Origin of the sequence: Comamonas avium (assembly GCF_014836675.1) — a bacterium.
GTDB lineage: Bacteria > Pseudomonadota > Gammaproteobacteria > Burkholderiales > Burkholderiaceae_C > Comamonas > Comamonas avium.
Map to the genome: position 1 here is coordinate 1 of NZ_JACSQK010000005.1, position 48,291 is coordinate 48,291.

35 protein-coding genes and 1 pseudogene are annotated in these 48,291 nt (G+C 57.7%); 21 read left to right on the top strand and 15 right to left on the bottom strand.

Features of this window, described 5'->3' with window-relative positions:
• Positions 1–105 (top strand): annotated as a pseudogene (locus H9646_RS10240) (electron transfer flavoprotein subunit alpha/FixB family protein); the annotation flags it as partial.
• A gap of 232 nt (positions 106–337) precedes the next feature.
• Here H9646_RS10240 and H9646_RS10245 read toward each other — a convergent pair.
• The 5 genes from H9646_RS10245 to H9646_RS10265 all read right to left on the bottom strand — a co-directional run bounded on the left by H9646_RS10245 (position 338) and on the right by H9646_RS10265 (position 4,381).
• The gene (locus tag H9646_RS10245; protein ID WP_191723659.1) at positions 338–970 is read right to left on the bottom strand and encodes a LysE family translocator; all 633 of its coding nucleotides are present in this window, start codon (positions 968–970) and stop codon (positions 338–340) included.
• A gap of 52 nt (positions 971–1,022) precedes the next feature.
• Complete coding sequence (locus H9646_RS10250; protein WP_191723285.1) at positions 1,023–1,502, bottom strand: methyltransferase family protein; 480 nt, start codon at positions 1,500–1,502, stop codon at positions 1,023–1,025.
• Positions 1,503–1,545: 43 nt separating this feature from the next.
• Complete coding sequence (locus H9646_RS10255; RefSeq protein ID WP_191723286.1) at positions 1,546–1,749, bottom strand: hypothetical protein; 204 nt, start codon at positions 1,747–1,749, stop codon at positions 1,546–1,548.
• 183 nt (positions 1,750–1,932) lie between these two features.
• A complete protein-coding gene (locus H9646_RS10260; protein ID WP_404813096.1) occupies positions 1,933–2,949 on the bottom strand; it encodes an MFS transporter in 1,017 nt (338 codons plus the stop codon).
• 226 nt (positions 2,950–3,175) lie between these two features.
• On the bottom strand, positions 3,176–4,381 hold the full coding sequence (locus H9646_RS10265; protein ID WP_191723288.1) for an MFS transporter: 1,206 nt from the start codon (positions 4,379–4,381) through the stop codon (positions 3,176–3,178).
• A gap of 136 nt (positions 4,382–4,517) precedes the next feature.
• On the opposite strand from H9646_RS10265, the gene H9646_RS10270 reads away from it, so the two are divergent.
• Positions 4,518–5,105: a TetR/AcrR family transcriptional regulator gene (locus H9646_RS10270; protein WP_191723289.1), complete on the top strand. Its 588-nt coding sequence runs from the start codon at positions 4,518–4,520 to the stop codon at positions 5,103–5,105.
• Positions 5,106–5,257: 152 nt separating this feature from the next.
• On the opposite strand, the gene H9646_RS10275 is transcribed toward H9646_RS10270, so the two are convergent.
• From H9646_RS10275 to H9646_RS10290, 4 genes are all read right to left on the bottom strand, one after another.
• Positions 5,258–5,884, bottom strand: a complete 627-nt coding sequence (locus tag H9646_RS10275) for a LysE family translocator (protein WP_191723290.1) — start codon at positions 5,882–5,884, stop codon at positions 5,258–5,260.
• Between the two features lie 53 nt (positions 5,885–5,937).
• On the bottom strand, positions 5,938–6,459 hold the full coding sequence (locus H9646_RS10280) for a GNAT family N-acetyltransferase (RefSeq protein ID WP_191723291.1): 522 nt from the start codon (positions 6,457–6,459) through the stop codon (positions 5,938–5,940).
• A gap of 173 nt (positions 6,460–6,632) precedes the next feature.
• A complete protein-coding gene (locus tag H9646_RS10285) occupies positions 6,633–7,697 on the bottom strand; it encodes a porin (protein ID WP_191723292.1) in 1,065 nt (354 codons plus the stop codon).
• A gap of 203 nt (positions 7,698–7,900) precedes the next feature.
• On the bottom strand, positions 7,901–8,878 hold the full coding sequence (locus tag H9646_RS10290) for a GMP reductase (RefSeq protein WP_191723293.1): 978 nt from the start codon (positions 8,876–8,878) through the stop codon (positions 7,901–7,903).
• 278 nt (positions 8,879–9,156) lie between these two features.
• Between H9646_RS10290 and H9646_RS10295 the strand changes: the two genes are divergently transcribed.
• Positions 9,157–11,586, top strand: coding sequence for a UvrD-helicase domain-containing protein (locus H9646_RS10295; RefSeq protein WP_191723294.1), 2,430 nt, complete (start codon positions 9,157–9,159; stop codon positions 11,584–11,586).
• 133 nt (positions 11,587–11,719) lie between these two features.
• On the opposite strand, the gene H9646_RS10300 is transcribed toward H9646_RS10295, so the two are convergent.
• The 3 genes from H9646_RS10300 to H9646_RS10310 all read right to left on the bottom strand — a co-directional run bounded on the left by H9646_RS10300 (position 11,720) and on the right by H9646_RS10310 (position 14,053).
• On the bottom strand, positions 11,720–12,562 hold the full coding sequence (locus tag H9646_RS10300; protein WP_191723295.1) for a BPSS1780 family membrane protein: 843 nt from the start codon (positions 12,560–12,562) through the stop codon (positions 11,720–11,722).
• Positions 12,563–12,672: 110 nt separating this feature from the next.
• On the bottom strand, positions 12,673–13,644 hold the full coding sequence (locus H9646_RS10305; RefSeq protein WP_191723296.1) for a homoserine kinase: 972 nt from the start codon (positions 13,642–13,644) through the stop codon (positions 12,673–12,675).
• 73 nt (positions 13,645–13,717) lie between these two features.
• Entirely contained in the window at positions 13,718–14,053 is a 336-nt protein-coding gene (locus tag H9646_RS10310; protein ID WP_191723297.1) for a hypothetical protein, read from the bottom strand.
• 34 nt (positions 14,054–14,087) lie between these two features.
• Between H9646_RS10310 and polA the strand changes: the two genes are divergently transcribed.
• The 4 genes from polA to H9646_RS10330 all read left to right on the top strand — a co-directional run bounded on the left by polA (position 14,088) and on the right by H9646_RS10330 (position 19,343).
• Positions 14,088–16,907, top strand: coding sequence for a DNA polymerase I (gene polA, locus H9646_RS10315; RefSeq protein ID WP_191723298.1), 2,820 nt, complete (start codon positions 14,088–14,090; stop codon positions 16,905–16,907).
• Positions 16,908–17,191: 284 nt separating this feature from the next.
• Complete coding sequence (locus tag H9646_RS10320) at positions 17,192–17,863, top strand: AzlC family ABC transporter permease (RefSeq protein ID WP_225214123.1); 672 nt, start codon at positions 17,192–17,194, stop codon at positions 17,861–17,863.
• Positions 17,860–18,177: an AzlD domain-containing protein gene (locus tag H9646_RS10325; RefSeq protein WP_191723300.1), complete on the top strand. Its 318-nt coding sequence runs from the start codon at positions 17,860–17,862 to the stop codon at positions 18,175–18,177. The genes H9646_RS10320 and H9646_RS10325 overlap by 4 nt, the downstream gene beginning before the upstream one ends.
• A gap of 350 nt (positions 18,178–18,527) precedes the next feature.
• Positions 18,528–19,343, top strand: coding sequence for a ZIP family metal transporter (locus H9646_RS10330; protein WP_191723301.1), 816 nt, complete (start codon positions 18,528–18,530; stop codon positions 19,341–19,343).
• Between the two features lie 184 nt (positions 19,344–19,527).
• Here the strand turns inward: H9646_RS10330 and H9646_RS10335 are convergent, their stop codons facing one another.
• Together H9646_RS10335 and H9646_RS10340 are read right to left on the bottom strand one after the other, a co-directional pair.
• Entirely contained in the window at positions 19,528–20,313 is a 786-nt protein-coding gene (locus H9646_RS10335) for a LytR/AlgR family response regulator transcription factor (RefSeq protein WP_191723302.1), read from the bottom strand.
• 31 nt (positions 20,314–20,344) lie between these two features.
• Positions 20,345–21,424: a sensor histidine kinase gene (locus H9646_RS10340; protein ID WP_191723303.1), complete on the bottom strand. Its 1,080-nt coding sequence runs from the start codon at positions 21,422–21,424 to the stop codon at positions 20,345–20,347.
• A 52-nt stretch (positions 21,425–21,476) separates the two neighbouring features.
• On the opposite strand from H9646_RS10340, the gene argH reads away from it, so the two are divergent.
• The 5 genes from argH to H9646_RS10365 all read left to right on the top strand — a co-directional run bounded on the left by argH (position 21,477) and on the right by H9646_RS10365 (position 32,860).
• A complete protein-coding gene (argH, locus tag H9646_RS10345) occupies positions 21,477–22,937 on the top strand; it encodes an argininosuccinate lyase (protein WP_191723304.1) in 1,461 nt (486 codons plus the stop codon).
• Positions 22,938–23,165: 228 nt separating this feature from the next.
• Entirely contained in the window at positions 23,166–24,161 is a 996-nt protein-coding gene (locus H9646_RS10350; RefSeq protein WP_404813097.1) for a Bug family tripartite tricarboxylate transporter substrate binding protein, read from the top strand.
• Between the two features lie 156 nt (positions 24,162–24,317).
• Positions 24,318–30,218 (top strand): alpha-2-macroglobulin family protein, encoded by a 5,901-nt coding sequence (locus tag H9646_RS10355; protein ID WP_225214124.1) that lies wholly within the window; start codon positions 24,318–24,320, stop codon positions 30,216–30,218.
• Between the two features lie 85 nt (positions 30,219–30,303).
• The gene (locus H9646_RS10360; RefSeq protein WP_191723305.1) at positions 30,304–30,606 is read left to right on the top strand and encodes a YciI-like protein; all 303 of its coding nucleotides are present in this window, start codon (positions 30,304–30,306) and stop codon (positions 30,604–30,606) included.
• 193 nt (positions 30,607–30,799) lie between these two features.
• On the top strand, positions 30,800–32,860 hold the full coding sequence (locus tag H9646_RS10365; protein ID WP_191723306.1) for a BCCT family transporter: 2,061 nt from the start codon (positions 30,800–30,802) through the stop codon (positions 32,858–32,860).
• A 127-nt stretch (positions 32,861–32,987) separates the two neighbouring features.
• On the opposite strand, the gene tenA is transcribed toward H9646_RS10365, so the two are convergent.
• Positions 32,988–33,662 carry a thiaminase II gene (gene tenA / locus H9646_RS10370; protein WP_191723307.1) on the bottom strand — a complete coding sequence of 225 codons (675 nt, stop codon included), beginning with the start codon at positions 33,660–33,662 and terminating at the stop codon, positions 32,988–32,990.
• A gap of 142 nt (positions 33,663–33,804) precedes the next feature.
• On the opposite strand from tenA, the gene H9646_RS10375 reads away from it, so the two are divergent.
• The 9 genes from H9646_RS10375 to H9646_RS10415 all read left to right on the top strand — a co-directional run bounded on the left by H9646_RS10375 (position 33,805) and on the right by H9646_RS10415 (position 48,122).
• Positions 33,805–34,689: an endonuclease/exonuclease/phosphatase family protein gene (locus H9646_RS10375; RefSeq protein WP_191723308.1), complete on the top strand. Its 885-nt coding sequence runs from the start codon at positions 33,805–33,807 to the stop codon at positions 34,687–34,689.
• Positions 34,690–34,720: 31 nt separating this feature from the next.
• The gene (gene pbpC, locus H9646_RS10380) at positions 34,721–36,910 is read left to right on the top strand and encodes a penicillin-binding protein 1C (protein WP_191723309.1); all 2,190 of its coding nucleotides are present in this window, start codon (positions 34,721–34,723) and stop codon (positions 36,908–36,910) included.
• A gap of 57 nt (positions 36,911–36,967) precedes the next feature.
• Positions 36,968–38,872, top strand: a complete 1,905-nt coding sequence (locus H9646_RS10385) for a bifunctional diguanylate cyclase/phosphodiesterase (RefSeq protein ID WP_191723310.1) — start codon at positions 36,968–36,970, stop codon at positions 38,870–38,872.
• A gap of 116 nt (positions 38,873–38,988) precedes the next feature.
• Positions 38,989–40,167, top strand: coding sequence for an alpha-hydroxy acid oxidase (locus H9646_RS10390; protein WP_191723311.1), 1,179 nt, complete (start codon positions 38,989–38,991; stop codon positions 40,165–40,167).
• A gap of 165 nt (positions 40,168–40,332) precedes the next feature.
• Complete coding sequence (locus H9646_RS10395) at positions 40,333–41,373, top strand: YidB family protein (protein ID WP_191723312.1); 1,041 nt, start codon at positions 40,333–40,335, stop codon at positions 41,371–41,373.
• A 413-nt stretch (positions 41,374–41,786) separates the two neighbouring features.
• On the top strand, positions 41,787–42,719 hold the full coding sequence (locus tag H9646_RS10400; RefSeq protein WP_191723313.1) for a DMT family transporter: 933 nt from the start codon (positions 41,787–41,789) through the stop codon (positions 42,717–42,719).
• Positions 42,720–42,782: 63 nt separating this feature from the next.
• Entirely contained in the window at positions 42,783–43,985 is a 1,203-nt protein-coding gene (gene dinB, locus H9646_RS10405; protein WP_191723662.1) for a DNA polymerase IV, read from the top strand.
• A 207-nt stretch (positions 43,986–44,192) separates the two neighbouring features.
• Complete coding sequence (locus tag H9646_RS10410) at positions 44,193–45,755, top strand: methyl-accepting chemotaxis protein (protein ID WP_191723314.1); 1,563 nt, start codon at positions 44,193–44,195, stop codon at positions 45,753–45,755.
• Positions 45,756–46,031: 276 nt separating this feature from the next.
• Entirely contained in the window at positions 46,032–48,122 is a 2,091-nt protein-coding gene (locus H9646_RS10415) for a hypothetical protein (RefSeq protein WP_191723315.1), read from the top strand.
• The last annotated feature ends 169 nt before the right edge of the window (positions 48,123–48,291 follow it).

Sequence of the window (48,291 nt, forward strand, 5' to 3'; positions counted from 1 at the left end):
GTGGCGATCAACAAGGATGCGGAAGCACCGATCTTCTCGGTGGCCGACTATGGCCTGGAGGCTGACTTGTTTGTGGCTGTGCCTGAGATGGTGGGCAAGCTGTAAAGAAATTTTCAGTCTTTCAACTGCATGTGAAAAAGGAGCCTTTGAGGCTCCTTTTTTTTTCACAGTCAGCAGCGCTTGCTGACTCTGCATTCAATACCGAATTTCAGTTCTGGTGGTTGGTTTTTTATTGCGTTGTTCTTGCCAGGGAACAAAACCCCGGCGGAGATGTTTAGCGAATCCGCTGTATCGACCGCTTGAGTTCACAGACAAAAACTGTCGTCATAAGCGTTGACTAAACCGCAGTTGAACGCCGAGCGAGCAGCAGGCCCAGCCCGGCAGCTCCGAGCAATGAGGCGCATATACGGTTAAAGATTTGCTTGCTTCGGGGCTCCACAAACCACTTCCTAAGATGACTTCCGAGGCAGGCGTATGCAGCAATCGCGAGCCACTCTAAAAACAAGAAAACAGTGCCTAAAGTGAAAAATTGTGGTGTGGCGGGCTCTGCAATATCTATGAACTGAGGCAGGAAAGCCGTAAAGATAAGAATCGCCTTGGGGTTGCCTGCAGCAACCAGAAACTCCTGCCGCGCGAGGGTAAAGAGGCTGGCAGTTGCATGAGTGTTGTTTATCTCTTGACCCTGTGGCTTGGCGCGCCACAACTGAAAGGCCAGATAAAAGAGATAAGCAGCTCCAATCAGTTTGATGACATAGAACCCGGCCAGTGATGCTTGCAATACTGCAGCAAGACCAGTCGCTGAAATAGCAATCATGCCAATGAATGCAAGCAGTCGGCCGGCTCCTGCTATTGAGGCAACCCAGAATCCATGGCGAGTGGCGTTTGCCACAGATAGCAAGTTATTAGGCCCCGGAGCCATGTTGAGAGCAAAGCATGCGGGAATGAAGAAAAGCAAAGTTTCTAAAGACATCGTTGTACAGCGCCGGGAGATTTCCGGTGAAACGTTAGCAGATTCAAGTTGCTTATAGCCAGCGCCGAACCTGTTGTCGATAAGTGTCAAACGATGCTCCAAATCGCTGGCGCAAGGCATCTTCCTCGGGACGTATCTGAAAATGCTGCAAATAGGCCATGAACAGCGGCACAGCAAGTAACGCAGACAACTTGCCCAGCCACAAGGCGAAGGCCAGCAAAAGCAATGCGAAGCCGAGGTACATAGGGTTGCGCGTCCATCGATAAACCCCTCGCACCACCAGTGCGGTAGACGCTGCTGGATGGATCGGGTTGACGGTGGTCTTTGCACTGCGAAACGCTAAAAGGCCTGCAATGCACAGCATCCCCCCGATTGCCGCCAGCACCAGGGCGATGATCCATGCTTCTGGAATAGCGATCGCTAGGACGCTGGGAAGGAGCCACATTGCGATCGCGCACAAAGCGCAGAGTGCAACGGGGGGTATGCGCAGAGATAGCCAGGAATTCTTCGTCGGCGGGGATTGAGCAGGCATATGAAGGTCAAACTATTAATTTCTGTGCGAGCACCTTAAAGATTTAAGTTACTTCAATGTCAACGCCATGCATGGTGCGTGCTTTTTCTGCTGTTCCTTGAACAACAGGCATGGTCAATCTCGAGTCGGGCAGGCCCTGTTGCTGCGCGAAGGACAAGGTGGCTGCTTTCCCGGCAGTGATGCCAGCACAGATGTGCTCTAAGGCAAGCAGCTTGACCCTACCTTCATTGAAGGGATGTGCTTTCAATGCCCGCGAGCAACAGCACAGACATGGCTGAGCAAGTGGGCTGGTGTGATGGCATGCACTAACGCTCTTAGATGGCGCCCTTCAAGCCCTGAATCAAGCAGAGCTTGATACCAAAACAGCCAACTTCAGACTATTCAAATCGAGCCACTTTGGCCGAGGCTATGCGCTCAATTAGCCTTATGGCTAGCCCTTGGCTGACACGCCAGGCGTTTGTTTCGATTGAGTCATGCTGAACACTACCAGCGCGGCGCCTGCCGCGAGCGTGGCTGTAAGCCAGAGGTTGGCAGTCAAGCCCATGTCGTCAACGACCTTGCCTCCCACCCATGCGCCCAGAGCAATGCCGATGTTGAATACGGCAACATAAAGCGCTGTCACAACTTCCAACGCCTGAGGTGCCACCTTCATCATCCAGGTCATCAATCCCACGGAAACACCCCCATAGACCAGTCCCCAAATCAGCAGGACCGAGCCACCACCCATCTGCGAATCACCAACTGCCAGGAGCATCAACGGCACCCAAAGCAGGCCCAAGGTAATCACTGTCAGTGTTGGCAGCGTATGACGTGCAGCCACAGTGCCGGCGAGAAAATTGCCTGCAATGCCTGCCATGCCATACACGAACAGCAACACACCCATCCACCGCGCCTCGAATCCTGATACGGACAGAAGCAGGGGCTGTACAAAGGTAAATGCAGCAAAATGCCCAGCCACCAGCAGCAGTGTCAAGCACAGTCCCATCTGGACCGAACGAACGGTCAATAGCTTTCTAAACTGGCGCACGGTTGCCACGTTGTTTGCTGCAAGCGGTGGAAGAAAGACCATATGAAGCAGGAGCACGACTGCGCTCAGCACGGCCATGCAGACAAAAGCCCATCGCCAACCAAGCATGTCTCCGATCCACGCGCCCAGAGGCACGCCTAATACCGAAGCAGCCGCAACGCCACCAAAGATAATGGACGTGGCCAACCCAATCGATGAAGCTGGCACAAGCCGGGCGGCCAGTCCACCTGCAATCGCCCAGATGCCGCCTATGCATAGGCCCACCAGCACACGTGCGATCAGCATCCATTCAAGGCTGGGAGCCAATGCAGACGCGATGTTGGCAAGCACCAGAAGCATCAGTAAGCCGCACAGCAGCTGGCGCCGATCCATTCCAGCGGCAGCGATGACCACCATCGGCGCAAACAAGGCTGCCAGCAAAGCAGGCAGCGAAATCACCAGACCAGTGCTCCCCGTCGTGCTGCCAAGACTGCCTGCAATCGAAGTCAGCAGGCCTACAGGCAGCATTTCAGTGGTCACTACGGAGAATGTGGCAAGGGCTGCTGCACTGACGGCCAGCCAGGAGCGCGGGGCCGAAAGACCAGGCAATGAGTTCAAAGCGAGCATCAGGAATGATTCCTTTAATGGAAAGTCAGAAAGACTGTGGTCAAACGGCAGTGATTGCCGGGCTGTGCGCTGGCAGGCTCCGGCAGGCCCACAGTGCTGCTGTAGCCACCACAAGCCCAGCCGCTAAGGCAACAGAAAAACCAGCTTGAGTGCCGTTGCCATCTACCAAATGGCCAGAGCTTGCAGCGCCTAATGCCACGCCTGCATTCAGGCTTGCAAGCAGCCAGGTCATCCCCTCCGTCAGGCGTTGTGCTGGCACCAGCTTTTCGACCAGTGACATGGCAACAATCAGGGTTGGAGCGAAGCACATTCCTGCCACCAGTACGACGCAGGCCAGCGCTGCAATGTGGTTCACCCACAGCAAGGGGATGGTGGAGGCAGCCGTTGCAACCCCGCCCCACAGCAGCAGGCGATGCAAGGACACTTGTGGTCGATGGGCGCCAAAGAGCAGTCCAGCTGCACATGACCCAGCGGCATACGCCGACAGGACGAGGCTGGCCATCACTGGCTGCCCAAGCGCTGCTGCGAAGGCCACACTGACGACATCCACGGTGCCCACGATGACGCCCATGGCCCCGACCATCACTGCAAGCAGCTGCATCTTGGGGCAACGCATCACCGATTTCGTTGCACGCGTGGTGTTCGCATTCGCATCAATTGGCGGCTCTGTGTTGCGCTGTGCAATCAACGCGTACATGCCTGCCAGCAGCAATAACGCCGCCGCCAGCACACCGGCCTGTGGAAATGCAGCGACTGCAAGTCCAACAGACAAGGGCGGGCCAACAATGAAACTGACTTCGTCGAGTACGGTCTCCAATGCATAGGCCGTTTGCAGGCGTGGCTGTCCTTTGTACAAGGCAGTCCATCGTGCACGCACCATGGCTGACATGCTTGGCATGCAGCCAACCAGCACGGCACTGAGGAAAAGCGTCCAGTCTGGTGCTGCCCACCAGGACGCTGCCAGCAGGCACAGCATCCCGATGACGCAAGTAACGGTGGCATACGGCAGCACGCTTCGTTGCCCGTACCGGTCAACCATGCGAGAGACCTGTGGTGACAGCAATGCGTAGGTCAGCACGACAGTCGCTGAAACCGCTCCTGCTAGGGAGTAGCTGTCCCTGAGCTGTGCAAGCATGGTGATGATGCCAATGCCTGTCATGGGCAACGCGAGTCTGGCCAGCAGGCCTGCCAGTACAAATGCCCTGGCCTCTGGCGCTTCAAACAGTTCTCGGTATGGGTTATCCATCTCGCTCTCCTAAAAGACGCACGCTTGCCGGGAAGGTTTGGTGCGCAGACAATACATACAAGTCGTATGAATAAATCATATTTACATACGCAATGAATGTAAATAATCATCCACCTCGTATGTAAGGAGAAAGTTGATGGTTCGTCGTACCCGTGCCGACATGGAAGAAACACGTGCAACCCTGCTGGCAACTGCTCGCAAGGTATTCAGCGAATACGGCTATGCAGCCACATCGATGGACGACCTCACGGCCCAGGCGGGCCTTACGCGTGGTGCGCTCTATCACCACTTCGGCGATAAAAAAGGGTTGCTGACAGCTGTTGTCGAGCACATTGATGCAGAGATGGATGTGCGGCTTGCATCGATCTCCAATGCTGCAAAAGATCCGTGGGAAGGTTTTTGCAGTCGTTGCCGCGCTTACCTGGAAATGGCCATAGAGCCTGAGTACCAGCGGATTGTGCTGCGCGATGCCAAGGCTGTATTGGGAGGGGCCACACCCCAATCACAGCGACACTGCGTTGAATCTATGCGCGATCAGCTGGAGGAGCTGATTAGCCAAGGTGTGGTTGTTCAAGTCGATGCCCAAGTGTTGGCTTCACTGATTTATGGCAGCTTGGCGGAAGCGGCATTCTGGATTGCGGATGGGGAGCACGGTGATGATCGTCTGGACCGTGCAATCGCCGCATTGGAGCTGCTGCTGCGCGGGTTACGTGCAAAACAATAAAACGCGCAGGGCAGCGATTTGATGCCTGATAGATGTGAAATCAGTTGCGCTGCTGCGGCTGTGAACGCCAGTCTTAATGACTGCTCTGGGTTGTGAGCGAGCGTGTATCAGTGCGCAGTTCGCAGCCATGTGCAGATTTCTCCGCTGATGCACTAACGCTCTTGAAAGGCGACCTTCAAGCCCAGAGCCACGTAGATGGCTCCAATCGTTTTACCTTGCCAGCGGCTAAATCTGCCCAAACTTTTCAGTGCTCGGCTCAATGGCTTGACCGAGAGCGCCAGGAGGCTGGAATAGACGGCGCTAAGTGCCACAAATATGAGGCCTAGCACCATGAACTGAGTAAAACCAGAGCCTGAGCCTGGTTGAACAAACTGCGGCAGGAAGGCCAGGAAAAAAAGTGCGGTTTTAGGGTTCAAGACTTCAGCAGGAATTGCTTCTAGAAAAGCGCGTCCAGCCTTTATGGGTGTGACTTCGGGTAAGGTGGCACTTTGGGGCTTGGCCATGAATGTGCGCACACCCAGATAAATCAGATAAGCCGCACCCAGGTACTTCACAGCGCTGAAAGCCAGAGCGGAGGTCATCAGCAATGCAGAGAGGCCGACTGCAGCAAAAAGCGTGTGAACAAAGTCCCCTGCAGCAATGCCAAGTCCCGTCGCAATGCCGACATTGCGTCCACCTTCAAGGGTTCTACTGAAGACAAGCAGGACAGCGGGCCCTGGTATGAGGAAAAGGCCGATCACGATGGCCACGAATCCGGCTAGCGTTGACAAGTCAATCATGGTTTCTTTTGAGCCTCTAGATGGCTGCAACGGGTATCAAGTGGGGATGCCGCTTACCGCAGCGGCTTGACCATGTTCAGCCAGACCTGTGCGGCATGCACGGATGCTGATGCACCCTCGTTCACATAGCCTAAGGCCTCATAAAACGGCACACGGTCTTGCAGGCACGTCAGTGTCACCGTCTCTCGCTGTGCTGTGTGGGCAACGGTTTCCAGCTGGGACAGCAGCAGGCGGCCAATACCCAGCTTGCGGTGCGCTGGGTGTACGGCCAGACCCAGTACGGTCTGGTGACCGCCAGTTGCGGGGCTGGCGTTCAATTGTTTGAACAGCTCGTCGCGGATATAGCGTTCGGCCACTACAGGGCCGTTGATCAGTCCAATGACTTGTCCATGCAGCTGCGCCACCCAAAAACAATCGGGAATGCGTTGCAGGCGCAGGGCAAATGCGGCGGGGGTCGCAGCCTCTTGCGGGCTGAAGCAGGCGTTTTCAATGGCAATCAGTTGCGGCAAGTCCTGCGCTGTGGCGGGGCGCAGCAGCAACTGGGGTGGCCTGGCAAGGTTCAAAGTTTCAGACATGGCAGCGATTGTGCATTTGAAGGCGAAGCGGGCATATCGGGGCGGGTGGCTGCAATGAGTCAGCTGGGGGGTAGAAAAATAGCTTCTAACGCTTGTTTATGCGGCGTTAGAAGCTATGTTCATGCAGAGAAGGTGCCTCAAAAAGGCTCCCTTCCCCACCAGAAAGTCGCACCTTAGAAGGTGTGACGCAGACCCACCTGCAAGCCATGCTGCTTGCCGCTGTCGCTCAGCAGTGCTGCAGGCTCCAGACTCATGCCGCCCATCGCAGCGCTGTAGTCCTTGTTCTTCAGGAATGAGTAGGTGCCGTACAGTGCTGTGCGCTTGGACAGGTGGTGCTCATAGCCCAGAGAGAGCTGGTCGGCCTTGAGCTTGGTAGCTACCCCTACGGGCTGGTAGCGGTAGTGGTTATATGAGGCCTTCACCACACCGGCTGCCCCCACGGGCAGGGCTGTACCCAGCGAGTAAGTCTCGTTCTTGACGGTAGACAAGCCTGCTGGCGTGTTGCGTGCTTGGCGGTATGCGCCAGTCAGCTTGATGCTGCCAAAGTCATAGCTGCTGCCCAGTGCGTAGGTCCGCTGACGGATGTTGGCTCCCGTGAAGTCGACGTTGTTTTGCTGCTCCACCGCCAAGCTGGCAGACCATGGTCCCTGATCGTATGAAACGGCTGCGTCGTAGTAAGCCTTGGTTTTCCAGGTGCTGTGGTTGGTTTCACCGAAAGCGTAGTTGGCAGACAAAGTCACACCGCCAAAGCTGGGCGAGACATAACCGATCAGGTTGTCTTTGCGCTTGTCGTCGTTGTTGCCAATGCCCCAGGCTTGCGAGCCGCCGATGCCCGAGTGTTTGAAGACGTCATAGCGTTTCATGGCTTTGTAAGCTGCGGTTTCGTCTCGGCCCACGTTCACTTCACCAAAATTGCCTTTCAGCCCGATGGTGGCGCGACGCTTGAAGTCGAGGCCGTTGCCCGAGTCACCAGAGCCAGAGTCTGCGTTGATGCCGGATTCCAGCCAGAACTGTGCCTTGAGACCGCCACCCAGGTCTTCCACGCCGCGCAGGCCAAAGTAGCTGTCTTTGTTGCCACCCGATTTCAGGCCAGACCATGTGTTTTGCCCATCGATCACCGTGGCAGCAGCATCTACGTTGCCAAACAGCGTGAGGGACGATTGTGCAAATGCAGAGCCCGCTGCAGCTGCAGCCAGAAAGGGCAGGGAAGCGATGAGTTTTTTCTTCATTGTCTTCATCTGGAAACTCCAATCTGAGAGGTTAACTTGCAGATTTTTTTGTGTTTTCTGGCAAATTGAAGTTCATTGATTTAACAGATTGTTGCAGTTTTTTGCATGCTGTTAATGCCGTGATCAAGATGTTTTGAGCTCTATGGAGGCTGCAGGCAGGCATTAAAAAAGCTGCCCTCAGGCAGCTTTGGTGGGGATGCGGTTGCGCAGATTTACATCAGCAGGTGTTCACCAGCGTTGTCACCGCCCAAGATGACGTAGTTGACCTTGCGGATGTCCAGCAATTTGGTGCCGCCGGAGTAGCTGATGGACGATTGCACATCCTGCTCCATCTCGATCAGCGTATTCATCAGCGGGCCCTTGACGGGTTCCAGGATGCGCTTGCCTTCGACGTGCTTGTACTCGCCCTTGTTGAAGTCGGACGCCGAGCCGTAGTATTCCTTGAACAGCTCGCCATTCACTTCCACGGTCTTGCCGGGGGATTCCTCATGGCCTGCAAACAGCGAACCAATCATCACCATGGTGGCACCAAAGCGGATGCTCTTGGCAATGTCACCGTGGCTGCGGATGCCGCCATCAGCAATGATGGGCTTGGTGGCCACGCGTGCGCACCACTTCAGGGCCGACAGCTGCCAGCCGCCTGTGCCAAAGCCGGTCTTGAGCTTGGTGATGCACACCTTGCCGGGGCCTACGCCCACCTTGGTGGCGTCAGCGCCCCAGGCTTCCAGATCGATCACGGCTTCAGGGGTGGCCACGTTGCCAGCAATCACGAAGGCTGCGGGGATCTTGGCCTTGATGTACTGAATCATGTTCTTGACGCTGTCGGCATGGCCGTGGGCGATGTCGATGGTGATGTACTCGGGGCAGATGTCGTCGGCCACAAAGCGGTCCACGATGGCGTAGTCCGCTGCTTTGACGCCCAGAGAGATCGACGCAAACAGGCCTTGCGACTGCATGGCCTTGGTGAACAGGACGTTGTCGATGTCAAAGCGGTGCATCACGTAGAAATAGCCGTGTTGCGCCAAGAATTTGCAGATCTTCTCGTCCAACACGGTTTTCATGTTGGCGGGTACGACGGGCAGGCGGAAGGTGCGGCCACCCAGCTCAACGCTGGCATTGCATTCCGAGCGGCTTTCCACGCGGCACTTGCGGGGCAGCAGCAGTACGTTGTCGTAGTCGAAGATTTCCATGATTTCCAAGCTCCAGAAAGGTCACGGCGGGAATCTCACCCGCCTCAATTTTCAAAGTAGGCGCTTGGTCTGGAGGCCGGTTTTTTGGCAGGCAAGCAAATTGCGGCCAAAAAAAACCGGACCACAAAAACTTGGGCCCGGTGATTGATTCTATATGTGCTGGCATACCCTTGGTGCATGCATGTTCGAATGAGCGGTGTATGCGCAGGCATATACCGCTGTGCGGCGGGATGCACTTGTCCGTGCCTGGGGTGGTTCACACTTCCTACAATGCGAGGATGTTCCCAATCGACTTGCTTGACGGTGCCCATGGTGGCACGCCTTCTTCTCAGAATTCACCCCTGCTGCAAGGGCTGAATGACGAACAGCGTGCCGCTGTGACGTTGCCACAGGGCCATGCACTGGTGCTGGCAGGTGCTGGTTCGGGCAAGACCCGGGTGCTCACTACGCGCATTGCATGGCTGCTGCAAACAGGGCAGGTCTCGCCCGGCGGCATCATGGCCGTGACGTTTACAAACAAGGCAGCCAAGGAGATGACGGCACGACTGTCTGCCATGCTGCCTTACAACGTGCGCGGCATGTGGATTGGCACCTTCCACGGTCTGTGCAACCGTTTGCTGCGTGCCCACCATGTGGCCGCTGGCCTGCCAGCCACCTTCCAGATTCTGGATACACAGGACCAGCTGTCTGCGGTCAAACGCCTGTGCAAGCAGTACGGTGTAGACGATGAACGCTTTCCGCCCAAGCAACTGACGTGGTTCATTGCAGGCTGCAAGGAAGAGGGCATGCGCCCGCAGGATGTGCCGGTGGCCGATCCTGATACGAAAAAGAAGGTAGAGCTGTACGCGCTGTACGAGGCGCAATGCCAGCGCGAAGGGGTGGTGGACTTTGGTGAGCTGATGCTGCGCAGTTTTGAACTGTTACGCGATGACGCTGCGTTGCGCGCCCATTACCAGCAGCGTTTTCGGTTTTTGCTGGTCGACGAGTTTCAGGACACCAACAAGCTGCAGTACGCATGGCTCAAGCAGCTGGCGGGCGAATTTGTCAACGGCAAGATGCAATCTACCAGCAGCGTGCTGGCCGTGGGGGACGATGACCAGAGCATCTATGCCTTCCGTGGTGCGCGTGTGGGCAATATGAGCGACTTTGTGCGCGAGTTTGATGTGCAGCACCAGATCAAGCTGGAGCAGAACTACCGCAGCTACGGCAATATTCTGGACAGTGCCAATGCGCTGATCGAGCACAACAGCCAGCGCCTGGGTAAGAACCTGCGCACTGATCAGGGTGCGGGCGAGCCGGTGCGTGTGATGGAGTCACCCACCGATCTGGATGAAGCCAGCTGGATCGTGGGAGAGATCAAGGATCTGGTGCGCAACGACGGCTACAGCCGCCAGGAAATCGCCATTTTGTACCGCAGCAATGCGCAAAGCCGGGTGATTGAAAGCAAGCTGTTCAACGCAGGCATTCCTTACCGGGTGTATGGCGGCCAGCGGTTTTTTGAGCGCGCTGAAATCAAGCATGCACTCGCCTATTTGCGGCTGATTGAAAATCCGCACGACGACACCAGCTTTATGCGCGTGGTGAACTTTCCTGCGCGTGGCATTGGCGCTCGCAGCGTAGAGACGCTGCAGGAAACCGCACGTGCTGCCGGGTGCTCGCTGAACGACGCGGTAACGGCCGTAGGTGGCGCAGCAGGCACCAAGCTGCAAGGCTTTGTGGCCAAGATGGATGTGCTGCGCGAAGAAGCAGAAGGCAAGACATTGCGCCAGACCATTGAGCGGATGCTGGAAGTCAGCGGCTTGATTGACCACTACGGCACGGAAAAAGAAGGCCAGGACCGCATCGAGAACTTGAAAGAGTTGATCAACGCGGCCGAAAGCTTTGTGACGCAAGAAGGTTTTGGCAAGGATGCGGTGGCGCTGCCCATGGATGAAACGGGTGCTCCGCTGACGCAAAGCCCTGCCAGCCAAGGCTTGGATACCAGCTTGCCGGTGCTGGACCTGCCCCTGAATGGCACAGATGCAGAGACGGGCGAAACCCTCTCGCCGCTGCAAGCCTTTTTGGTGCATGCGGCGCTGGAGGCCGGCGACAACCAGGCCCAAGCTGGTCAGGATGCGGTGCAAATGATGACAGTACACGCCAGCAAGGGGCTGGAGTTTGATGTGGTGTTCATTGGTGGCCTGGAAGAAGGCTTGTTTCCGCACGAAAACGCCATGAGTGACCGTGGTGGTCTGGAAGAAGAACGCCGCCTGATGTATGTGGCTATCACCCGGGCACGCAAGCGCCTGTACCTGAGCCACTCACAAAGTCGCATGCTGCATGGGCGAACCACGTTCAATCTGCCCAGCCGGTTTATTGATGAGTTGCCCGAGAGCGCACTCAAGTGGATCAGCGCCAGGGGCGGCTTTGGCAGTTTTGCGCCTAAGAGCGCAGCGGGCAGCGGTTGGCAGTCGGGTGCCAGAGGTCAATTTGGTGCATATAGCCCCAAAGGCCCTGAAGTGTTTGCCAACCCGGTGGTGCCAGCCCAGAAGGCTGCCCCCGCGCACGGCATTGCCAAGGGCCTGACGGTGTTTCACACCAAGTTTGGCGAAGGCAAGGTACTGGCTGTGGAAGGGGCGGGTGATGATGCGCGGGCGCACATCAACTTCCCGCGCCATGGAGCCAAGTGGCTGGCGCTGGCCATTGCCAAGCTGACTATCGTGGATTAAGACCCGCTGGCCATCACCTCCAACACACACCAAAGCCTTGCTGGGTGGTGTGAGCGGCTCAAATGAAGCAGACAGATAGAGCAATAAAAAAGGGACGCTGAAGGCGTCCCTTTTTTATTGCGGCTTGTGCCGCTTATTTGTAGTCGTAGGTGACATCGTCCACGTGCAAAGTGCGCTCTTCGTCGGGTGGCGAGAAGCAGTCACGGAAGGTGAAGACGGCAGAGGTCAGGAACATGGTGACCAAGGCCATGCCCAGCATGACGGTCAAAATATTGGCTGCCAGTGCCACAGCAGAGCCCAGCAGCAAGGACAGAACCACGGTGATCAGTGACAGTGCAAGACCTGCACCAATGGCCAGACCCAGCCAGCCAATGGCATAGATGAAAAAAGCGCGGAAATTGCGTACACAGGCAACAACGCTGAAGAACACCGCTTTGACGGGAGACACGCCATGCCATTGCACCAGGGCCGGTGCATGCCACATCAGCATGGCCAGCAGGTTGTAGAGAAAAAAGCCGCCCCACAGGGCAATGTGAAAACCGGGCTGCTGCACCAGCTCTTCAGCCATTTCGGGGGTAATGGGCTCGTTGCTCAGAGACAGGCGGGCCAGACTGCCGTCGTCAAACAGCGAGGTCAGCGCCACGATCAGCATGATGCCTACGGCGTAGAAAACGCCCAGAATGGCCAGAGCCTTGGTGCGTGGGTTGTCGCCACGAAAGGGGGCAATGACCAGGCTGGGGCGTGGAATACGGTCTTGAGAGGCCTCTGCTGCGCCCAGCATCATGATCAGAAATACCGAGGGCATGAGAACGAGGGCAATGTAGGGGCCAATGACGGGCAGCATGCCAATCAGCGACACGGCTGCCATGCTGAGAAACAGCAGTGCAGTCAGTGCCATGGGCTGGCGCCAGAAGGTTTGCATGCCCAGCTTGACCCATTGCAGGCCTGTGCTGGCAGGAACGATATGAAGTTTCATGTCTGTGTGGTACGCAAGAAAAAAGCCACTCAAAGCAGCGCTTGCGATCTGCTGAACTGTACCCCACACCTCACCAGCAGAGTGTGGCGTGGGGCTGCTGTGGCTTGAGCTTACGCTGTCAGCGGGTGGGCTAGCGTTGCAGGGTAGGCCACGCGCTGGCGCAGCACCCGCTCAAAGTGGGTGGGGTCGTGAGGCACCAGCATGGCAGCTTCACGAGGCAGATAAAAGTCCCACAGACGTGAAATCCAAAACCGCAGTGCGCCAGCGCGCAGCATGGCGTTGAACAGCTGGCGCTCCGCAGCTTGCAGCGGGCGCACGGCCTGATAGGCATCCAGCATGGCCTGTGCCTTGGCGGCATCGTGTGCACCGGTGGCATGGTCAATGCACCAGTCGTTCAGACACACGCACAGGTCAAACAGGAAAGAATCTACGCCGGCAAAGTAAAAGTCAAAAAAGCCGGTGAGTGTTTCACCTTCAAACATGACGTTGTCGCGAAACAGGTCGGCGTGTACGGGGCCGCGGGGCAGGGCCTGGTAGGCGCTGGATGCGGCCGTGTGGTTCTGAAAGGCCAGCTCGGACTGCAGCAGCTCGGCAGTGGCAGGCTCCAGGTGTGGCAATACCACGGGCGCTGTCTCGTTCCACCAGGGCAGGCCGCGAAGGTTGGGTTGCTCGCGGTCGTAATTGCGCCCAGCCAGGTGCATACGCGCCAGCATGTCGCCCACTGCCGCACAGTGCACGGGCTGAGGCTGCAACTGGCTTTTGCCGCGCAGTTTTTGCACGATGGCCGCGGGCTTGCCGCAGACTTTGTGCAAGATGTCGCCACTCTTTGCATCTGCCTGTGGGTCGGGCACCGGAATGCCTGCATGCGCCAGGTGTTTCATCAGATAGAGATAAAAGGGCAACTGTTCGGCAGTCAGGCGCTCAAATAATGTGAGTACCCACTCCCCTTGATCTGTTGTCAGGAAGTAGTTGGTGTTTTCAATGCCACCTTGAATGCCACGCAGCTCGGTGAGCTGGCCCAGGGGAACGCGGCGCAGTAAATCGCGCGCGTCTTTGTCAGAAACTTCGGTAAAAACGGCCATCGCTCAGGATGAAAGAAAGAAAAAAGCCTGCTGCGGCGATTGCGCGACAGCAGGTGAGGAAAAAAGAGGGGGCTTAGAACTGCAGAGCGCGCCAGACGCGGCGGCCATTGGTGCCGTCGGCACCTTCAGCGTTCTGAGGTTGCACCTCGTAAGCAGGCAAATTACCCACCTTGGGTTGAACGGTAATGTTCTTGGTTTCGCCACCGACACGCAATTCGTCCACACGGCTGCCTTCGTCTTCGACGCGAATGCGCTCAATACGTTGATTGCGTTTATCGCCCTTTTGCTCCGTATTTTGCAGCTGCTCTGAAGCTTGTGCATTGGGTTGGGGCGAGTTTTCGCCCTTGTCCTGTGCCAGCACGGGGGCTACGGCCAGGAAGGAGGTGAGGATGATGGTGGCTGCGCGCATACCTAAATTGTAGAGGGCAGGCACAATTCCAGCTATGAGCAATTCCAAGACACTGGTGCTGGTAGACGGATCCAGCTATCTGTACCGCGCCTACCACGCTATGCCCGACCTGCGGGCTGTGCCCGGAGACCCCAGCAGCCCGGCTACGGGCGCCATCCGGGGCATGATCAATATGATGCAGGCGCTGCGCAAAGAAGTGGTGGCGGATTACGCAGTGTGCGTGTTCGACGCCAGCGGTCCCACCTTTCGCGATGCCATGTACACCGAGTACAAGGCCACACGCTCACCCATGCCAGACGATCTGCGCAGTCAGATCGAGCCCATCCACACGGTGGTGGATCTGCTGGGCTGGAAAGTGGTGGCCGTGCCGGGCGTAGAAGCTGATGATGTGATCGCCACGCTGGCGAACATGGCGGCTGCGCAGGGCATGAACGTGATCGTCTCCAGCGGCGACAAAGACCTTTCCCAGCTCGTCAATGAACGTATCACCATCATCGACACCATGAACGGCAAGCGCCGTGATGTGGCAGGGGTGACCACTGAGTTTGGTGTGCCGCCCGAGAAGATGATCGACTTTCAGGCGCTGATTGGCGACACCGTGGACAACGTGCCTGGCGTGACCAAGGTGGGCCCGAAGACCGCTGCCAAGTGGCTGGAAGAGTACGGCACGCTGGACAATCTGATTGCCCATGCCGACGCCATCAAGGGCGTGGCAGGCAACAACTTGCGCGAAGCGATTGCCAGTGGCCAGCTGGCGTTGAGCCGCCAGCTGGTGACCATGAAAACCGACTGTGATTTGGCAGAGCATGTGCCCGGCCTGCCTGCGTTTGATGACATCACGCTGGACGAGCCTGATGCCGCAGGCCTGATGCCCTTTTACGAGCAATATGGCTTCAAGGGACTGGCGCGTACGCTGGGCGTGCCGGCGCCAGAGGCGTCAGCCCCTGCCGCTGCAGCCAAGGCCAAAGCTGCTCCGCCCTCGCCCCAGGGCGATATGTTTGATGCAGATGATGCCGCCGCAACCGAAGTGGCTGTGGCGGCGCAGCAGCGTGACGTGGTCTACACCACCATCCTGACCGAGGCACAGCTGGACCAGTGGCTGGGGAAAATTCAAGCAGCCACGCTGACCGCGATTGATACGGAAACGGATTCGCTGGATGAAATGCTGGCGCAGATTGTTGGCATCTCTTTCAGCGTGCAGGTGGGCGAAGCTGCCTATATTCCGCTGCGCCACGAAGGCATGGATGTGCCTGAGCAACTGCCTTTGACCATGGTGCTGGAGCGCCTCAAGCCCTGGCTGGAAAACCCCAGCATGAAAAAGCTGGGCCAGAACGTCAAGTACGACCAGCACGTGTTTGCCAACCACGGCATCAGCGTGCGCGGCTATGCACACGACACCATGCTGCAAAGCTATGTGCTGGAAGTGCACCGCCCGCACAACCTGACCAGCCTGGCGCTGCGCCACGTGAACCGCACCGGAATGACTTACGAAGACCTGTGCGGCAAGGGCAAAGGACAAATTCCGTTTGCACAGGTGGCCGTGGACAAGGCGGCCGCGTATTCGTGTGAAGACTCTGACCAGACGCTGGATGTGCATGGCGTGCTGTGGCCGCAGCTGGAAAACGATGCCAAGCTGCGCCACATCTATGAACTGGAAATTGCGACCAGCGAAGCGCTGTTTCGCATTGAGCGCAATGGCGTACGCATTGACGCCGGTGCGCTGGCGCGCCAGAGCAATGATTTGGGCGCACGCATCTTGCAGCTGGAAAACGAGGCGTATGAGATTGCAGGCCAGACCTTCAATCTGTCCAGTCCCAAGCAACTGGGCGAAATTTTCTTTGACAAGCTGGGCATGCCCGTTGTCAAGAAAACGGCGACCGGTGCGCGCAGCACGGATGAAGAAGTGCTGGAAAAGCTGGCAGAAGACTACCCGCTGCCCGCCAAGTTGCTGGAGCACCGCTCGCTGTCCAAGCTCAAGGGCACTTACACCGACAAGCTGGCGCAAATGGCCATTGCACGCACTGGCCGTGTGCACACGCACTATGCGCAGGCCGTGGCAGTGACTGGGCGTTTGTCCAGCAATGACCCAAATTTGCAGAACATTCCGGTGCGTACCCCTGAAGGGCGGCGTGTGCGTGAAGCCTTTGTGGCCCCTGAAGGCAAGCTGATTGCCAGCGCTGATTACTCGCAAATTGAGCTGCGCATCATGGCCCACCTGTCGGGCGATGAAGCTTTGCTCAACGCCTTCAAAAATGGTCTTGACGTGCACAAGGCCACTGCAGCGGAGGTGTTTGGGGTGAACGTGGATGCCGTCAGCAGCGAGCAGCGCCGCTATGCCAAGGTGATTAACTTTGGCCTGATCTACGGCATGAGCAGCTTTGGCCTGGCCAAGAACCTGGGCATTGAAACCAAGGCCGCAGCGGCGTACATCGATAAATACTTCCAGCGCTACCCCGGCGTTAAGCGCTACATGGATGAAACCGTCGAGCTGGCGCACGCCCAAGGCTATGTGGAGACCGTCTTTGGCCGTCGCCTGTACCTGCCTGAAATTAACGGAGGCAGTGGCCCACGCAAGAAAGCGGCGGAGCGTGCGGCGATCAATGCCCCCATGCAAGGAACTGCGGCGGATCTGATCAAAAAAGCCATGGTTGCCGTGCAGGCCAAGCTGGATGCAGAAAAGCCGAATATTCAGGTCATCATGCAGGTGCACGATGAATTGGTGTTTGAGCTGCCGGCTGCGGAAGAGGGCTGGGTGCGCGCGCACATTCCGGGCGTGATGGCCAGCGTGGCTGAGCTGTCAGTGCCGCTGCTGGCAGAAGTGGGCGTGGGCGAGAACTGGGAAAAGGCTCATTGAGCCGTTGTCTCCAAAGATGCTCTGCCAGAAGGGGGCATCTGCTATAAAAAAGTCGGCCAAAGGTCGGCTTTTTTATGCGTAGATTGCTGTGTGAGCCACGAGCTGGTGGCATCGATCTGAAAATGCGTTGAATAATAAAAGAGCACCTAACGCTTACTGATAAATGTTTTCAGATACTTTTCATATGAAATCGCCCGTATAGGCTGCCTTAATAGCTATATTTTTAAATGTCTCATTTGCAAAACACATTCATAAGGCCGTCATCTCTCACGCCTGCGGTACGTATGGGGCTTTCCATATCGGTGGCTACGGGCCTGTATGGCATTTCCTTTGGTGCTCTGGCAGTCGCTGCAGGTCTGAGCATCTGGCAGACCATGGCCCTGAGTGCGCTGATGTTTACAGGGGGGTCGCAATTCGCCTTTATTGGCGTGATTGCTGGCGGGGGGGCTGGATCGGCCGCATTGGGTGCAGCCACGTTGCTGGGGGTGCGCAACGCGGTCTACGGCATGCAGATGAACCGGATGCTGCAGCCCAAGGGCTGGCGCAAATATCTGGCTGCACAGGTCACGATCGATGAATCGGCCGCAACAGCATCGGGGCAGATCGATGCTGCAGAGCAAAGCCGCGGTTTCTGGACAGCGGGTGTCGGTGTGTTTGTGCTGTGGAACGTCTTCACTTTTGTGGGTGCCTGGCTGGGCGATGCTTTGGGTGATCCGCGCCAGTGGGGCCTGGATGGTGCGGCGGTAGCGGCTTTTCTTGGCCTGCTGTGGCCCCGTTTGCAGCAGCGTGAGCCCGTGGCACTGGCTGTGCTGTGCGGAGTGCTGACGGCTTTGGCTGTGCCTTTGCTGGCACCTGGCTTGCCAATTTTGGTGGCTGCCGTGGTAGGCGCCGCATGGGGCTGGTGGCGCAGCGCGGTCGCGCAAACCGCTGGTTTGAGCACCGAGGAGGCCTTATGAGTCTGGATCTGTGGCACTGGATTGTGCTGGCAAGTGCCGCTGCCTTTGCGTTGAAGCTGGCAGGGTATGCCGTCCCTGCACGGTGGCTGCAAAGCCCCAGAATGGCGCAAGTGGCGGCATCCATGACCGTGGCTTTGCTGGCGGCCTTGACCGTGATGAATACGTTCGCAGCAGGCACAGTGCTGGTGGCAGATGCGCGATTGGCAGCTTTGGTGGTAGCGGGCGTTGCTTTGTGGCTACGGGCTCCGTTTTTACTGGTGGTGCTGCTGGGGGCTGCCAGTGCGGGCATCACCCGCTGGCTGATGCAGGGGTAGCATCAGCGGGCAGCGCTGCCTTGTGGTGCTGCGCACCTCAACACGGTGAGGCAGGGAGTTCAAACCACGATTATGGGCGCAGCACCTGCAGCAATGGATATGATTCTCATTTGCCAGTTTCCATGACCACATCACGGCAGCAAGTGCGGTGAATGCATCGCCTTGCAGGGACGCATTTTTTCTCTGTACCCCCTTGACAGCTTGTGTAGGCTGTTTAGAGCGGGAGACTGGGGCAGTGAAAAGCACCCACTGGAACAACTCAGTCAGCAGCAAGGCGCGCAGCAAGTCTTGACCTGTTTAGAGAAAATACTGCGCAGTTGAGGCCACAGGCCTGAGAGAAAACATTTGCTATGACATTGGTCGCCATTATTTTGGCTACTCTGGCTTCCGGGATCGGAAGCGTCTGGGTGGCTAACTTTCTTCTGAAAGCCGGCTTTGGGAAAAACCAAAGTGACCGCGCTCAGCAAGGTCTATTGAGTCTTTCAGCGGGCGCGTTGCTGGCAACGGCTTTCATGCATTTATTGCCAGAAGCTTTCAACAGCGAAGCCAGTGCCCATGATTTATTCATGACGCTGCTCATTGGCGTGGTATTTTTCTTTCTACTGACCAAAGCCGAGCTTTGGCACCACGGCCATGAGCACCAGCATGAGCCGCCTGACCATGATCACGCCCATCACCACGGCGGGCATACCCACCAGCACAGTCATAAAAGCGGTGGCTGGTCTTTGCTGACAGGCGACAGCGTGCATTGCTTTGGCGATGGCATCCTGATTGCCTCTGCCTTTGTGGCGGATATGCGCCTGGGGCTGATTGCGGCCGTTTCTGTCCTGGCCCACGAAGTGCCTCACCATATTGGTGACTTGGTGGTGCTGCGCAACAGCAGCCATAAGAGCCTGGCTTTGCTGAAAGTTTCCTTGGCGGGTGCTGTGACGGCTCTGGGCGGAATTACCGGCTATTTCCTGGTGGGCCGTCTGGCCGAGTCCTTGCCGTATTTTCTGGTGGTGGCATCCAGCAGTTTTGTCTATGTGGCGCTGTCTGACTTGATCCCTCAGTTGCAAAAACGCCTGTCAGCCAAAGAAACTCTGGTGCAAGTGGTGTGGCTGGTTACCGGGATTGTGTTGGTGACAGTGGTCAGTGGCTTGGCACACGGTGGCCACGCGCACTGACAAGTGGCGTGCGGCGCATTCAAAAATGGCACCCATTGGTGCCATTTTTTTGCGCTGTACGCTTTCCAATCCGTTAGCGCGACCCTTGGTACGTGGCTGCTTCATAGCCTGGCGTACCTGTGTGCTGTAGCTGTCTGCTGCGCGGTACATGTCTTCGTCTTGCTGGGGGGCGCTCTAGTGGCGTTCAGGCAGGCTCGGCTTGCTGGGTGTGTGTGCTGTTGCGCAAGACGCCTTGAATGGCAGAGCGCACAGAAGACAGCTGACGGCGAGACACTTGCAAAATCTCTGGAACACCGTGCAGGCGCATGGCCCAGCATTCGCCTTCTTCATCGGTGTAATTTTTTTCCAGCACACGCATTTGCGCAGGGTTGACCAGGGCGTTGCGGTGAATGCGCACAAACTGATTGGGAAAGCGGTGTTCCAGCTCACTGAGTGAACTATCCAGGATGAACGTGCGTGATGCCGTGCGCACGGTGACGTACTTTTGTTCGGCCTTGAGGTACACGATCTGGTGCAATGGCACACGTTCGGCGCGGCCGCGGTCTCGAATGACCAGTGCAGGGGCGCTATCGGTTGTGTTGGTGGTGCCTTGCAAAGCACGCATGCGCCGAATTTTTGCAATGGCTTGCTGCAGTCGCTCCAGCCGCACGGGCTTGGTAAGGTAATCCACAGCATCCACTTCAAACGCGCCAGCGGCGTACATGGAATGAGCGGTGACGAAGACAATAGCCGGAGCGGGGTTCATATTGCGCAGCATTTGCGCCAGAACCATGCCGTCAGGGCCAGGCATCTGAATGTCGAGCAAGACAACATCCACAGGCAGCTCAGTGCGTTGCAGGAAGTCTTGGGCATGGGCCACATTCGCTGCTTCTTCGACGATGAATGGAGAAGAGGGGTCTTCGCATTCGCTCAACAAGACTCGCAAACGGTTACGGGCCAACAGTTCATCATCGACGATCAGCACATGCATCTCTTATCTCCGGATGGTTATGGTTATGTACTTAACTGGACGGCAGAGAGATTCGAACTTCAAAAACATCATCTTTTTGCACTGCACTGAACGTTGCCTGAACATCGTGCAATAAGCGCAAACGCCGCTCTACGTTAGCAAGGGCCATGCCCTGACCTTTGGTAGCTGCAGCCTTGTCTCCTTGGCGTCTCGATGCACTCAGTGTATTGGTGACGCATAACAAAATGGATTTTTTTCGTAAGAGTCGCGCTGAGATTGTTACTTTCGCGCCAATGATTGAGGGTTCCACCCCATGTTTGACAGCGTTTTCTACCAAGGGCTGCAGGAGAAGTGGTGGCAAACCGACATTCAGGGTAGCGGGATCTAGGTCCCACTCCACCTGCAGCCGATTGCCGAAACGAATTTGCTCGATGTCGAGATAGCGTTGGGCCAGTTCAATTTCTTCGTGCAGTGCAATAGTGCTGCGCGGGTCTTGCAGCGTGGCTCGAAATAAATCACTCAGGTCTTCCAGTAGCCGCTCTGCTTTAGCGGGGTTTTCGCGCACCAGCGCGATGGCACTGTTGAGGGCGTTGAACAGAAAGTGCGGTCGTATGTGCGCTTGCAGCGCCGTGAGCTGTGCTTTGGTGGCTGCAGGGGTGCGGCCCTCGGCGCGCAGCACCAGGTAGCCCACAATGACGGCGGCCATCAGCCCGCCTGCGACGGCATTGGCCAGCCAGTGCATGCGCCCTACATCGCCAGTGATAGCCAGCATGGCTGTGGCGTAAAGACCTGCAACCACGCCCAGCGCGATACCGGTGGCGTATTGGTGCGGACCATCCATGCGGTGCAGGGCGCGCTTAAGGCTGCAGGCCATGAGCAGCCACACTAAAGTGCCTGGCAGCCCTCCACTGGTCAGCCAGGCGGTGTGCAGAAGCCATTCCCGGGCATTCGGACTGGCGTAAAGCGACGCAACAGCCAGAGCCACTTCCACCCCCAGTACAGCGCGCAAAACTACGCCCAGATGGCAGGCGTCAAAAATTAAAACAGGTAGCGCTGCACTAGGCTGAGGGGTTGTCGTATCCGAAGATTCGAAAGAAGGCGATTGGCTCGATAAAATTTGCGGCTTGTGCATAGGGCATCCGGGTGTTCCGGGTGTCAGTCGTAATTGGAAATTCTGCCCTCCCATGTCTGATAACACCAACACACAGCCCTCCCAAAACCAGCTCGACACCAAGGCTCAGGCGTGGTCAGCGTTGTTTTCTGAGCCAATGAGCGATTTGGTCAAGCGTTATACCTCCAGCGTTTTCTTTGATCAGCGCATGTGGAAGGCTGATATCACGGGCAGCTTGGCCCATGCAGAAATGCTGGCTGCGCAAGGCGTGATTGGTCAGGACGACTATGCCTCCATCCAAAAAGGCATGGCGCAAATCAAGCAAGAAATCGAATCTGGCGCTTTTGAGTGGAAGCTGGATCTGGAAGATGTGCACTTGAACATTGAAGCGCGCCTGACGGCTTTGGTGGGCGATGCGGGCAAGCGCCTGCACACGGGCCGTAGCCGCAATGACCAGGTGGCCACCGATGTACGCCTGTGGTTGCGCGACGAGATCGATCTGATCGAAGGTCTGCTCAAAGAGCTGCAGCTGTCTCTGGTGGAAGTGGCCGAAAAGAACGTAGAAGTCATCCTGCCCGGCTTTACCCACTTGCAAGTGGCGCAGCCTGTGAGCTTTGGCCACCACATGCTGGCTTACGTTGAAATGTTCAAGCGCGACGCTGAACGCATGCTGGACGTGCGCAAGCGCGTGAACGTTTTACCTCTGGGCTCTGCCGCCTTGGCTGGTACCACTTACCCGCTGGACCGTGAGCGTGTTGCAAAGACGCTGGGGATGGAAGGCGTGTCGCAAAACTCGCTGGACGGTGTCAGTGACCGTGACTTCGCCATCGAATTCTCGGCTGCCGCTTCGCTGTGCATGGTGCACGTGAGCCGCTTGTCGGAAGAGCTGATCATCTGGATGAGCCAGAACTTTGGCTTTATCAAGATTGCCGACCGTTTCACAACGGGCTCGTCCATCATGCCCCAGAAGAAAAATCCCGATGTGCCTGAGCTGGCGCGTGGCAAAACAGGCCGCGTAGTGGGCCACCTGATGGGCTTGATTACTTTGATGAAGGGACAGCCTCTGGCCTACAACAAGGACAATCAGGAAGACAAAGAGCCGCTGTTTGACACCGTGGACACCCTGAAGGACACGCTGCGCATCTTTGCTGAAATGATGGGCGGTCAGGTCAATCCAGCCACTGGCGCCAAAGAAGGCGGTATCACCGTCAACGCGGCCAATATGCGCGCTGCTGCCTTGAAGGGCTACGCCACCGCCACCGATCTGGCGGACTACCTGGTCAAGAAGGGCCTGCCTTTCCGCGATGCCCACGAAACTGTGGCCCACGCCGTGAAGCTGGCCAGCGCCAAGGGCGTGGACTTGAGCGAGCTGCCTCTGGCGGAGCTGCAGTCCTTCAACCCCAGCGTAGAGGCTGATGTGTTTGAGGTGCTGAGCCTGGAGGGTTCACTCAACGCACGCAATACCCTGGGTGGCACTGCGCCTGCGCAAGTTCGCATTCAACTGGCCAAGCACCGCGCACGTTTGGCGGGATGACCGCGACGTTTTTGCTTGATCGAGCGGATTGAAACATCAAGAAAAAGGGACGCTGAAGGCGTCCCTTTTTCTTTGTTGGTGCCTTGCTTGCAGAGATTGTGTGCATTAAGTGGCGAATGGGTGCATCACGATTTGCTATGTTTTTTGTAGAATTTTTGCGTTTTTCGACTGATAAGCTAGCAGATGGCCGTGTATGGCTGCTTTTATTTTTAACTGCTGGAGAAATTAGTGACCCACGCTTCACGTCGTCGATTCCTTGCCCAAACTGCTGCCCAAGCAGCGCTGCTGGCTACAGCCAGCGTGGCAGGGGGCCGCTGGGCGTGGGCTGCAGACAAACCTGTGCGCATCCTGGTTGGTTTTCCACCCGGCGGGGGCACAGACGTGATTGCACGTTTGCTCCAGGAGCCGCTGAGCCAGCGCTTGGGGCGCACGGTCATCATTGAAAACAAGCCCGGTGCGGGCGGGCAGATTGCGGCGCAGCAACTCAAAGCCTCGGTGGCTGATGGCACAACGCTGTTCTTGACGCATGACCACAGCATCTCCATCTTGCCGCAGGTGGTGCGCCATGCAGGGTTTGATCCGGCACTCGATTTTGAGCCTGTGGGGGGCTTTGCCTCATTTGTGAATACGTTTGCAGTATCGGCCCTGCATCCAGCCAAGACTTTTGAGGAATATCTGGACTGGGTGCGTCAAGCTGCGGGTGGCCGCAGTGCGGTGGGTATTCCGGCACCGGCGTCCACGCCAGAGTTCTTGGTCAAGCAAATTGCCAACCGTTATCAGCTGGATCTGATTGCCATCCCATACAAGGGCAGTGCCCCCATGATCGGGGACATGCTGGGTCGCCAGATTGAAGCTGGCATTGGCTCAGTGCAAGACTTTGTGAATTACCACCAGGAAGGCAAATTGCGTGTGCTGGCAGTACTGGGTGGCAAGCGCCAGCCCATGTTGCCGCAAGTGCCCACCTTCTCGGAGCTAGGTCTCAAAGGCTTGGAAGACATGCCGTACTACGGTATTTATGCCCCCAAAGGCGTGCCTGCAGCATTCACGCAGCGGTTTTCCAAAGCCTTGGCAGACAGCGTGCGGGAGCCGCACATTCGTCAGCAGCTAGAGGCGATCGGCTTGGTGGTAGATTCAATGACACCTGCGCAATTGGCGCAGCGTGAGCGGACTTACACGGCAGTCTGGACGCGCATCATCAGCGAAAGTGGCTTCAAACCTCAGTAAATCGCCATAGCATTGTGGGTGCCAAAGCCGCAGGCCATTGCGCCGCGGCTTTTTTATTGCCTGAAAAAAGCGCCAATGTCTGATGAAACGATGCGTGCTGTCAGTGCTAGGCTTGGCGATATTCATATCAATACAAAAAATGATTAGGGGCTGCAGATGCGCTTGAATGTGTTGTGGGGGCTCATGGCCGCGGGGGCATCGCTGTCTGGAGCGGCCCATGCGGTATCTATTACCCAAGTCACGCCCAAAGGGAGCGTGAGTGATGTGCGCCAGGTGGTGGTGCAAACCGCAGCGGATGCGGTGCGCTTTGGCAATGCCCAGGCGCCAGATCCGGTGCGTGTGCAGTGTCTGCCAGAACAAGCCGGCAAAGGTACGGGCCGATGGAACGATGCACGCGAGTGGGTGTGGCAGTTTGAACAAAGCCCGCCCGCTGGAACACGTTGCAATGTGCAGATAGATAAAGCTTTCAAGTCGCCCACGGGTGAAGCCCTGGCAGGTGCTGCAAGCTATCAGTTTGAAGTGGCTGGCCCCTCGATCATTCAGACCTGGCCCAGCACCTATGAAGCAGTGGATGAGGCGCAGACCTTTGTGCTGCAGCTCAATGGCGCGGCGACACCGCAGAGCCTGCAGCAGCATGTGTACTGCCGCAGCCAGGATGTGGGAGAACGCATTCCTGTACGTGTGCTGGACGATGCAGCAACGCGAAAAATTACCCAAGCGCTCGAGCTTTCTGGCAAAGGCCACTATGCGGCGCTGGAGTGCAATCGCCGCCTGACTGCTGGCAGCAGCATGCAGCTGGTCTATGGCGCTGGCGTGCAGATGGCCAATGGTGTGGCCAATAAAAACACCAAGACCTTGGACTTCAATGTCCGTGAAGCATTCACGGCACAGCTGCAGTGCCAGCGCGAACGGGCCAATGCAGGGTGTCTGCCGATTCGTGACGTTGTGGTGTCTTTTTCTGCACCTGTGGCTGAGGCGCAGGTCAAGCAGGTGCACCTGCTGTTCAACGGAAAGAAAATACAGCCAACTCTGGATAAAGAGTCCAAGGACACGTTCAGCGAACTGCGCTTTGCTGCACCGTTTGAACCCTTGGGCAAGTACCAACTGGTGTTGCCAGAGAAGTTCCAGGATGACGCGGGGCGGGCTTTGGTGAATGCCAGCTCTTTTCCTCTCTCGTTGGTCATGGGGGACACCCCGCCACTGGTGAAGTTTGGCGCATCTCCTTTTGGCGTGCTGGAGCGTTTTGCCGAAGGTGATGAGGGCACGGCTGTGCTGCCCGTGACTGTGCGCAAAGTAGAAGCCATGGATGTGCGTGCCAGTGGCGCTGGTGCACAGGTGCGAAATTTGCGGCTGGTCAACGACGCCGACATCATTCGCTGGTGGGATCTGGTGCAGCGCTATGACCGCGGCTGGGTCAACCGCAAACAGGCGCAGCGTGAATTGAAGACACGCTTGCCCAACCCTGTGGATGAAAACGACAGCCACTCTCTGGCCACGCGCACGGTGTCTTTGCTGCAAGGGCAGCAGGGCGTGCAGTCATTGAGCTTGCCCAAGTCCAAGGACGGGGACCCCCGTCCGTTTGAAGTGGTCGGCATTCCTTTGCCGCAACCCGGTTTCCATGTGCTGGAAGTGGAGTCGCCTCTTTTGGGCGCGGCTTTGCTCGATGAGCGTTTGGGTGCTCCGCGCAGCATGTTTGTTCGTACATCTGCTCTGGTCACTAATTTGGCGGTTCACCTGAAGCTGGGGCGCGAAGGCTCTGCAGTCTGGGTGACCTCGTTGGACAAGGGGCTGCCAGTTGCCGGTGCCAAAGTGCAGGTTTCTGACTGCCGTGGCAGGCCACACCACTCGGGCCAGACCGATGCACAGGGTTTGCTGCAGCTTCCCGACTTGGGCAAAGATGCACCACGCTGCGATATGCACGAAGGCAGCGGCCAGTGGTTTGTCAGTGCCCGCTACAGTGACAAAGGCGTGGAGGACACGGCATTTGTCTGGAGTGACTGGCAGCGCGGCATCGAGCCTTGGCGATTTAATGTGCCCACCGCATGGGGCAATCAACCTGAGCGTGTAGCACACACCGTTTTCGATCGCAACCTAGTGCGGGCTGGCGAGACGGTGTCGATGAAGCACTTTGTGCGCACGCAAACCGTGCAGGGTTTGGCATTGCCCCAGGATTGGCCGGTAGAGCAGGTCATCACCCACGTAGGCAGCGGGCAGCAATACAAGCAAGCGCTGCAGTGGGCTGCGACCCAAAATGGGGGCCGCAATGCAACCAGTAGTTTTGCAGTGCCTGAAGCTGCAAAGCTGGGTATGTACACCGTTGAGCTGCGCTGGGCTGCTTCTGCACAAGGCGGGCAGCGTGTGATGGAGTCTGGGCAGTTCCGTGTCGAGGCATTCAGGCTGCCGGTCTTTCAGGGCAGTGTGCAGCCGGTAGATAAGGGCGCACTGGTACAGCCCAAAGAACCACCTGTGGCCGTGAGTTTGAACTTCATCAACGGCGGTGCTGCCAGTGGGCAGGATGTTCAGGTCAGCGCTTTGCTGCGAGATTACAGCGTTAATTTTGAGCGCTGGAGAGGCTACAACTTTAGCGCGCCACGCACGCAAGAGCAGGCAGATCGCGAGAGCGAGGATGTCAGCAGTGATGGATCGCGTTTGGTGGCCGACAAGCTGAAATTAACTTTGGATAAACAAGGTCAGGGCCAGGTCAAGCTGCCCGCACTGCCACCGGTCACTGCGCCACAGAGTCTGGTGCTGGAGGCCAGCTTTGCAGATCCCAACGGTGAAATTCAAAGTTTGCGCAGTACGCAAACGCTGTGGCCTGCAGCTGTGCTGGCAGGGATCCGTACGGAAGGCTGGATGTCTGTCGGACGCAAGATGCGCCTGCAGGCGGTGGCTGTAGATGCACAGGGCAATCCGCAGGCGGGTGTCCCGCTGAAGGTGCAAGCCGTGCAGCACACCACCACCACCACACGCAAGCGCTTGGTGGGTGGTTTCTACAGTTATGACAACCAGCGCAACAGCAAAGATCTGGGAGAAGTGTGCAGCGGTAAAAGTGATGCACGCGGCTTGCTGCTCTGTGAAGTGCAGGTCGTAGAGGCGGGCGAGGTCGAGCTGATTGCTTCTGCCCAAGACAAGCAGGGCCACACGGCGCGTGCGGCAGACACTGTCTGGGTGACAGGACAAGGTGAGCTGTGGTTTGGTGGACAGGACCACGACCGCATGGATGTCCTGGCGGAAAAGACCAGCTACGCACCGGGTGAGACGGCCAAGCTGCAAGTGCGCATGCCCTTTCGCGAGGCGACTGCCTTGGTCAGCGTGGAGCGCGAAGGCGTGCTGCACACCCAGGTGGTGCAGCTGGAGGGCAAAGACCCAACCATTGAGCTGCCTGTGCAAGCAGGCTGGGGGCCGAATGTCTATGTCACCGTGCTGGCCCTGCGTGGCCGTTTGTACGAAGTGCCCTGGTACAGCTTTTTCACATGGGGCTACAAAGCGCCTCGCCAGTGGTGGAATTCGTTTTGGTACGGCGGCAAGGAATATGTCGCCCCGACAGCCATGGTGGACTTGAGCAAGCCTGCATTCCGCCTGGGTGTTGCAGAGCTGCAAGTGCAAGACCGATCGCAGCAACTGAACGTGGCGGTGCAGGCTGACAAGTCCAGCTACCAGATTCGAGACAAAGCCAGAATCACCATCCGCGCAACGCTGCAAAATGGCAAACCTGCCGCACATGCTGAAGTGGCTGTGGCGGCAGTGGACAAGGCTTTGCTGGAGCTGTCTGCCAACGCAAGCTGGGATTTGCGCGCCGCCATGTGGCAGCGCCGCAGCTGGGCGGTAGATACCGCCACGGCCCAGATGGAAGTGGTGGGACGGCGCCATTACGGGCGCAAAGCAGCTGCGCCGGGCGGCGGCGGTGGCCAGGGTGCACCCACGCGCGAGCTGCTGGATACCTTGCTGCTTTGGCAACCCAAGCTGCAGCTCGATGCCCAGGGCCAGGCGGTACTGGAGGTGCCGCTCAACGATGCATTGACCAGCTTTACCATCGTGGCAGTGGCCGATGACGGTGTGCAGCGCTTTGGCACAGGCAGTGTGGACATCCGCACCAGCCAGGATTTGCAACTGATCAGTGGCTTGCCACCCGTGGTGCGCGAGGGCGACAAGTTCCGCGCCATGCTCACAGTGCGTAACACTACCGATCAGCCCATGCAGGTCAAGTTGCAGCCCAAGGTATCGGGCGCAGAACTGGCCGCGCAGACTGTGCAAGTACCGGCACAGGAAGCGCGTGAAGTGACCTGGGACGTGACCGTGCCCGCCAGCTTGATGCAGGCGGCGCAAGGTCAATGGCATTGGCAGATACATGCCCAGGACACCAAGACGGGTGCCCAAGACGAGTTGGCCGTGAGCCAGCGCTTGTTGCCCGCAGTGCCGCTGGCTGTGCAACAGGCCACGGTGCAGCAAATTGAGAGCCACTGGGAGCAGGCCTTGAGCTGGCCTGAGAACGCGATTCCCGGAAAAGGCGGACTGCGCCTGACGTTCAGCGACAAGCTGGCAGACAGCGAGAACGGCGCACCCGGTCTGCGAGACTGGTGGGCGGCTTACCCGTATGCATGCCTGGAACAAACCGTAGGCAAAGCCATTGGACTGAACGATGTGCAACTGTGGCAGCGCACGATGGCGCAGTTGCCCACGTACCTGGACGACGATGGTCTGGCCATGTATTTCCCTCCGCAAGACGGTCGCCGTGCGCAAGGCAGTGACAGCCTGACTGCGCATCTGCTGGCGGTGAACCACAGCCTGCAATCGGTAGACAAGCGCCTGCAATTGCCAGCGTCTGAAAAGGCCCGAATGGAGTCTGGTTTGATTGCCTTTGTCGAAGGCCGTATCGAACGCCAGCACTGGAGCCCGCGCAAGGATCTGGATGTACGCAAGCTCGCTGCCATTGCGGCCTTGGCACGCAGTGGCAAGGCACGCCCGGCCATGCTGCAAAGCATCAGCCTGGCCCCGCAAGACTGGCCAACGCATGCAGTGATTGACTGGCTCAGCATCTTGCAGCAAATGCCGCAAGTGCCTGCGCATGACCAGCGCATGGAAGAGGCGCAGCAAGTGCTGAAAACACGCCTGTCCTATCAAGGCTCTCAAGTGGGCTTTAGCACCGATGCGCAGGACCAGTGGTGGTGGCTGATGCAAAGCGCTGATGTGAACGTGGCGCGCTTGCTGCTGACCACCATGGGTGACAGTGCCTGGGATGCGGAGCGCGTTCGTCTGGTCACGGGTTTGCTGGCACGCCAGAAACTGGGTTCGTGGGGAACAACCACGGCCAATACGTGGGCGGGCTTGGCGCTGCGTGAGTTTTCGCAGCGCTTTGAGCGCGAAGAAGTCACCGGCAACACCACGGCGCTGCTGGGTACTGCCACGCAAACCGTGCACTGGAATGTGCCGCCTGCGCCAGCAGCCGTCACCGCAGCCTTGCCTGCGGGCAGCGCTGCATCGGTGGAAAATTTGCCAGACCGCACCATGTTCCTGCCTTGGGGCGAACGCCGCATGGGGCAGCTGAGCGTGCAGCACCGTGGCACCGGCAAACCGTGGGTGGCTTTGCAATCCATTGCCGCTGTGCCACGCACCCAGCCTATGAATGCCGGCTATGTGCTGAAAAAGACGGTCAGCGCTGTGCAAGGGGCCAATGCCCAGAACTGGCGGCGTGGTGATGTGGTGCGCGTGCGCCTGGAGGTCAATGCCAGCGCCGACATGACATGGGTGGCGCTGAGCGATCCCATTCCCGCAGGTGCCACCATCTTGGGCAGTGGTCTGGGGCGTGACTCTGAAGTTGCGCAGCAAGGTCAAGGCCAAGCGAGCGAAGGCGCGTGGCCTGCATTTGTGGAGCGTGGCCAGGACAGCTACCGGGTGTATTGGGACTACCTGCCCAAGGGTGTGTCGGTGGTGGAATACACCGTGCGTTTGAACAATGCCGGTGACTTTGCCCTGCCACCCACACGGGCTGAAGCGCTGTATGCACCAGAGATGTTTGGCGAGCTGCCCAACGCACGCTGGAAGGTGGCGCAGCCCTGAGCGGCGTGTTTGTCTATTGCGTGACCTGCCTTGCAGCGCCATGAAATAGACAGTCCGTCGCTCAACCTTGGGCCAGAAAGACCTTATGCACTATTTGCTGACTTACCAATACACCGACGATTACCTGGTGCGGCGTAACCTGTTTCGCAATGAACACTTGCGCCACGCATGGGCTGCACAGGCGCGTGGTGAGCTGTTGCTGGGTGGGGCGGCGGGTGATCCCCCCAGCAGCGCCGTGCTGGTTTTTAGCTGTGACAGCGCCCACACGGTCGAGCAGTTTGTGCAGGCAGATCCCTATGTCGTGCATGGGCTGGTGCGCAGCCACACCGTTCAGCCGTGGGCGACGGTGGTGGGTAAAGAAGCGAGCACACCCGTGCATCCGCAATAGTTTTTAAAATAGTAGCTATCAGCGCTTGCTGTGCAACGATTTAAGATAGTTATCTATCTGAAACCGATGTGGGGTAAGCGTTGAATGCTATTTTTATATTCAAAGTCAGCAGGCTGCGTGTTTTGTCTGACGCCCGGGGCGGGCGATGCTCTGCATACTCGCGCTGAAACACAAACTCCACAGAACGAAGATCATGGCCCATCCAGTAAATGAATCTGGCGCAGCCGCGGCGCCTAAAACGACTTTCTCCGCACCTGTGGTGGTACCTGCTCTGCTAGTGCTGGGTGCACTGCTGGTGTTGTGTGGCGCTTTCCCGGATCTGGCGGACCGGATTTTTTCCAGCGCGCAGTCATGGGTGGTGGGTCACTTTGACTGGTTTTACACCGTCATCGTCACGATGTTTCTGGTGTTCCTGATCTTGCTGGCTTGCAGCCGCTATGGCGATATCCGCCTGGGGCCTGACGATGCCAAACCGGAGTTCAGTTTTCTGTCATGGACGGCCATGCTCTTTGCCGCTGGCATGGGTATTGGCCTGATGTACTTTGGTGTGGGCGAGCCACTGCAGCATTACCTCAGCCCGCCCACGCAGCTTGCGGGTACACCAGAGGCCGCACGCGAGGCGCTGACCTCTACGTTCTTTCACTGGGGTCTGCATGCGTGGGCCATCTATGGCGTGATGGGGCTGGTGCTGGCGTATTTTGGTTTTCGCTACAACCTGCCGCTGACCATGCGTTCGGGCCTGTACCCCTTGCTGCAGCAGCGCATCAATGGGCCCATCGGGCATGGCGTAGACACCTTTGCACTGGTTGGCACGATTGCCGGTCTGGCCACCACGCTGGGCTATGGCGCTTTGCAACTGGCAGCGGGCCTGAACATTGTTACGGGCTGGGATACCAGCACAGATACATTCCGCGTGGGCTTGATTGTGGTGGTCGTCAGTCTGGCGGGGCTTTCTGCCGCATCAGGTCTGGACAAAGGCGTGCGCCGCCTGTCAGAGGTGAACCTCATCCTCACGTTCGTTTTGCTGGGCTTTGTGCTGTTCTTTGGCCCCACGGTTTTCTTGCTGCAGGCGTTCAGTGAGAACGTGGGTAACTACCTGTCTGGTCTGGTGAGCCTGTCGTTGCGCACGTTTGCATACCAGCCGGCACAAGATCCGGCCTGGTTTGGTGGCTGGACCATTCTTTACTGGGCGTGGTGGATTTCATGGTCACCATTTGTGGGCATGTTCATTGCCCGCATATCGCGCGGGCGCACGGTGCGTGAATTCATTGTGGGTGTGCTGCTGATACCTACCGCTTTCAACCTGCTGTGGATGACGGCCTTTGGCAATGGTGCAATCTGGATTGACACCCATGTGGCCCAAGGCGCTTTGGCGCAATCTGCAGGCAATGTGGACGCGTTGCTGTTCCGTTTCTTTGAATACCTGCCACTGGCCAAGGCAGTGTCATGGCTGGCGATCGTATTGATTGCCTTGTTCTTTGTGACCTCGGCCGACTCGGGTGCCTACGTGGTCGATGCGATTGCTTCGCGCGGTGACCCCCGCTCGCCGGTGTGGCAGCGTCTGTTTTGGGCTGCAGTGCTTGGTGTGACGGCTGTCGTGCTGCTTTTAGCTGGCGGCCTGAAGGCCCTGCAGGCGATGACGCTGGTGGCGGCCATGCCAGTGGCTGCCATCATGGCGGTGCTGTGCATAGGCCTGTGGCGAGGGATGAAGGCCGACGTCACGCACGCACGGCAAGACTTGTCACCTGCCACCAGCTTCTGGACTGGCCAGCATTGGCGAAAGCGGCTGGAGCAGATCGTGCACCAGCCAACGGCAAGCGATGTGAAACGGTTTTTGCAAAAAACCGTGTTGCCTGCCATGCGTGATGTGGCCGCAGAAATGCAGCGCCAGGGCATACAGGCACAGGTGCAGGACTACAGTGAGCAAGAGGCCGGTGCAGAGACGGGCACTGTGCGTCTGGTGATACCTACGCCCGAGCTGCGTGACTTTGTCTATGGCGTACGTCCCATCAAGCGCAAGCTGCCGGGTTTCATGCTGTCAGAAGTGGCCGATGAAAAGGAAAGCACGCGCCGGCATGTGGTGGAGCCCATCACCTTCTTTGCCGATGGCCGAGAAGGCTATGACATTCAATATCTGCGCCATGAGGAGCTGATTGCCGACATATTGCGCAACTACGAGCGTTATCTGTCCGTCAGTGCAGACCAGCGCACAGTGCTGCTCAATCGTGCGCCGGGGCATGCCGAAGGCGCTTAGGCTCGTTAACACCACCCTGGATCGTCGTTGGCTGGCGTTGCCGTACGCCTGCACGCCTGTATTGCCTGTGGCTTCGTCCCTTGTTGCCAAGGCCAATCAAATATTTACTGGGTGGTGTTTGCTGCGTTTAGCAAGGCCAGGTTTTCAGCTGGTAAGCGCTGTCCCAGAACATCCATTCCAGGCGCGCGGCATCGGTGTAGGCGGCGTGCATGTCTGCAATGGTCTTGGCATCGGCTTGCGCGGCCACCGCATCCACCGTGTGGCGAACGGCGCGCACATGGGCATGGAAATCTTCGCCCGCGTACGTGTCAATCCAGCTTTGGTAAGGGTGATGGGGGGCAGCCTTGGCCAGAGTGTCGCGGCCAACCTCTGCATAAATCCAAAAACATGGCAGCAGCGCCGCCAGAGCCACAGGGTATGAGCGGCCCCATGCCACGGATTGCAGAAAATGGCAGTAATGGTGGCAGGCGGGCGACAGCGGGGTGCTCTGGAACTGCTCAGGGCTGATGGCATATTCGTGCATAAAGCCATGGTGCAGCTCGCGCTCAGCCACCACCGCTTCTTGCGCCGCTGCTGCAAATTGCACCAAGCCTTGTGCATCATCGGCCTTGCCTGCGGCAATCGCCAAGGCGCGGCCAAAAGCAACCAGATAGTGCGCGTCTTGAATCATGTAATGCTGAAACACTTCGCGGGGCAATGTGCCGTTGGCCAGCGCCTGGTTAAAGGGCAGCTCCAGCGTTGCGTTGAATAAAGCGAGGTTGTTTTGCCAGGCCTGGTCACAAAAAGAGGTAGGTTGATTCATGGATGCTGAAAAAGTTAACAAAATTTCGTACAAGCTTTCGAGGGCTTCTGCCACTGCCATGCAGCAGTCATTCTGATAGCCCCGTCAAAATGCACGGACATGGTCGGTATAACACTGCTTTTAGAGAGTCAGAGAGTTTGGTATGCACTTGGTGACCTGGAATACACAGTGGTGCTGTGGCCTGGACGGAGTCGTCAGCCCCGAGCGTATTGTGCAAACCATTGAAGCAATGGGTGAATGCGATGTGCTTTGCCTGCAAGAAATTGCCATCAACTACCCCCAATTGAATGGGCACCCTCAAGACCAGCTGGCACAGCTGCAGTCTTTGTTGCCGGGCTGGACCCTTTTGTTTGGTGCAGCAGTGCATGAATGGACGGCAGCAGGCATGCAGCAGTTCGGTAATTTGATCGCCTCGCGCCTGCCTGTGTTGCAGGTGCAGCACCACCCACTGCCTTACCCTGCGCAGGGGCAAGTACGCACCATGCCGCGCATGTGTACCGTCGTGACGGTGCAAGACCCCCACCTGGGCCCTGTGCGTGTCATGACGACCCATCTGGAATACTACTCAAGCAGGCAGCGTATCGCGCAGACGCAGCATTTGCGGCAGATGCATCTGCAGGCCCTTTCTCAAGCGTTGTGCCCGCCTCAGCAGGCGCAAGACGGCTCGCCTTTTCAAAGCAAGCCACATACAGCACATGCCGTGCTGTGCGGAGACTTCAATTTTGAAGTGCACAGCGCCGAATATGACCTCTTGGGATCACCAGCCACGGCAATGGAGTGCGTGCAAGCGGGCTGGCCTGAGCGCATGGTGGGCGCTGGCTGGAGTGATGTGTGGAACTTGCTGCACCCTGGGGCGCGACGGCCCGATACCTTCAAAGTGTTTGATCGGCAATTTGGCCCTGAACCAGTGGCCTGTGATTTCGTGTGGGTCAGTGACAGCTTGCGCAGTCAAGTGCGCAGCTTGGAGGTGGATGAAAAGACGCAGGCGTCAGATCATCAGCCCGTGCGTGCAGTGATTGGCGTTTAAATTAGAGCGAATTCTTCGAATAGCCATCGTTATGCGCACCTTCTTACTGGTCACTGCTTTTTGTCTGCCGATGGTGGCCTGGTCCTTGCCCTCGCACCAGGAAGTTCGCAGTAGCTATTCATCCTCAGAGACGCATGTTCTTTCGCGCGAGGGCGAAGTCTTGCAGCGCCTGCGCACCGATAAGCAAGTGCGCCGGGGGCAATGGGTGGCGTTGCGTGATGTATCTCCTGCTTTGCGCCTGGCATTGCTGGTCAGCGAGGACCAGCGGTTTTACGCCCATAGCGGCGTGGACTGGCGGGCCGTTTCTGCTGCTGCATGGGGCAACCTGTGGAACAGTAAAACCCGGGGTGCCAGCACGATCACCATGCAGCTTGCCGGCTTGCTGGATGAAGACTGGCGCGCCAGCAACAGCGGCCGTGGAGTAGGGCAAAAACTGGGGCAGGCGCTGGCGGCGACACAGCTGGAGCGCCGCTGGCGAAAAGACCAGATTTTGGAGGCCTACCTCAATTTGCTGCCTTTTCGTGGAGAGCTGGTCGGGATTGATGCGTTAAGCCGGACATTGTTTGGCAAGGCCGCACATGGCTTGGATGAGGTGGAGTCATCAATTGCTGCGGCTTTGGTGCGTGGGCCCAATGCCAGCGTTTCGGTGGTGGCGCAGCGGGCCTGTGGTGTCTGGCAAGAACTGGTGCAGTCGCAAATGCAGCCCTCGGGCGCAGATTGCACGGCGGTGCAGTGGCGCACGGAGCAAAGCTTGCGCGCGCGTTTATGGCCGGCCAGTGAAGGGATTGCCCCGCATTGGGCGCAGCGCGTCTGGAATGCTCGTAACCCGGATGCAGCCATTCCTGCCAAAGGCATCAAGACAACCATCAGCGCCCCAGTACAGCGCCTGGCCGTTGAAAGCCTGCAGCGCCACCTGCGTGAGTTGCAGGGCCGCAACGTTGAGGATGGTGCGGCCGTGGTGCTGGACAACGAAAGTGGTGAAGTGCTGGCGTGGGTGGGGTCTTCCGGAACGCTGAGTCAGGCCAGCGAAGTGGATGGCGTATTGGCCTGGCGGCAGCCTGGCTCCACACTCAAGCCTTTCCTGTATGCGCAGGCACTGGATGAGCGGCGGCTGACGGCAGCCTCATTGCTGAATGACTCTTCTGCCCAGATCGCGACGGCGTCAGGCCTGTATATCCCGCAAAACTATGACCGAAGGTTTAAAGGCTGGGTGTCGGTGCGCATGGCATTGGCTGCATCCTTGAATGTGCCTGCGGTGCGCACTTTGGTCATGGTGACGCCCGATGCATTTTTCCACCAGCTGCGCCAGCTGGGCATGCCTTTGCGTGAGGGCGCAGGCTATTACGGCTACAGCCTGGCGCTGGGCAGCGCAGAGGTGCCTTTGCTGCATTTGACCAACGCTTACCGTGCGCTGGCCAATGGTGGGCGTTTCTCTGCCGTCGCTGCCAGTGTGCGTTCTCCAAAAGGCCGCGCAGAGTTTGTTCAAGTGCTCTCGCCACAGGCCGCTTTTATCGTGGGAGATATCTTGTCGGACGCACAGGCGCGCTCCACCACGTTTGGTCTGGATAGCGTGCTGGGCACACGGTTTTGGACGGCAGTCAAGACGGGAACCAGCAAAGACATGCGAGACAACTGGGCCGTTGGCTGGTCACAGCGCTATACCGTGGGTGTGTGGGTGGGCAATGCGTCGGGTCAAGCCATGCACAGTGTCAGTGGCAGCAGCGGGGCAGCCCCTATCTGGGCCGACATCATGGTGGGACTGAACGCACGCACGCCAAGTCGTGCTCCGGCTGTAGCGCCGGGCCTGGTGCAGCAGAAAGTAGATTTTCTCGCCACCACGCCAGGGCACACTCTGGAGCCCGCCCGTCTGGAGTGGTTCATGGCGGGCACACAGCAAGCGCAGTTCCATGAGCCTGCGTCGATCAAAACCGCCGATGCTGTCTCAGCCAAAGCGCGCATTGAGTCGCCAACCCATGGAACCATCTTGGCATTGGATCCTGATATTCCACCGCAGCGCCAGAAGCTGCAGCTCACAGCCAACCGCAGCGACGTGCGCTGGTACATGGCAGGGACACTGCTGGGACAAGGCCGTCAGGTGCAGTGGCAGCCATGGCCGGGAAGGCATGTGCTGCAGTTGCGCGATATGAAAGGCCAGCTGCTCGATGAGGCCGCACTGGAAGTGCGTGGTGCAGCGGTAAAGCCCGCCCAGCGAGGGTCTTGATCTATGGCCAAACATGGGCTGACGGCCTTCATACAATAAACGGACATGCCTAGGCCCATGATCTATCGTTTCTTTTCACACCGCATTGCTTGGTTGGCGTTGATTGTCTCGCTGGGGATTGGTGCGCTGTTCGTTCATACGATGTGGTCCATGCGCAAGGAGCATTGGGACTACCAGCTGCGTACCAATACCAACCTCAGCAGTACCCTGGCCAAGGGGCTGGAGTGGTCGCTGGATGCCGTTGATCTGTCGCTGCAAAAAACCGCCATTGCCCTGCGTGAGACACAGGTGCTGGAAAATGGCGAGGACACCACACCCAACCAGGCTTTGCTGGATGCCCTGTGGCGAGACATCAACAACAGCAACTTGCTGGTGCTGGATAACCAGGGGCGCATTGTTCACCGTGCTCAAGGCGTACAGAGTGTGGGTAAGCAGTTCTTGGCGCATGACTTTTTTCAGGCATTTCGTACCGACTCACACCACGGTGTTTTTATTGGACGGCCGACCAAAGAGTTGTTGATGGGCGAGTACGTCTTGCCCGTTGCACGGGCAGTACGCGGTAAATATGGACTGTTAACAGGCGTGGTGGTGGGTACGCTGCGCATGCAGGACATCAACGCATGGCTTTCCACCATGAACCTGGGACAGCACAGCGGCGTGAATGTCATCCGCGATGATGGCCTGGTGCTTACGCGTTTTCCATACCAAGAAATGCAGAGCCTGCAAAGCCTTGCGGGTTCTCAGAACCTGGCCCACTTTCTGGCAACACCGCAGGGCAACTTCGTGGGGACCGCAGTGATTGACGGGGTGCAGCGGCTGTATACGCACAACAAGGTTGGGCACTACCCGCTTTTGGTGAACGTGGCGCAGTCTACGCAAGCGATGTTGCACGGCTGGGCGCGCAATGCATGGCAATTGGGGGCATTTGCACTGTTGCTGATGCTCAGCTGCCTGGGCTTGGCCATTATGTTTACCCGCGAGCTTGCACGCAGAGAGTCGATGGAAGCGGATCTCTTTACAGAAAAAGAGCGCATGCGCTTGACGCTGCAATCCATCAGCGATGCGGTGATCTGCACTGATGCACAAGGCCGGATTACGTACCTGAACCCTGTGGCCAAGGAGCTGACGGGATGGACCATGGACGATGCCAGGCACCAGCCGGTGGAGATCATGCATGTCTTGCGTGATGCCACTGGGGGCTATGTCCAGGCGTCTCCACTGCGGCTGGCGCTGGAAAGTGGACAAGCCATCGAGCGCGCTCGTACGACAGTGACCCACCGTTTCAACGGAGAGCGGGTGGAGATGGAAGAATCTGCCAGCCCGGTCATATCTGCCGATGGGGTGGTGCTGGGTGCCGTTGCCGTGTTGAGAGATGTGACCGTTACTGCAGCACGCGAAGCGCGCATGCAGCGACTGGCTTTTCACGATGTACTCACGGGCTTGCCCAATCGGCTGCTGCTGCAGGACCGCGCATTGCAGGCCATTGCGCAAAGCAAGCGCACGGGCGACATGCTGGCAGTGGTGTATTTGGACCTGGATAGATTCAAGCAAATCAATGACAGTCTGGGTCACCACGCTGGTGATGCAGCGCTGGTGCATGCAGCCAAGGCTTTGCAGGCCTGTGTTCGCGAAAGTGATACGGTGTGCCGCCTCGGTGGCGACGAGTTCGTGGTGCTGTTGCCAGCGCTCACCTCTGAAGCCCATCTCATGGGGATTGCACAAAAAATTCAGCAGGCGTGCGCTCTGCCTTTCACATGGGACGGCAAGGATTACGTGCTGCACGCCAGTGGTGGCGTGGCTTTGTATCCGGTGCATGCCGTGCAGTGGGATGCGCTGCTGCATTGCGCCGATGCAGCCATGTACGCCGCAAAAAAAGCCGGGCGCCACCAAATTCGGCTGTACCAGCCACAGGCAGAGGCTTCGCTGCTGGTGTGCGCTGAGGTGCCCGAGGATGTGGTCTAGGGCATAAAGCAGCGGCGATCGCTTCAAATTTCAAGCGCCCACAAAATTCATTCACGCAGCAGGCCTGCTGCGCGCACTACGATATGCGCTGTTCCTGAATGACTGAGGGCTGAACTGTGGCTGATCTGTCCAAAATTACCTGTATCGAAGACCTGCGCATCATTGCCAAGCGCCGTGTGCCGCGCATGTTTTATGACTATGCCGACTCGGGTTCATACACCCAGGGTACGTACCGCGCCAACGAAGAAGAATTCCAGAAAATCAAGTTGCGCCAACGTGTAGCGGTCAATATGGAAGGCCGCAGCACGCGCAGCACCATGGTGGGGCAGGACGTCGCCATGCCTGTGGCTATTGCTCCCACCGGGCTAACGGGCATGCAGCATGCAGACGGAGAAATCCTCGCTGCGAAAGCGGCCAAGGCTTTTGGTATTCCATTCACGCTGTCGACCATGAGCATTTGCTCGCTGGAAGATATTGCGCAGGAAACCGATCGCCATCCCTTCTGGTTTCAGCTGTACGTCATGCGCGACAAGGGTTTCATGGAACGCCTGATTGATCGGGCCAAGGCCGCGAATTGCTCGGCGCTGCAGCTGACGCTGGATTTGCAGATTTTGGGACAGCGCCACAAGGACATCAAAAACGGTTTGTCCACGCCGCCCAAGCCCACTTTGGCGAACATGATCAATTTAGCCACCAAACCCCGCTGGTGCCTGGGCATGCTTGGCACCAAGCGCCGCAGCTTTGGCAACATCGTAGGGCACGTCGATGGCGTGGCAGATATGTCTTCGCTGTCGTCATGGACGGCCGACCAGTTCGATCCTTCTTTGAACTGGAGCGATGTGGAGTGGATCAAAAAACGCTGGGGTGGCAAGCTGATTCTCAAAGGCGTTATGGACGCTGAAGATGCCCGTCTGGCAGCACAAAGTGGCGCCGATGCGCTGATTGTCAGCAACCACGGTGGTCGCCAGCTGGATGGCGCCCCGTCTTCCATTGAAGCGCTGCCCAGCATAGTGGAGGCGGCTGGCAAAGACATTGAAGTGTGGATGGATGGCGGCATCCGCAGTGGTCAGGATGTGCTCAAAGCCCGCGCACTGGGTGCACAAGGCACCCTGATTGGCCGCAGTTTTCTGTATGGGCTGGGCGCTTTTGGCCAGGAAGGCGTGACCAAAGCGCTGCAGATTATTCAAAAAGAGCTGGATATCACCATGGCCTTTTGTGGCCATACCGATATCAACCGTGTGGGCAAAGAAATTCTCCTGCCAGGCACTTATCCCCGGCCGTTTGCCCTGGCGTAATCGGGTGGGGGCTGCGCCTGCTTGTATAGCTTTGTAAGAGAGTAGAAATTGCCAAGCTTGGGCGGGCACGTCCTACAGGGTCAGGGCGGGGTTTACTCCTAAATAGCGCTATGTCTCCATCCATCTTTGGATGGATGTTGTGGCGCAGTGCAAAGGAGTAAACACATGCTGGATACCTTGATTCGTGAGATCAGTGCGCGTTGGGGTTTGGCTGACCAAGGGCGCTCACTGGTGCAAATGCTGGTGGCCTACATCAGCAATCCGGCCACAGGCGGTCTTGCGGGCTTTCTGGATAAGTTTCGCAAGGCCGGGTGGGGCGGTATGGTCAATACATGGGTGGACAACAAGGCTCTGCCAGAAATACCGACAACGGCCCAGGTTGAAACGGTTATGGGGTCCAGCCGTGGACTGCTCGGTCAGGCGGCTTCGCTCTTGGGGCTGCCATACGACAAAGTCAGCGCAGCAGTCGCTGGCATTTTGCCTTTGCTTGTAGCTCGCATGACGCCGGACGGCACTATCCCCGCCACACTTCCCGCAGAGTTCTCTCCTTTCGTGCAGGAAGGCAAAACTTTGCTGGCGCAAGGGGCTGCGGCAACCACGAGCGGCTCGGTAAGCAGTGTTTCCTCCGGCAGCGCCGGCGTTGGAAAGTGGTGGCCTTGGGTGCTGGGTGCACTGATTGTGATTTTTGGGGTGAGCTATTGCAGCAAAACCAAAGATCCTGCGCCGGTCACGCCCATGGCTGAAACCAAGCCCATGCCTGTTGAGCCTGCCCCTGCGGTGACTGCATTACCTGCAACACCGGCCCCGGAAAGCGGCAGTGCTCCAGTGCTGTCCGCAGACCTTGCGGCCCCAGATGGTGCGGGGGTGATGGACAACATGCACAACGGCATGCCCGCTTTGCATGTGTTTTTTGATACGGGAAAAACCGATGTTGCCCCCGCTTTTGCAGAAAAGTCCAAGCCTCTGGTGGATTTTCTCAAAGCCAACGCTGATGTGACGGCGGTGATCTCTGGCTTTAACGACCCGACGGGTGATCCTGCCAGGAATGCGCAGCTGTCCAAGCAGCGTGCTGAATCAGTAAAAGCGGCACTGGAGGCGGCGGGCGTTTCTGCCGATCGTGCGGTGCTGGAGAAACCGGCAGAGACTACGGATGCTGGTGCAAGCAATGCCGCATCGCGCAGGGTTGACGTGGTGTTGCGCCGTTAAGAAAACACTTCTGATCCTTCAAAAAAAGTGCCAGGCAGTCCGGGCTGTCTGGCACTTTTGCATGGACAAGGACCACCCCGATACGTACGCAGTTTTGCCCTGGCGTGCTTTGGCGCTGGCCCTGAGCCTGTTGATGTAGCTTGACTTCGCCACAAGCCAGTGGCTTGCAGGCTGTGATGTTGGTTGTTTAATTTAGGAGCGTGTAACGCTTGTAAATAAAGCATTTCAATATACTTTGATATTGAAATACAGGTGGTTGCTTCGATAGATGCTATTTTTTTATTTTTTATCCGCTTAGGCGTACACATCTCTGACTGGCGCGGCCATCCTCGCCAATGTGCGGCGCGCAGTCCCTAAGCATTGGCTATGCTGCCCGCACAGCGGTTGTGCTGGTCTATTTGCTTTTTTGTTTTATGCCGTTGTTTCTTCAAGAATTTGCCTGGTTGTGGGTGCCCGTTACGCTGTTTGCAGCGGTGGCACAAACCGTGCGCAATACTGCTCAGCGTTCGTTGACCCAGCAACTGGGCACACTCTCTGCCACCTTGGTACGTTTTCTGTACGGCCTGCCTTTCGCTGCTGTTTTTCTGTGGCTGCTGTATGTGCTGCCAGAGCAGGCACCAGCTATGCCTAATTTCAGTCTGGCTTACGCTGGCTGGATCAGTCTGGGAGCTTTCTTTCAAGTGGCCGCGACAGCGGCCCTGCTGCTGGCGATGAAAGAGCGCAACTTTGCGGTGGCGGTGACGCTGTCGAAAACCGAGATCTTGCAGGTGGCGCTTTTTGGTGCGCTGTTCCTGCAAGAGCTGCCCACGGCCTTGGCGCTGGCGGCCATGGTGATTGCAACCGTGGGTGTGCTGCTGCTGTCCTTGCCACCACGAGGACAACTGTTGTCCCTGCAGGCGTGGCTCAGCAAATCGGCGCTCTACGGTTTGATTTGCGGAGCGTGTTTTGCGGTGGCAGTCATTGGTTTCCGGGGCGCTGCACTGGCGCTCAATGCCCAGTCGCCATGGCTGTCCGGTGGCTGGGGTGTACTGATTGCGCAAACCCTGCAAAGTATTTTTCTGGGTGCATGGGTGGCCTTCAAGACGCCGCAGGGCATCTTGCCCATTTTTCGTGCATGGCGTGTGTCGCTGCTGGCGGGATCGATGGGTGCTGCTGCATCCCTGGCCTGGTTTTCTGCCTATGCCATGCAAAGTGCTGCGGCGGTGCGCACCTTAGGTATGGTGGAGGTGGTGTTCAGCTATCTGGTCTCACGCCGTATCCTCAGCGAAAACTTGAATACTGCCGAAAAGCTGGGGATGGCGTTGATGGTGCTGGGTTTAGTGCTGATTTGTCTGCAAGGGCTGTAAAGCTTCTTTCACAATAGCGGGGTGACCGCCGCTGACTTACCCCGCCGTATCGCCCATCTGGACATGGATGCATTTTTTGCATCGGTGGAATTGCTGCGCTATCCGCAGCTCAAGGGGTTGCCAGTGGTCATTGGTGGCAGCCGCCACACGCCAGAGCATGAGGCGCAGTTGATCGCGCAGTGGGGGTCGCTGGATGCCATTCCTGTAGAGGCTTTTCCGCGCTTGGCCCGCTATGTGGGGCGGGGCGTGATCACTACCGCCACTTACCCGGCTCGGCAGTTTGGGGTGGGCTCTGCCATGGGCATGATGAAGGCGGCGAGACTGTGCCCTCAGGCAATCTTGTTGCCTATCGATTTCGTGCGCTATCGCCAGTACTCACGCACGTTCAAAGACGTTATTTTGGAGATGGCCCCGCTCATGGAAGACCGGGGCGTGGATGAGGTGTATATCGACTTTACGCTGGTACCAGACGGCCAGCATGAAGGTGGCCGTGTGCTGGCAGCCAGCATTCAGCAGCGCATTTTTGAAAAGACCGGGCTGACTTGCTCTGTGGGCGTCGCTCCCAATAAATTGCTGGCCAAGATGGCCAGCGAGTTCAACAAGCCCCAAGGTATTTCTATCGTGATGCCGCAGGATGTGGAGCATCAGATCTGGCCGTTGTCGTGTCGCAAGATCAATGGCATTGGCCCCAAGGCAGGAGCCAAGCTGCAAGGGCTGGGGATTGTCACCATCGGAGAGCTGGCGGCTAAAAGTCTGCCGTGGCTGATGCAGCACTTTGGCAAATCGTACGGTGCCTGGCTGCATGCTGCATCCCATGGACAGGACGATCGTGCTGTAGTGACCGAGAGTGAGCCCGTGAGCATGAGCCGCGAGACCACCTTTGACAGCGACTTGCACGCGGGCCACGACAAGGTGCAACTGGGTGCCATCTTCACGCGACTGTGCGAACGCGTCGCGCAAGACCTGCAACGCAAGGGGTATGCGGGGCGAACGATAGGCATCAAGCTGCGGTATGCCAATTTCAAAAGCGTGACACGCGAGATCACGGTAGACGCTTTCACACAGGATGCAGGCACGATTCGCCGCGTTGCAGGCCAATGCCTCAAGCGTGTGCCGCTGGAGCAGAGCATTCGTTTGCTGGGCGTGCGTGTGGGCTGTCTGGTGCACTGGGATGCAAGCACCCAGCAAGCCGAAGGCGCTGTGCCAGTGCTGCCGCGCAAATCTACCGGCAAGGGAGACCCGCTATCGTTGCCGTTGTTTGACTGATTTGCACCGGCTGGCCGTCGCCAAGCCGTTTTGGCCTTCTTCTTCAAAGAAGGTGTACCTCCAGGGCAGAGATGCCGTTAGAAAAATTAGTGGCATTGGAGAAGGCATGGGGAGTCTAATTGTCAGCAAATGCAAGCTGACTGTGCCATGATGGGTGGTTTACCTTGAAGTGTGCTTGCTTCAAGGGGTTGCCAGCTGGAGATATGCGTGCGAGTCAACCTCCCCGTTACCCAAAATAATTACGATTTCCCGAACGATGAATTGCTGGTCTCCGTGACCAATGCCAAAGGTGAGATCACCCATTGCAACCCCGCATTTTTGCGAGCCAGTGGCTATGCCTACGAAGAGTTGATGAGGCAGCCGCACAATCTGATTCGCCACCCGGATATGCCAGCGGCAGCATTCAAAGACATGTGGCGCACGATTGCACATGGCTACCCGTGGACGGGCATCGTCAAAAATCGCCGAAAAAATGGTGACCACTATTGGGTGCGCGCCAATGTCACCCCCATCATGGATGGTGACAAGCCAACGGGCTACTTGTCAGTGCGGACAAAGCCCAGCACGCAAGAAATACAAACGGCGCAAACCCTGTATGCCCGCATGAATGAAGAGGTGCAGCGGGGTCAAGAGACGATACGTCTGCGAGCTGGTGAAGTTCGATATCTGGGCTGGCGTGGCCTGTGGGCACAGCGCAGCGATATGGGGCTGCTGGCGCGCATGGTGGCCATGATGGTCATCATGGCGGTGGTCGTCATGCTGCCTGATGTACTGGGCTGGCAGGGGCTGCTGGCTGGTGGCGCGCGCCTGGCTGCGCTGGTGACGGGCGGTGCCTGGGTGGTGTGGCGCTTTAATTCACGTTGCGTACAAGGCATTGAAAAAGCCAACGCATGGGCGGCGCAGATGGCCAGTTGCAACCTGTCGCAATCCTGCCAGCACAATTATTCGGGCGCAGTCGGTACGTTGATGGCGCGCTTGCAGCAAATACAGATCAATTTACGCGCCGTGGTAGGCGATGTACTGACGGAGGTGCGTGGCTTCAACGTCATGTCAAAAGAAATCGCGCATGGCAGTCTCGATTTGGCCAGACGCACGGAGTCTCAGGCTTCAAGCCTGCAGCAAACGGCAGCCTCCATGGAGGAAATTGCAAGCACCGTGCTGCAGACGGCGGAAACAGCCCAGCAAATGGAGCAGGAAAGCCAGCAAACCAAGGCTATCGTCAGCCACAGTGGCCATGCAATTGAGGAGGTGGGTGAAGCCATGGAGCACATTCGCCAGTCTTCAACCCGCATGCGCGAAATCATTGGCGTGATTGAAAGCATTGCCTTTCAGACCAACTTGCTGGCCTTGAATGCGGCGGTAGAAGCGGCCCGCGCCGGCGAGCAAGGCCGTGGCTTTGCCGTGGTAGCTGCAGAAGTACGGGCGCTGGCACAACGCAGCGCAACGGCCGCCAAAGAAATCGGGGGGTTGATTAACAATACGGTAGACGGCATTGATGAAGGCAATGCCCGGATGCAGGCGGCTGGAAAAACCATTGATGGCATGGTGCAGGCCGTAGAGCGAGTAAGCAGCTTGGTGCAGCAAATCAGCCTGGCTACGCGCGAACAATCGCAAGGGATTTCGCTCGTCAATGAGGCTGTGGCATCCCTGGATACGATGACACAACAGAATGCAGCCATGTCTGAGCAGTCCACGGGTTCCGCCCAGTCACTGCATACCAATGCACAGCGTTTACAGCGCTCCGTATCTTTCTTCAATCTCTCGTCGTAGAGCGTGAAAAGAAAAAAGCAGCATACAAGCTGCTTTTTTTATGACCATTTGTACAACAACTAAGCATGTGAAAGCCAGCAGCATGGTTAGCATGCAGGTATGCAAGTCTTGTTCATTGTTTTGGCGATCATCGTGCTGCTGCTGTGGGGCATAAGAAGCTATCGTCCAAAAAAACGGATCGTACCTCCAGCATCGAAAGCGCGCTCTTTGGCAACTGCTACTGCGGCAGTGGTGCCAGCGCCGGAGCCTGAGGTTTCACCCAGCATTAATAGCGATGTGAAATTTCGCATGCAGGGTGAACGCGGCATGGGGGGGCCTATCTTTGGCGATGTGCTGTGCAGTGATGGGGTGTATTTGCCGCATGTCTGGGAGTCAGATTTCCACACCTCGTTTGATGGTCGCTGGATTCGGACAGGCTCTTACGGTGATTCCATTCCCCGCCTTCTTGACAGAAAAACGCGACGATCCTGGCTACTCAGCGTGGCCGAGGCAGGTCTGGTCGACGACTTGCATTGGCGACTGCCTCGCTGGAACGGGGAAAGCCAGGGAGGAAATGGTGTGGCCGCAGAAGCGCACAACGCGCTCAGCGATGTGGCTTTTGATGCATGGCTGGCAAAAAATGTGAACCAGAAGGCACAGCCTCTGGCTGGTGTGTGTGACTTGTGGGTTCCTGCAGACTGTGTCCCAGAAGAAGCGCAAGCGGCCCCTTTTTCCATCCCACAGCAAGACAATGCGGTGGTGCAGGTGACAACGCAGCGCCATTGGCCTGCATCATTGCGTGAGCTGGAGCGCCCGCTGGAGCCGCTGCTGGAGCCACACTGGCAATTGCAGCTCAATGGAGAGCCGCACTCCTGGATCGTTGATGGAAAAAGTCCGTTTGTGTGGCGTCCAGATGGGCAGGCATTTGCCTGCTATGGCTACCCCTCCAACGACACTTCACGCAAACCGAGTGTGCGACTGGGTGTCTGGAGCCTGACTTTTGGTGGCCAGCAATGGTCAGCATGGCTGCCAGAAGACCGCAAGCCCTGGTCGGTAGCGCTGTACTCCCCTGAAGATGCTTCTGCAGCTTTGCCCGCTTTGAGCTGGGATGATGTTGAGCTGCTGCAGCGCATGGAAATGGACACACCAGAGCTGGAGCGTCTGCACGATGGCCGTAGCCTCAGCTGTGTGATGAGTGAGTTGTATGCGGTCTCCAAGCACCGGGCAGATGGACGACCCATGCTTAAGAAAATTCCGGTGCGCCAATTCCAATGGCGTCGCGACTTGCACAATCCTTCTCGCTGGGTTGCCCAGAGCGAGGCCGTTGCAGGCCAGCCTTTGCTGTGGACTCTGGTGCATGAGGCCAAGGATGAGCTGGGAGCAACCGCTGCTTATTCTGTGCAGTGGGGTGAGCATCAGTTGCCCGGACTGTGGGAGCTGGAGCATGTGCTGGTTGATGGTCAGTGGGCTTTGTTGTGCCCCTGGGGAGAGTCGCCACTCAAAGGTGGCAGGCCTGTTCCCTGGGTGTGGGATGGCAAGCAACTCAATGCCATTGAGATGACGTTTCCAGTGCTGCGCATGCGCCCCCACGTAGTGAGCGGGCATGCACAGTTGCTGGTGGTCGTAGGGTGCGGGCCTGACAACAGCAACTTGGCCAGCACGGGCCTGTGGCGCTGGCCTTTGCAGGTGGCCGATGAAACCAACTTGACCAAAAATGGCTGGACCCCTGCCTATGAGTGGCGGGATGTCGCAGTGAATGCACAAGGTGTTTGGCAGTTGAAGCCACGCTGGCGGGAGGTGCAGCAAATTCAGCACCCATGCGCTGACGGCGACTATGTGTGGCGCCATGCACCATCGCATGATGGTCTGTGGTGGTGGGGCGGGCTGCACAACAGCATGAATAACTACTGGAACCCCAAGGCACCGCGCTGCGAAGGCGTGCTGGTGACACAGTCAGGTGCTGTGCTGTGCGGCGTTGGGCCGAGTATCTGCCCGCACCATGCGGGTGATGGCTGGCTGGTGCTGGAGTGGCTGGCCCGTGGCCAAAATGACGAAGCACACCATTGGAAGCTGCATTGGTTGCGTCCGCACAAGCATGAGCTCTGGACGCTGGAGCTGCGCGCTTATATGCCGGTACTGCAGGGCTGGGATGCGCAGCAAGGGGTGCAGTGGACAGATGTGGCAGTGCCAGGTTCAGAGGAAGGTGCACCTGTGCAAACGGCGCAGCAAATCATTGCACCAATGCGCTGGGAGAGTGCGCAACTGGACGTGCTCAAGCAAAGCCCGGTCGGCTTGTGGGTGCGCAAGCAAGATGCGGTCTACGTGGATGCAATGGCCTTGCGTGATGACTGGCCCTGGGACAAACCTGTGCCGCAGCAGCGGCCCTAAAAAAAACCGGCTCTCAAGAGGGCCGGTTTTTTTATGGCGCAGCCTTGCGCAAGGCTTATGGCTTGTTGCCTGTAGGGAAGGGCCATGCAGCTTGCGGTGCCAAAACAGTCTTGGCCACAGGTGCCGTGGTTTCTGCAGCAGGAGCAGCAGCCTTCTTGGCAGGAGCAGC

What these genes read in the sequence shown, in the direction of transcription:
- tenA (WP_191723307.1), bottom strand. Translation starts at nt 33,662, where the DNA reads ATGAATCAACCTACCTCTTTTTGTGACCAGGCCTGGCAAAACAACCTC.
- H9646_RS10330 (WP_191723301.1), top strand. Translation starts at nt 18,528, where the DNA reads ATGACATTGGTCGCCATTATTTTGGCTACTCTGGCTTCCGGGATCGGA.
- H9646_RS10310 (WP_191723297.1), bottom strand. Translation starts at nt 14,053, where the DNA reads ATGCGCGCAGCCACCATCATCCTCACCTCCTTCCTGGCCGTAGCCCCC.
- H9646_RS10360 (WP_191723305.1), top strand. Translation starts at nt 30,304, where the DNA reads ATGCACTATTTGCTGACTTACCAATACACCGACGATTACCTGGTGCGG.
- H9646_RS10295 (WP_191723294.1), top strand. Translation starts at nt 9,157, where the DNA reads ATGTTCCCAATCGACTTGCTTGACGGTGCCCATGGTGGCACGCCTTCT.
- H9646_RS10265 (WP_191723288.1), bottom strand. Translation starts at nt 4,381, where the DNA reads ATGGATAACCCATACCGAGAACTGTTTGAAGCGCCAGAGGCCAGGGCA.
- argH (WP_191723304.1), top strand. Translation starts at nt 21,477, where the DNA reads ATGTCTGATAACACCAACACACAGCCCTCCCAAAACCAGCTCGACACC.
- H9646_RS10305 (WP_191723296.1), bottom strand. Translation starts at nt 13,644, where the DNA reads ATGGCCGTTTTTACCGAAGTTTCTGACAAAGACGCGCGCGATTTACTG.
- polA (WP_191723298.1), top strand. Translation starts at nt 14,088, where the DNA reads ATGAGCAATTCCAAGACACTGGTGCTGGTAGACGGATCCAGCTATCTG.
- H9646_RS10365 (WP_191723306.1), top strand. Translation starts at nt 30,800, where the DNA reads ATGGCCCATCCAGTAAATGAATCTGGCGCAGCCGCGGCGCCTAAAACG.
- H9646_RS10325 (WP_191723300.1), top strand. Translation starts at nt 17,860, where the DNA reads ATGAGTCTGGATCTGTGGCACTGGATTGTGCTGGCAAGTGCCGCTGCC.
- H9646_RS10335 (WP_191723302.1), bottom strand. Translation starts at nt 20,313, where the DNA reads ATGCATGTGCTGATCGTCGATGATGAACTGTTGGCCCGTAACCGTTTG.
- H9646_RS10340 (WP_191723303.1), bottom strand. Translation starts at nt 21,424, where the DNA reads ATGCACAAGCCGCAAATTTTATCGAGCCAATCGCCTTCTTTCGAATCT.
- dinB (WP_191723662.1), top strand. Translation starts at nt 42,783, where the DNA reads ATGGATGCATTTTTTGCATCGGTGGAATTGCTGCGCTATCCGCAGCTC.
- H9646_RS10250 (WP_191723285.1), bottom strand. Translation starts at nt 1,502, where the DNA reads ATGCCTGCTCAATCCCCGCCGACGAAGAATTCCTGGCTATCTCTGCGC.
- H9646_RS10320 (WP_225214123.1), top strand. Translation starts at nt 17,192, where the DNA reads ATGGGGCTTTCCATATCGGTGGCTACGGGCCTGTATGGCATTTCCTTT.
- H9646_RS10375 (WP_191723308.1), top strand. Translation starts at nt 33,805, where the DNA reads ATGCACTTGGTGACCTGGAATACACAGTGGTGCTGTGGCCTGGACGGA.
- H9646_RS10270 (WP_191723289.1), top strand. Translation starts at nt 4,518, where the DNA reads ATGGTTCGTCGTACCCGTGCCGACATGGAAGAAACACGTGCAACCCTG.
- H9646_RS10285 (WP_191723292.1), bottom strand. Translation starts at nt 7,697, where the DNA reads ATGAAGACAATGAAGAAAAAACTCATCGCTTCCCTGCCCTTTCTGGCT.
- H9646_RS10385 (WP_191723310.1), top strand. Translation starts at nt 36,968, where the DNA reads ATGATCTATCGTTTCTTTTCACACCGCATTGCTTGGTTGGCGTTGATT.
- H9646_RS10290 (WP_191723293.1), bottom strand. Translation starts at nt 8,878, where the DNA reads ATGGAAATCTTCGACTACGACAACGTACTGCTGCTGCCCCGCAAGTGC.
- H9646_RS10245 (WP_191723659.1), bottom strand. Translation starts at nt 970, where the DNA reads ATGTCTTTAGAAACTTTGCTTTTCTTCATTCCCGCATGCTTTGCTCTC.
- H9646_RS10395 (WP_191723312.1), top strand. Translation starts at nt 40,333, where the DNA reads ATGCTGGATACCTTGATTCGTGAGATCAGTGCGCGTTGGGGTTTGGCT.
- pbpC (WP_191723309.1), top strand. Translation starts at nt 34,721, where the DNA reads ATGCGCACCTTCTTACTGGTCACTGCTTTTTGTCTGCCGATGGTGGCC.
- H9646_RS10400 (WP_191723313.1), top strand. Translation starts at nt 41,787, where the DNA reads ATGCCGTTGTTTCTTCAAGAATTTGCCTGGTTGTGGGTGCCCGTTACG.
- H9646_RS10355 (WP_225214124.1), top strand. Translation starts at nt 24,318, where the DNA reads ATGCGCTTGAATGTGTTGTGGGGGCTCATGGCCGCGGGGGCATCGCTG.
- H9646_RS10275 (WP_191723290.1), bottom strand. Translation starts at nt 5,884, where the DNA reads ATGATTGACTTGTCAACGCTAGCCGGATTCGTGGCCATCGTGATCGGC.
- H9646_RS10280 (WP_191723291.1), bottom strand. Translation starts at nt 6,459, where the DNA reads ATGTCTGAAACTTTGAACCTTGCCAGGCCACCCCAGTTGCTGCTGCGC.
- H9646_RS10300 (WP_191723295.1), bottom strand. Translation starts at nt 12,562, where the DNA reads ATGAAACTTCATATCGTTCCTGCCAGCACAGGCCTGCAATGGGTCAAG.